This window comes from Pradoshia sp. (genome assembly GCF_051873915.1).
Taxonomy (GTDB): Bacteria; Bacillota; Bacilli; order Bacillales; family Pradoshiaceae; genus Pradoshia.
In genome coordinates this window covers 33,287-83,914 of the sequence record NZ_JBJEFJ010000133.1, presented here as the reverse complement: position 1 = coordinate 83,914, position 50,628 = coordinate 33,287, and the positions used below count along the sequence as shown (strand labels likewise).

Sequence of the window (50,628 nt, the reverse complement as noted above, 5' to 3'; positions counted from 1 at the left end):
AAATGAACACCTGTTTCGTTACTGTACCTCCACAAGCAGGAAGAACCATCCATTTTATCGAATAAAAATGAGAGAAAGGAGGATTACTCATGAATTATCTAAATTTATTCCTTGCAGCCGGTATCTTAGCCGGAATTGGCTGCTATGCCATGACTTACTATATATCCAAATTGATTTCCCCGCTTTATCGATCGCTTATGGTCGGCGGGGCAGCCGTCATGCTTTTGTTGGCAAGCATCGCCCTCATCGGTGGATGGGATGGCATTCCGTTTGGTTTCATGGCCATCGGCATTGGCATCGTCAGTGTCTTGCTCGCTCTGACTATTCGCTTTCCGCTCATCAAGCGAATCGGGCTGGTTCTTCTGGCCGGCTGGGCAGGCCTCTTGCTCGTCACTCCATTGTTGGCAGGGGAAACAAACTATTGGGTGCTCGACAAGCAAGGAACTGATGGCTATACGGACTCTTCTCTTTCCAGCGAGTATGATGCCCTTCAGCGAAATGCGTCTGTCCGAGGTTATTCCATTCACACGATTTCAGAGGGCAATCCCGCTATCGTCCTCTCCCTTGGTGAGGTAATGAAAGGCTCTAACCTAGAAGTGGTAAACGTGGAGAACGAAAACAACCGAACCACTATCACGGTACGGAGTTTTGCGAATGGGTCCTCTGAGGCAAATCCAACCATTATGATTGGCTTAAATGAGCTGAAAGAAGAAATCATTGTCACCGATACCGATGGCACCCGTTATCCGAAACTGGACTGATGTCCAGTTTTTTATTGCCTGGATTTCTCAAACAGCTATGCTAATGTAACTATTATTATTTACAGACCCCCAGTCCGTTCTATCATTCTCATTAATACTTTTCTGCCAATCACTTCACTAAAGGTGACTTATGAAGCGTATAATCATTCTTGGTATAAACATGATGATATTCCAAACTATCTCTACGATAATATCTATTAGGACATCTTTAAGAAATCTGCCTGCTTTTCTGATTCTCCTCATCTTCTACTGACCCCTGCTATTCTTCTGACCTGGAGCAATAAATGCCCTTTTCTATTTTCAATCAATATTTCCATCTATAATGACCTACAATTGGTTGTTGATAAGAAGTTAATTTAATTTCCGATGCAAAGGGAGGGGTGTTATGAATTAAATAAGGGATGCCATCTTTGGCCCTTTTATCAGAAATGATGCCGGCATGGTCTGTCCCCTCCAAATAGATGACAATATCCCCAGGCTGCCACTCCGCTAAATTCTCTGGATCATTAGGAATCAATTCGGTCGTAAGGGATTCGGCAAATCGCTCAAAAAAGACATGCTGATTAGGAACCCTCCTGAAATCAATATGAGGATCAGGGTTTTCCCCTACCCGTGGATATAAAGACGAATGTTCTTGAATATCTTGATCCATCAACTCTTTTAAATGGATGCCCGCTCCTGCCAATCCTCTCCAAATAACATCTGTGCATACTCCCTCGCTGTCTGGAGGATAACCGCCTTCATAATAAGCACTCTTGTAACGTGTTCGATTCTCCACTTCTTCCCTCGCAGCATTCACGATGTCCAGCGGATCAGCCACCGTATTCTGATTTTGATCAACCCTTGCATACTTTTCCTCCACAGTAACTTTTTCTGCTAAGGGATTATCAAGATGTATACCTGCCATGTCCAAAATCAAACCGTCCCGATAAAGCATCGTAAACAAGGGAGCTGTCACTGCCAAACCCACGCCAGCTATCAACATTATTTTTTTCAGCTTCATTTATCTCCCCCCTCTGCATAAAGCAAACAATTATATATTCTGATAGTCACTGAAATATACTCCCATATGGAATTCAACAATAAAGGGCATGAATCCTTCTTGAATTCATGCCTCATTAACTAGATTAAGAGCAAAATCTCAATATTCTACAATCGTCAGCCATTGACCATCCGGCCCTACGGTTATGTGGGGAACTTTGAGTGCTTTAAAGAGTTCACCTAAATCAAGGTTTTTCTTGCTAATTTGATTTAAATGCTGGGATATATCTAACTCCGAAAAAACAAAAAAGTCTATTGTTGAAGACCTTAAATAAAACTCGTAAACATATTGTTTCTTACGATCCTTCACATACCCCAAAAGTCCAATCGTCCTTGGAAAGATTTGTATTAAGGGGAATTTAATCTTTTGGATTACAACAAAATCATCCGACAGCTGATTTAGCAAATCCTCCTCCCAATCAGGAATAATGGCATATATATAACAATCTTGCTTATAAATGTCATCGATTATATCCACAAATTCCTGTTCATCTATTTCCTCATCCAGTAATTGTTCCATTATCTTTGGGGTGCGATTCACCTTAATCACCTCTTTGTTATTTGAATATTAAATCGAGATAGCTTTCCTCATCCTGCTGCCCTCTCCATTTGCATATGAGCAAAAAAAGAGCTGATAACAGCTCTTTTTTACTAGAATTAACAAAGTCCTTTATTGACTAACATTCACTTTCCTCACAACCACACTCATATTCCTTGAAGATGAATTCCTTGTATAGTCTATACTCTTTAAATTCACGTGTATCCGATTCATATACCTTAACCAAAGGAGCCACATCCACCTTGGCCAATTCCTTAATTTGTTCCTCTACATCCTTCGTTAAATCCAGGATATATTCGTTCATGTCTATAAAAAGATCATTATGCTCACAGACATCATAAGTGACGGCCAAGTAAAATTTTTTCATTTGTTATCCCTCCACTAAACCCTCTCTATTTATCTTATATAGTTCACCTTTTATATGGAAGCAATAACTATTTTGAGACCAGCCTAACTCATGTCTAGCTCTCGCCATCCAAAACAGAGGCAAGCTCTTCATAAAGTTCTTCACGCCTCCTCATCAATTCCCCCTGCTGCTTCGTTAATTTTCTCAGGATTTCTGTATCGTTTCCCTTTTGAAGCTTTTCTGAAATCTCACATAAGGACGTTTCTACCTTCTCTATTCTTTTCTCTAACATCTCTAATTTGTTTTCTGCTTTGTTGAAGCTCACCCTTGGCTCAACTGCTTGCGGCAAGCGGTCCGCTCTCTCCCTTGCGTAAGAATAGTTCCCAACATAGGTAACCAATTGCTGATTACTTAACCAATACGTTTTCGGAAATAACTTATTGAGTAAGTAACGATCATGGCTGACTGCAAGGATTGTTCCCTCGAATTCAGCGAGTGCATCCTCGAGCACTTCTCTTGAATCAATATCTAAATGGTTGGTCGGTTCATCGAGGATGAGAAAATTGATATCCTGATACATCAATTCGGCAAGCCTTAGACGCATTCGTTCACCGCCGCTTAATTGCGTGATTTTTTGAAAGACCTTTGGTCCATAGAAGAGGAAGCGTGCCAGGATATGCCTGGCCTCCCCTTCCGTTACACTAACCTCGCGGCGAAAGCGCTCGAGGATGGTCAAGTCCTTCTCATCCCTGAATAAATGTTGGGACAGATAACCAATCTTCAAGTTGCTTCCGCATTTCACAACTCCTTGGTCCGCTTTTTCCTCTCCAAGTATCATTTTCAGAATGGTTGATTTCCCTGTTCCATTTGCTCCAACGATGGCTGCCTTTTCTCCATATTGTAGGTGGAGATTAACATCATGGAACAGTTTATTACCGTCAAATTGCTTCGAGACAGCTGATAGCTGAATAACGTCCTTCCCGCTTCTGTCTGCCATATCAAGTTCAAGGCCAATCTTACGCTTTTCCAGGACAGGCTTCTTCAACTTCTCCATGCGCTCTAGGGCACGCTCCATATTCGTTGCCCGCCTGTGAAGAGCCGCACTTGGCGGGTTTGCCTGGTTCGCCCACTCCCGCAGGCGCTTGATGGCCTCCTTCATCTTCTTGATCTTCCGCTGCTGTTCCTTATACTCAGCAAATTCAATGAACAGACGCTTTTCCTTTTCTTCTGCGAAGGCCGTATAATTCCCGGCATACACATGCACTTCTGAACCATCCATATCCATGATTTTGCTAACTGTCTTATCCAGAAAGAATCGGTCATGGGATACAATTACGACTGTTCCCGCATAAGAAAGTAAATAATGCTCCAGCCATTCCACCGCCAGAATGTCTAAATGATTTGTCGGTTCATCAAGGAGCAGCAAATTCGGATTTTGCAGGAGCAATAATCCAAGACCAACCTTGGTCTGCTCCCCTCCGCTCAATGCGCCAAATTCCTTCTTCAATAAAGGCTCGAGCCCAAGCCCTGTTGCCACTTTCATCACACGGCTGTCGAGCTCATAGCCACCGGCTTCTTCAAATTGCTCCTGAAGGTCTCCATACTGCTTCAGAAGACGCTCCGCCATAATTTCGTCCTGCTCGGTGGACAGCCTTCCCTCTAATTCGCTCAATTGCCTTTTCCATTGCAGTTCTTTCGCAAAGGCAGAGAGCAAACACTCATACACAACTTCATCCTTCGCTGCGGACTGGATTTGTGCTAACAATCCGGCAGAGGTGCCCTTTTTCATGTGAATAGCTCCCGTGTCCAGATTCTCCTGCCCTGCCAATAGCTTCAGAATCGTTGATTTGCCGCAGCCATTTGGCCCGACAATCCCGATTCTTTCCCCCTCTTTGATTTCAAAGGTTACGTTCTCAAATATATAGGTTCCTCCATAGCTTTTTCCGATATCACGTACACTGCATAGTATCATTTGTATGAACTCCTTTTTCATGTCCATACCCTTTAATAAAAAAAGCCATGGAAAAGTCATTATAAGACTTCCCATGGCTTCTAGCTTTGTTATTCCGCTGGGTATAGAGACTTATAATCGTACTGTTTTCATATGAAATTCGGTAAAATTGGGCAGACTTCCCCCTTGGCGAATTTCAGCATGAAAAATGGCACGAATCAATGACAGGTCTTCCAGCCATTGCAAACATACCTTAACAGAACGATTCATCTCTACACCTCCTTTAATCATTGGTCTTCTTATTATAAGTTAAATATTCAGACAAAGCAAACAGAACTAGAAGTCAGCCTGCCATTCCGTGAGCGGCCAATATCTCATATTTACCTTCCCAACAACCTCATCGACCGGAACAAAGCCGAAATGGCGGCTGTCATAGCTCTTATCGCGATTGTCCCCAAGAACAAAAAGCATCCCTTCAGGCACCTTATCCACACCCATCAAGGACTTCAGCGTGAATGAACCTGTTTGAGCAGATCCAGTTCCTAAATCAGCCTCATCCCTTATGTACAATTCCTCTATATACTGCTCGTTAATATAGAGAAATCCATTTCTGTATGTGATCTCATCTCCCGGCAAGCCGATTACCCGCTTCACATAATCCTCCCGCTTATTCTTATGAAAGACGATAATATCAAAATGTTCTATATCCCTTTCATCAAATCCAGCCTTGGTGACAATTAAGCGGTTTCCCTCCTCCAAGGTCGGGGTCATCGATTTGCCCTCCACTCGGTAATTGGAGTACAAATGATTCTGCACCTGCACAAGCAGGACAATTCCACAGACAAATCCAATGCACCAATAAAGCAGTCCCTTCCTCCTTGGAGACATCGTGCCCCCTCCGTTCCTTTAGGAATGTTCCTTCTGTCCCGTCTTATTCAATCGAATCTCCACCTGTTTGCCGACTATCCAAAGAATAAAGATAATCACACCCATAATGACAGATTTAATCGGCTCTCGAATGAGCGACATGATATCGTGGCCGATATAGCTGATGGTAAAGATCATAACCATCTTCCCGCCAAAGACTGCAATCATATATTGTTTTGGGCTGATGTCCGACAAGCCGCTGACGATATTGACGATTGCTGACGGAGTGAAAGGAAAGCACAGAAGGATGAATAAAGGCCCAAACCCATGCCGATCTATCCAGCTCATCGCCTTTTGGACGGCTGGATGCCTGTGCACAAAGGAGGTTGTCCGCTTCCGGCCGTACATTCTCGCCAAATAAAAGACGACCATCGCACCTGCCACCGCGCCTGTCCAAGATAATAAAAACCCTATCCAAAGGCCGAATGCATTAGCATTAGCCGTAACGAATACAAATAAAGGAAGAAACGGTAAGAATGCTTCTAAAAAGGGCAATAATAAGCCTGGTATCGGCCCTAAATTCCGGTAATCGCTTATTAATTCCGCAAGCCGTTCCATTGTTAGCCATTCGGTCAACCAGCTTAAATCCATAAAATCTCCTCACCAATCAATGACTGCTGTCAGTCAGTTCATAATAGGTAATTTCATTTCCGCTCATTGGATTAGACGAACTCATTACCTTCATACTTATTATATCAGATAGTACTATATATCATCTTTCGGCAGAAATTAAACTTGTCAAAAATCACTGGACCTATTATCCTATATACAAACATATGTTCGTATTAATACATTTGAAAGGACGCGATTCCAAATGACCCGCATCCCCACCGAAGATCGAAATATAATGGAAAAGGCTATTTATTTGCCGATGGTGCTTACAATTCTCACGAGAGATTTGAAAGCCGTTGAGGCGGCACCATTCAAACTAAAACAGCCTTACGTTCTTTTAATTGAGGAAACAATGAAGCAGGTTCAGCATGAGTTAAAAGCTGTGAGCCGCTATATGAGGACCCATCAGCTAAAGGTCGAAGAATCAAAAAGGGATGAATCCTTCACATTATTTCTCTTTCTATATAAAGGGTATGAGGAATATCATAATTACTTTAACCCGCGTATTCGCAATAAAGTTCAGGAATTATTAGAGTACTATTTCATTAAGCAATGGCAGGGAAAGAAGGATGCTTAATGTTTATCAAAACCATTGCGGGAGGATTCAGATAAGGCTCCCTTCAAATGAAACGCCGAATGTCCATCATTCACCTGCATGTAATTATACAAATAGTTAGTCTGCCTGACGGTCTCCTCCATTTTTTGATGAAGCTTTGACTTCAATAATGCAGTCCGAAGCATCTGATTCTCGATGATACTGTAGGAAACCGGAATCAGAACGGACTGCTTGTTCCGGAAGTTAATCTGCGTTTTGGCAGGTGCGATGCGGATTCTCGAAACGATATGTTCATAGGATAGCCAAACGCACGTATCCCTATGAGGAGAAGTCGTCGGAAAAAAGAACAGGCCATTTGCCGGGTCGAGAGCAATTGGAACCTTATGCGAGATATTCAGGAGCTCCTTCGTCCCTTCACACCTGCCATCGAAACTTGATCCAAAATACTTGCAGCTTGTTTTAACGACATCAAGCGGCTTTTGCGGAACAAGGAATTCTTCATCGAATTCGATGATTTTTGAATACGTTTTATAGCCATATTCCACTGGGATCACAGCAAACGTGTAAGGACTTATTTCATACTCTTCCTTTTGATTTATGAAGCGTTCTTCCATGACTTCCTCCTTATTCAAGACAAATTTACTACCTTAGTAACAATATACCATACCATATAGTAAATAAGTCATATTTTGTCAAAAAAATCCAAATATTAGTTTATGCTAGATTAAAAACAAAATAATTATCAGAATTATTAAAACATTCAGTTGTTTTTTCTCCCCAACTGCTATATAATAAAAAAAAGCAACGGGGGGATTCATATGAATCACGAAAAAGCAAATACAGATATTGTCAACGCTGATGTGACTGCTGCCCAGGGACTAACTGAAGAAGTATTAGTGGATATGATGATTTACGAAGCCCAATTAACCCATGCAAAGCGAAAACTTAAGGACCAGATTGATCTGGCCTTAGACAAAAAGGATAAAGAGTTATTCCTTCAATTATCCTCTGAACTGATTGAATTAGAGAAGAACTTCGGGAATTAATAAATGGACCAATAAAAACGCCTCTTCCACTGCAGGAGGCGTTTTTATTATGACGTATTACAAATAAAGGCCAACATCGAAGGCTGTCTGCATAAATGCAGACAGCCTTCGAATAACTAGTGAATCTTTCTTCGATGCTCTAAATGAATACCAATATGCCAACCCCTAGCATGACCACTGAGATCAAGAGCCATATGCTCCTTCCATAAAAGGCAAGGAGAAGAAAGGAACCCGTTTCCTCTTGAATCGAATATCCTTTATCTTAATGATGATTCTTCTCATATTGTTTGACAAGCTGGATTCTCTCAAGCATCGATGGATGACTGTTGCGGAACAGTTTGACAAGATATGGCGGATTCATTTGACTTAAGCCGCTTTCCGAAAGCTTCTGGAATGAGGTAATAGCTGCTTCCGGATTATCCGTCATCTTAAGAGCATATTCATCTGCCCTCGTTTCCTGTACACGTGATACATAATTGGTGATTGGGTTTGCGGCAAACAAGAGAATTGAGGTAATCAACAGAAAGAGCGGCAAGGAGGCAATCTCCTGCTTCGACTCAAGTTGATAAAGATCTCCCCGCTTTCGAATAGCCCGCTTCATCCACTTATCGGTGAGCCAGAGTCCCACAAGTGTTAAAAGCAAATATCCTGCAATACCAATATATATATGCTTTTCGACGTAATGGGCCATTTCATGAGCCATTATGAAGAGAATTTCATCATCGTCTAGGCTGTTAAGGGTCGTATCCCAAAGCACTATACGTGAATTAGATCCTACACCGGTCACATAAGCATTCAGTGCATTGGTCTTCTCGGACATATTCACCTCGTAGACATGGTCAGCCGGGATATCCGCCTTATCCGCGAGTGCTAGGATCTTTTCCTCAAGCTCCTTGTTTTGCAATGGATAAAAGTCATTGTACAAAGGATCAATCACAACCGGCTGGATGAACATGACAAAAACCGTAAATGGAATCGAAAGCAGCCAGCCAAACAGCCACCATCGTTTGGGGCTTTTGCGGATGAGCCAGTACAAAACCATCACCACAACAGCGGTCATTGCATAATCAACCCAGAATTCAATCAGGTTATCCTTCATCCATGAGGAAAATGCTTGTGTAGATATCCCATAAGACAAGGAAATCTTATAGCGTACATAAGATAGCGGCAAAAAGACAACAAACAGCAATAAGGAAAGCCAAAAAACATAAGCGCCCGTCTGCACAAATTGTCTCTTCCATGACATCCTTCCCCATCTGTCCAGCCTCTTAGAAAGACCCGTTACAAGCACAATTCCATAAAACAGCCATTCCAAAGGCGTACTGATGAAAAAGAAGAAGTTCCTGATTTTCGAATAAGCCTCGCTATCCTCTAGTGTTTCGCCATCCATAAAAGTCTTAGGGTCGACACTTGTACCATTTAAGGCATCAGGTATGCTTGTATCGGCACCATGGAACAGATAGATATAGATGGAGAACACATACAGAAGAAATAAGCCAACTGCGGCCATAAACCACTTTTTCTTCAATCGTTATTCTCCCCCTTCCTGAATTTTCATCTATATATATGTCCATATACAGACAAGTTAGAACCTAGCATAGTTTGACCATGTGAAGCCTTTTATATAGGCAATCGGCGATTTACCTAAACGATCTTTTCCACTCACCTTAAATCCTACTAAAGCCTCTTGTATTTCTCATATTAATCTACTAGACTCTTATCGTGCTAAAGAATTTTATCGTTTTTTGTCATAATACGATAAGTCTAAGAATTAGCAACATGTATTCTAGGGGGAAATCAGCTTAATGAAAAAGATATTGCCAGTCTTGCTATCCATGATTCTATTTCTAGCCGCATTAACCGCTATTCGCATTCCAGACGCAGAAGCAGCAACGGCAAAAACATTCTACGTGAAAGCCAAAACAAGCTTGAAAGCATCCGCGAAGAGCAACTCATCTACTTTACTTACACTATCTACGGGTAAAGCCCTTTCAATTGATACGGGTACACTGAAGAACGGTTACTACAAAACAAAAGCTTCCGGCAAAACCGGATGGGTACTGAAAAGCAAGGTCAGTCAATCTGCTCATTCCTTGAGCAAGCAAAAAATCTACAAAACAACAAGCACCAAGAGTACAGTATTGAAAACCTTAAATGCTAAAACAAACGTCACGATTGTGGGTAAGAGTGGCGAACGTTACAAGGTGAAATCCGGTTCTACTGTCGGATGGGTTGTTTCCTCCAAATTCAAAATTGGATCCTACACACCAACGTTTGAAGAGCAGGTTGTGAAGCTCGTGAACAAAGAACGAGCAGCTGCCGGATTAAAAGCATTGAAGAGCTCCTCGAAACTGAATAATGTTGCAGAAACGAAATCCAAGGATATGCGTGATAAAGGCTACTTCTCTCATACAAGCCCTACCTATGGAACGCCTTTTAATATGCTCAAAAAGTTTGGCGTTTCTTATACAGCAGCCGGTGAGAATATCGCCGCCGGACAGACGACTCCAGCAGCTGTCGTTAAATCATGGATGAACAGCTCTGGCCATAAAGCTAATATCCTTTCAAAGAAATATACACATATCGGTGTAGGTTATGTCTCTGGCGGTGATTACCGCCACTACTGGACACAGCTATTCATCGCTCAATAAATTTTGAAACCTCCAGCCAAGTCTTGGCTGGAGGTTTCTTCTACATATACAAGGAAAGACCCGCTAAGACAGCGATTGAACCAAGCACGACCACGATCACGTTGGCCCCAAGCAAGGCGATGATAACAGCAGATAAACCGCCAACAAGCCCTGCCCAAATATTCTCTTGAATATAGAGGACGCCGGGAAAAATCAAAGCGCCAAGCGTAGCATAAGGAATATTTTCGAGTACACGCATCCAAAACGGTGGTAAAGCTCCCTCCTTCATAAGCCAGAAAGGAAGCATACGCGGAAGATACGTAGCCAGCCCCATCCCAACAATCAATAGAAAAATGGATACACTCATGCTTCCTTACTCCTCCTTCTGTTCCCATAAAGCCATTCGACTCCGACCGATGCCAATAAGGCGGAAGCAATCAAGGACCAGCCTGTTGAAAGAAGATCAAAAGAACTGAGCAGAAAATTCAATCCCGCCCCGCTTAAAGCCAAGGACAAAACCTTGCGGCTCTTCGATAACGGCGGAATAAGCAAGGCAATAAACATAGCATACAAGGCAATTCCCATACTCTCTTTCAATACATCCGGCAGGCTTGCTCCAAACAAGTATCCGAGCAGTGTGCTCAATGCCCAGCTTCCATAGGCGATTCCGCCCAGTCCAAACATAAACCCTGCTGTAATCTTGCCCGACCTTAAAGAGGCAACAGAGAAGGTCTCATCTGTAATACCAAAGGCATAAATGAGTTTCTTCCATGACGGATCCTTTGCAGCTCTTGCCTGAATGGAAGCTGACATAAGAAAATGCCTGCTATTGAGGATGAAGGTCGCCAAAATAATCTCAGCAATTCCGATTCCAAGTGACAATAAATTCAATGCTATGTATTGTGCAGCCCCAGCATATACAATAAGACTCATCGATAAAGTCTCTGCAAGGGTCAGACCGGTTGATTTGGACAGCAGACCGAAAGTGACCGCAACCGGAAAATAACCGATAGCGATACTCATTCCGGCCTTTAGGCCGCTCATAAAGTCAGATGACCTCATATAGCCTGCCTGTACTTCTTCCATTCCCCTATACCCCCTATCCTTCATGTAAGTTGACTATACAGCAAAATGCCTGGCCCGAGGCCAGACATTTATTCGCAAGCTTCTATTATCCCAGCAGGGACCGGTCTGATATATTTGAATCGCGTTTCAATTTCTGGAACTCAGCCAGGAGCTTCTCAACTGTAAGCGTTTCCTTCACAACGCTATCTGCCTCATAAATAATTTCTCCGCCATCCATCATGATCAGCCGGCTTCCAAGGTCAAGAGCCTGCTGCATATTATGCGTGACCATCAAAGTCGTCAGTTTATGCCTTTGAACAAGCTGCTTTGTGAGCTCTGTAATCAAGGCAGCCCTGGATGGATCAAGCGCCGCTGTATGCTCATCAAGAAGGAGAATATCCGGTTCTGTGAAAGTTGCCATCAATAATGACAGCGCCTGTCTCTCTCCACCTGAGAGAAGACCGACTTTAGCAGACAATCGATTTTCCAGCCCGAGATGAAGCTCGGCCAGCTTTTCCTTAAAGAATGCTCTTCTCTTATTGGTTACGCCGAACCCAAAACCGACTCTTTTGGTACGGGCATAAGCAATAGCTAGATTCTCCTCAATCGTCATATGAGGAGCCGTTCCGGCCAGCGGGTCCTGAAAGACTCGGCCGATTTTGCGTGCCCGCTTATGCTCTCCCATGCCGGTCACATCATCCCCATTAATGTAGACCGTACCGAAATCAGGAATTAATTTACCCGATATCAAATTCATTAAGGTCGATTTCCCGGCACCATTACTGCCGATGACCGTCACGAAATCTCCTTCATTTAGGTAGAGATTAGCATTCTTCAAGGCAATCTTCTCATCTGGAGAACCTTCGTTAAATACTTTATTGATCTGGTTTAGTTGCAGCAAGCTGCTCTCCTCCCTTTCCAGCTGTTCCCGTTTGGATGCCCATGGCAGCAGCCTGTTTCAATCGGCTTCGTTTCTGGCGGTATTTCTTATATGAGTCAACCCATTTAGGAATTAGAAGCGCTACAATGACCATAATAGCGGTAATCAGCTTCATATCACCTGCTTCGAGGAATTCAACTTTCAAAGCAAACGCCACCACAAGACGATACACAATTGCCCCGCCGATAACAGCCAACGTAGCTCTCACAACCGATTTAGCGCCGAAGATGGCCTCCCCAATGATAACGGAGGCAAGGCCTATTACAATCATGCCAATCCCCATCCCGACATCAGCAAAACCATTATACTGGGCGATAAATGCGCCTGATAAAGCAACAAGACCATTTGCGAGACCAAGTCCAATCATCTTTGTCCAATCCGTATGAACAGAGAAGCTTCTGACCATTTGTTCATTATCTCCGGTTCCGCGAATGGCAAGGCCTATTTCCGTTCTCAAGAAAGCGTCCAGCAGAATCTTAATTATGAGAACAAAGACGGCCATCGGCAAGAGAATGGACCAAGTGGAGGGAATGAATCCTGATAGACTGATGGCATTAAGGAATGAACTCATCCCTTCATCTATGCCTAGTGACTCAAACCACGAACGAAAGACGGTAAATACCTTTTCTTCTGATGATAAAGGGACATTCGGCTTGCCTAGAATCCGTAAATTAATCGAATACAAGGCAATCATCATCAAAATCCCTGATAATAACGGATTTATTCTTCCTTTTGTATGAAGCAATCCTGTTGTCATTCCAGCCATGAATCCGGCAATCATCGCCATACCGGTTGCCAAAAATGGATTTATCCCATTGCTGATTGCGACGGCAGCGACCGCTGCCCCTGTTACAAAACTTCCATCAACCGTAAGATCAGGAAAATCTAATATCCTGAAAGATAAGTAGACCCCTAGAGCCATTAAACTATAGATAATGCCGGCCTCAACCGACCCAAAAACAGATGCAAACACATTCCTCTTCCTCTCTGCTTGGATTCCAGGCTTCCATTCATTCTATTGGCGGCTATTCAATATATTCCGCTTCTTCCTTAATACTGTCGACATCGACTCCCATTTTTTCAGCTGCCTTCTTATTGATTACCAGCTTAAGATCTCCCGGTACCTCCACAGGGATATCCTTCACTTCTTTATCATCCTTTAGAATTTGCACAGCCTGTTCTCCTGCTTGGTAGCCGATATCATAGTAGCTGAACCCATAGGCTGCAAATCCGCCTCTTTCTACAGAATCAAGCTCACCGACAAAGAGAGGAATTTTTTCCGCTTCTGCAACAGAAATAACTGATTCCAGCGCAGAGACAACCGTATTATCTGTCACAATCATAATGGCATCCACTTTTCCTGCCAACGATTCAGCTGCCTGCTTCACCTCGGCAGATGTAGCAACAGATACTTTCTGCAAGGTCAGACCATTCTTCCCAGCCTCTTCTTCCGCCTGCTTCACCTGTACCTCTGAGTTTTGCTCACCAGAGTTATAGACGGTGCCGACTTTTTTATATCCCATATCCGCCATTAGCTTGACTGTATTCGGAATCGCATCTGGATGAGAATCTGTTGTACCTGTTACATTCTTATCAGGCGCCTCGAAATCTTTCACAAGCTCCGCACCGACAGGGTCTGTCACAGAGGTAAACACGACCGGAATATCCGTTGTGGCATTTGCGGCAGAAAGTGCGCTAGGGGTAGCGTTGGCAAAAATTAAATCCACTCCATCTCCCGCAAAATTAGTCGCAATCGTCTGGTTGTTTGTCGCATCACCTTGAGCATTCTGTTCATCGAACTTCACCTCGACACCAGCATCCTCAATCGCCTTCTTAAATCCTTTAGTCGCCTCATCCAACGATGGATGCTCTACATATTGTGAAATACCTACCTTAAATGTTTTACTATCTCCAGATGATGTGTCATCTGATCCACAAGCTGTCAGGATCATTGAGATTGCCATTGCTGCGGTAAGTCCTAACCATCTTTTCTTCATTCCTGTATCCCCTCTCTTTTTGTCTATTTTTGTCGCTTTTTCGCTTTTGTGCGTTTATGCGTTTGTGATTTTGTTTGCTAAATTATAGCCTGATAGGACCATAATTGCAAATAATATTTAGAATTATCAGCAAATTTAACCAAACAAAAAACCCGCAGTTTTGCGGGTTTGAATTCAGGATTGTTGAAGAACGGCATTTTTTAGTGCCCTTCTCAAAATCTTTCCTGTTGTATTCTTTGGAAGCTCTTCCATGAAATCAATTGATTTTGGCACCTTATATTTCGCCAATCGTTCTTTACAATAATCAATTACCTCTTCTTCGGTCAAAGAGGGCTTTTTCGGAACGACGAAGCAGCGAATGACCTCACCTAAATTGGGGTCTGGTGCACCAATAACCGCAACCTCAGCAATGTCAGGATGGGCAAAAAGCACTTCCTCCACTTCCCTCGGATAAACATTAAATCCGCCGACAATGACCATATCTTTTTTGCGGTCAACAATATAGAAGTACCCCTCATCATCCATACGGGCAAGATCTCCTGTATAAAGCCAGCCATCCTTGATTGCAGCAGCTGTTTCCTCCGGTAGCTTATAGTAGCCCTTCATGACATTCGGCCCCTTAACGATTAACTCTCCTACCTGCCCAGCCGGCACTTCCTCACCAAGCTCATTGACGACTTTATTTTCGACATGAATAATGGACTTTCCAATAGAGCCCGGCTTTCTCGGCCGGTCAATCGGATTAAAGCAAGTAACCGGAGAAGCCTCTGACAAGCCATATCCTTCAGACACGATGACATTGAACTTTTCTTCGAAATTCTTTAACAGGGCAACCGGCATGGCCGAACCGCCGGAAATACAGAAACGCAATGAACGAAAGTCTTCTGTATTGCCTTCAGGGTATTGAAGCAAATAATTGAACATCGTCGGCACACCCGCAAACAGGGTAATTTCATATTTCTTCGCCGCGTGAAAGACATCCTTTGGACTGAATTTAGGAATGATGACAAGCGTCCCCCCATTCAGTAAAGGTGCATTTAAAGAGACAGTCAAACAAAACACATGGAACATGGGCAATACGGTGATCACGCGATCATTCTCATTAATACCTAAATAATCCGCCACATCCCGTGCATTGCTGTATAAGTTTCTATAAGAAAGCATTGCGCCCTTCGGCTTCCCCGTTGTCCCGGAGGTATACAGGATAATGGCCGTATCCTCGTCCTCAGTCTTCGGCTCTATGAATGTACCGCTTCCTAAGGCAAATATCTTTGTAAACGATTTCATTTTTCCGCTGATTAAGAGGTCTTCCGGTATTGGACGTTCTACTGCCTCGGATGGACAAATGATATAGTGTTCGATACTAGGCAGCATCCGGTCCATCTTCTCAAACATTGGAATGAGGAGATCGAGCGTGATAACTGCCTTTACGTCTCCATTCTTCAATATGTAAGAAATCTCATCTGGGGTATACGTTGGATTTACCGGGATGGCGGTCGCCCCTAATCTGAATAAACCATATAATCCAATGATGAAATGAGGTGAGTTTCCTAATAGCAATGCCACATTATCCCCTTGTTTGATGCCAAGGCTTTGCAACCCGTCAGCAAACTGTGTCACTGCATGGTCAAATTCTGCATAGCTTGTTTCATGGTTCATAAAAATAAATGCTGGTTTTGACGTAAACTTGGCTGCCGTTTCATGAAGTTGAGTTGATAAATTCATCGTTCTCCCTCCCTGTTTGCGAGATGTATATTTTACTAAAATATTCAAAATACATCCAATTTTTATTATAGAAAAAGAAATCACCCTATGCAACCATTAAGAATATTTACATGCTAAAACAGGAATTACGAAGCAAAATCCAGCATTTTTCATCCTGTAAATATTCTCAAATTCATAATGTCAAAATAATAGATATAGAATATCGCTAAATTGTTTAATAGGTTTTATCTTAAAAAAAGAAGGGTGTCTATAGACTAGCCCCTTCTTCCTATGACTGATGCCCCCAAGCGTAATGACAAGTGCACTGGCACCTGCAAGCAGCCAACCCTTCTTCTTCAACATCCAATCCCTCCTTATCGAATTCAACTAAAGTATAAATGGACATTGTAAAAGGATGATGACTCACTTGTTAAATAATGTAAAAGACAGGTAAATACCTCATCAATAGATATGAATCATTATCTGGAAATCTTTGTTCGTTGTACGAAATAATTTTTTTCTGTTATAGTTAGAAAACAAATTAAAGAGATTAATACACATCTTGTAAAATATTCAGATAATTCAAACAACTAGAAAGGTGCTCTGACAAATGGATCAAAAACTTCCTATATCAGCTTACCTAATCATCGGGCTGATGCTATTTTCCTTATTTTTCGGCGGAGGAAACCTAATCTTTCCCGCCTATCTCGGACAATTATCCGGCACACATGTATGGATAGCCGTTGCTGGTTTCCTCGTTACAGGAGTGGGTCTTCCATTATTGGCCATCATAGCAATTGGCATCTCTGGCGTCGATAATGTACAGCCCCTTGCGGCAAGGGTTCACCCTATTTACGGCGTTATTTATACAGTATTGCTCTACTTAACAATCGGACCGTTCTTTGCACTACCAAGAACAGGTACTGTATCTTATGAAATTGGAATTGCCCCCTTTATTGGCGGTGACAATCAAACCATTAAACTATTGATTTATACGATTCTCTTTTTCGGTATTTCCTTATGGCTTTCATTGAATCCAACCAAAATCGTCGAACGAATCGGCAAAATCCTATCTCCATTAATGTTGCTTTTCATCGCGTTTATTATCATTATGTCTTTCGTAAACCCGCTCGGCGCACAAACAACGCCGCAAGAAGGCTATGATACGGCAGCCTTTGTAAATGGATTCCTGCAAGGATACAATACACTGGATGCGCTCGGAGCACTAGCATTCGGCATTCTTATTATCAATGCCGTGAAATTATATGGGCAGAAATCAAAGAAAGCAATCTTCACATCTGTTCTTAAATCAGGGATTATCGGCGTTAGTTTATTAGCACTCGTCTATATCTTCGTTGCCTATATTGGTTCCACTTCGGTAACGGCACTTGGACTTGCTGATAACGGAGCTCCTATCCTTTCAGGAGCCTCCAAACACTATATGGGACAGCTTGGTCAAATCATGCTTGCCTTCATCATTATCATTGCTTGTTTGACAACTAGCGTTGGTCTCACATCAGCCTGTGCCGCTTATTTCTATAAACTAGTGCCTAAGTTCAGCTATAAAACATATGCGATTGTCTTTACCATATTCTCGGTATCCGTTGCTAATGTGGGGTTATCGAATTTAATTACCTTCTCCACACCGGTATTATTGTTCTTGTATCCAATCACGATTGTGCTCATCTTGCTCGTGCTCGCTGATTCTATCTTCAAGGGGCGCCGCGTAGTCTATGTATGCACAATGATTTCTACACTCATAATGAGCTTCGTGGAAGGTATTCACGGGTTCGGCATTTCCTTAGGAGGGCTGGACCAAATCCTCTCCAGCTATGTGCCGCTCTATAATGTATCCATGGGCTGGCTCACATTTGCACTAATCGGCTTCATTTCCGGCTGCATCATCGCAAGAATGACAGCTGAAAATCCAGCTGAAGGAACAGAAATCTCCCTTACCGGGGAAACAGAAATGTAAATCAAACACAGGAAAAGCTGATCTAAAAGCGCTGCACAAAGCAGGCTTCGGATCAGCTTTTTTTTTGGCGTTCATTCTTCTGGAAAGAATATGATTAAATGCAACTGGTAAAACCGATTATTATTGTGCTTTGAAGAAGGAAAAGCCATCCTTGTTAGAAAATCACATCCGTTAGCATAACATCCATTCATATATACATTTTTCCTTTTCCCCTCGCTGATACATATCGTTGTGTTCTGGGACATCAATGATTTCTAATAGATTAGCTCCGACATATTCACAGGTTTTTCTTGAGGCGATATTATCTGGATTGCAGGTAATAATCAGTTTCTCCATTTTATGAGCAGTCGCCACTTCCCTTAAAAGCAATGCAGCTTTTGCAGCATAGTGATTACCTCTATATTTCTCATTAACTGCATATCCAATATGACCACCATAATATAAATTTTCATTGTATCCAATTCTAATATCTATTTTTCCAATAGGTTCGGATGAACCACTTAAAGAAATATTGAAATGATACGCTGGAACCCATTTTTTATCCTTGTTTCCTGGTACTGTTTTTATGAGATGCAAATCAATTTCATCCCCTTTGATAATATAAAAGTCCAAAAATTTAAATTCCAATATGCTCCCCCTATACTTCACTATTTTTTTATTAATAGGATAATTCCCTCACCTTCTTACACTAACCTGTCCCTTTTTCACAATAAGGACTTCTACAGAAAAGGACTTTAATCCTTCTTGGCTCAACAGCCCAATTAGTTCATTAAAAAAGTTCCTTTATTGGCGGTTGATGATGCTTCTAATAATTTTTTCCTCTATCGATTTTCCCCTAACCAGAATGCCTTAATCTCCGTTTTCTCCTCTATTAATGTTGTATCTTCAAAAATTAAAAAATAAATGTTGCATACTAGTATACAACTAAGTTAAAATAATTTTGGGTCATTTTCCTGTACCAAAATAGAGCGGCTAGGCTCTACCATTTTCAAGCCACTTTAAGATATTTTTAAAGTGAACGACCTTTAGACAGCTATATAGATAGCTTAGGAAAGAACTCTCCTTATGGGGAGTTTTTTTGTTCGAAAGGACGAATAAGGTTCTTCAATAAGTTCGATAAACTCAACACTACTTCTTGTTTGCCCAATAAAAAAATATGGTATTAATGTTTATCACGGATTTCTTACAAAAATTCTATGGCTATATCATTTTGTTTTTCAATAGATGTTAAATACTTTTCTATTCTGCTTGTAGAGGTAACTATAACAATTAATATTGCTAATCCAACAAAGTACAATCCAATCTCCCCCATATCAATGCCTTTGTATTATACATATCGATCTTCAACTAATCCTTTTTGAGCTAACATTCCCCGTTAGAAGCATAAGAAAAAAGGCTACCATTAAGCAGCCTTGATCTTCAGCTCTAGCACATGTTAGTAGAATAAGATTTTCTATTCCTCGTATTCAGAGATAATAAAATGAGTTTTAGGTGGGAGTTTTTCTGAGATTTTTGTAATTGTTGAAAATTGACTGCCATTAGATATCGCAAAAAGACTAGCAGCATCAAAACTAACCCAAAACACACAGTCATTCTTAAGGAGAGTAACTACTGGAATATGGAGTTTTTTTATGCCCCAAATGGTATTGATATCCCTTTTCTCTAATCTAAAAACATCCCTTTTTAACGACCATAAAGCTACATCATTCATACCTCCACTCGCATATACATATGGGAATATAACACTAAACTGTCTGCAATTTTCGATAATCGCCTTATAGAAGCCAAATTTAGCTCTTACAAACTCGATATTATATGTTTGGCAATCTTGTTCAAATTCCTTTTGATTGTAATCACATACTTCAACAAATATGTATATGGGAAAATGATTAATTTCATTCATCCAGTTTGAAACAAATTCTTCTACATTACAATTTCCACTAAATGTAAAATCGACTATATTCTCTGTTTCCCCCTCTATCGCAAAAGGGAAATAACCACAAGCATCAGGAATGTCAGAAATCCATTTATGAGGAATAAATCCAATTTCTAATCTCAATAAGAAACCCCCTCCACAAAATAAAATACTTCTCATCGTATGATATTCTCTCCGTACTGATTATTCCATTAACCGCCCTCAATATGGAATTCAACAGAAAAGGGCATTAATTCTCAACGATTATTCCACATAAATTTAGTCAGATTCTGGATTAACATATATCATTCTTTTTAAGAAATCAATTTTTCCAATATCTTTATTATTATTGCTATCTGCTCGATAACTATCTCTAGATGAAGATTCGTAAACTCTTAAATATTGCTCTGGATTTAGTAAATAATATGTTACCTCTCCCAGCCAATGCAATTCTAAATCCTCTAATTGTACCCCTGCAAAACTTGGTAAAGTGTCAATAATGCCAAACTCAACTGATAATCCCTCTTTAGAAAACTCGTGTTCGTGCAAATCAATCAAGCTATATCCCAATGAATTCATCACCTTCACTACATCATTCCAGTTATGTATATTTAATTCCGGCTGCACTTCCCATCCTCTTTTATCACCAGGTATATGAATGTCTATATCTTGTGCATCCCAACTCCTTCCTGTGACAACCTCTAAACCAACTGACCCCATTAACAAAGGAATAATGTCAATATCATTTAGTTTCTTTGCGATTATAATAAACTCATTAAACTTGTGATTATCCATATAACCCTCCCGCTTCTTATCAGATACCAAGATCTTTAAAATGTCCCTTTATTACAATAAAACGTTCAACACCAAAAGGCATTAATCCTTCAGGACAAATGCCAGATGTAAGGCTTTTATAGGTTTTTTACTACAGATATTGATAAAGCAAATAACAGAAGAATAACGCTATTAATAACTAGAATGCCTCCTATCATAATCATATATTGATAGGAATCATGTATTCCAATCGTCAATAGATTTCCTGCTACGCCAACTAGTATAGCTGAACAGAACACCGCCAATGCAGCCAGATAGATACTTTCCTTTCTTCGAATGATTAAATAGCCAATCGTATTAGCGATTATGATGAAAAAGAAACATTCCCATATAAAACTGTCCATAGTTCCCTCCCCCATGTCTAATTACGCCCTCTTTACTATTTAATTGTTCATAATAGACGTGCCCGTCTTTAACAGTACCACAAAATAAATCTCCATCCTCTTTTGCTCCTAAACCAAGAAGAAAGAAACCAAACGAAAAGACAGGCGGCAAGCAATCAGCTTCTCTCCACCTGTCCTTATAAAATTTCTCATACACGCCGGTGTTCCAATGCCTTCATGGCCCGTGGAAAATGATCGTCATGCTTTCTTAGCTCCGAACAAGCCTGCTCGTAGGAAAGCTTGTAAAGAATCATCAGGATGGCAGCTCGTGTGTTTCCCTTTGCCTCCTCGTTCATCTTCTTGGCGAGGGCTTCTTCTGCTCCTGTGATATCTTGAATGATAGATACGGATCTCATGCGCAGCTTATCATTCGTCGCTTGCACATTCACCATTAGATTCCCGTATACCTTTCCCAGTTTAATCATCACGGCGGTTGAAATCATATTCAGAACCATCTTCTGGGCGGTCCCGGCCTTCAGCCTTGTTGATCCAGTGATTATTTCCGGACCGACAGGAATCTCAATCATGATGTCAGCTGTCTTGGATAGCTCTGTCTGAAGATTGCAGGCAAGCCCGATTGTCTGGCAGCCAATAGTATTAGCCTGTTCAAGGGCGCCAAGTACATACGGAGTTCTGCCGCTCGAAGCGATACCGACAAGAACATCCTCCTTCACCAGTAATTCTTTGACAATCATTCGTCCTTCCTCACTGTTATCTTCAGCATTCTCAACAGGGATTCGAACGGCCATCTCGCCGCCGGCAATGATTCCATTGACTAATTCAGCGGGAACACCAAAGGTCGGAGGACATTCAGAGGCATCAAGTACACCGAGCCTCCCGCTAGTTCCGGCTCCTATATAATAAAGTCTGCCTCCGTTTTCGAGGCGGGTGACAGCCGCATCGATGGCAGCTTTTATTTGCGGGAGCGCTTTTTCAACCGCATAAGCAACCGTCTTATCCTCCCGATTCATCAATTCGATGATTTCCATCGTCGAGAACAGGTGGAGACCTTCTGAGTTTTCGTTTCTCATCTCCGTGATCATTTGCCGTTTTCCCTCATTCATCAACCAGGCCTCCATCTATTTTTATTGTCTTGGCAGCTTGCCAGGATTTCGCGATATTCTCCTCAATCTCGTCTGAAATATGGTCCATCTTCTCAAGCAGTGCACACATATAAGCTCCAATAACTGGTGGGTAATGTGAGAGAATGACAGCCTGTTGATGCCCGGCCTTTCGGATGGATGATTCAAAAGCCTGCCGGAAGAAGGTTGACTGAAACAGCCCTCCTGAGATGACGAGTGAGCCGTTCCGGCTTTTCGCATCAGCTGCATAAATGGCTGACAGCAGCCTTTCCAGCTCCTGAATCGCTTCAGCCATAATGGCTAAGGCGTCATTATTTCCCGCCTCCGCTAATTCAATGACTTTTCTTCCAAGCCCAGCGATGGCCTCCCTCGGATAATTTGCTTCATATACATACGTGATAAGCTCCATCGGACCTTCCAATCCGAAATGCGTTAATACGGAAGCACATAATGCCCCGCCGCCTTTTCTTCTTCCATCATGAGACTCAAGCACACGACGTAAGGCCCTATTGCCTATATCATAGCCGCTTCCCTCATCCCCTAATAAATATCCCCATCCGCCTGCTCGGATAGCTCTGCCATCTTTTTTGAAATAATAAGCGATGGATCCGGTACCGGCGATTAACACCAATCCTTCCTTCCTCTTCGTAGCTGCCGTGAGAGGAGCGAGGCAATCATTCATGACCGTAATGTCCCTTGGCTTGATTCCATAGTCAAGGAACCACTCCCTCCATCTGACCTTATCCTCCAGTCTGTCTCCGCCGGCGGCCGCTACGCTGATTGCCGTAATCGCTTCCTTTGAATAATCAGATTCCAGAAACAAGGAGTCCAGCATTCGATAGAGATCAGCCTTCACCGTGTTTTCGGGTCGGGATTTCAGATTAGTCGAGGGACCGCTAACAAGAAAGTCGATTCGGCCGTTTCCTTCACCTGCCGCCAAATCCGTTTTCGTCCCTCCGCCATCAATTGCGAGAATGATTTCCTTATTTAACGGCACCAGCAGTCATTCCCTCCATGAATTGTTTTGACGCAATGAAGAAGAGGACAATCATCGGCAGGGAGGAAAGCGTCAGCCCTGCAAATAAGGAGCCCCAATCAGCGGAATACTCGCCGAAGAGCGACAGCATGCCGACCGGGATAGTCTTCTTCATCTCATCTGAAATAAAAATCAGCGGGAAGAAGAAATCATTCCATGCCTGGATGAAATTAATGATAACGACAGTCGCAAGGGCTGGACGCATGATAGGCAATAAAACATTCCAGAGAATTCTCAAATCGCTGGCACCGTCAATCCGCGCCGCTTCCTCGAGCTCTATCGGCATCGTCCGAAAGAAACCGGTCAATATTAGAATGGATAAAGGAATACCCTGTGCTGTGTACATAAAAATCAAGGACCATAGGGAGTTGGTTAAGCCTAAATCCTTCATTAATAGAAATAGCGGCACAATCCCAAGCTTGATGGGAATCATCATCCCCATCAAAAAGAAGAAGAAGAGCAGATTATTCCACCAAAACGTATACCGTGCGATATAAAAGGCGGCTAAAGAGGTTGTGATAACAATGAGAAGAACGGAGACCACACTCGTAAACACACTATTATAGAAATACGTCATGAACGGAATGCGCTCAAGCAAGGTTCGGTATGTATCAAGGCTGAATTGCTCCGGCCAGGAGAGCGGGTTCATGAATATTTCCGCACTCGGCTTAAAGGACGATAGAACCATCAGGATAATGGGATACAAGCTGATGGAGGCAAACAAGAATGCGACAATATAATAAAACGGGCGAGTCCAAATCGTTGCTTTCATTCTGTTTCCCTCCTACATATCAATTTGCTTTCGATTAATGACCTTCAATAACACCGCTGTGATGGACGCAATAAAGATAAAAAGCACAACAGCAAGTGCTGATCCAAGACCTACAGCTGTTGAATCTCCGCTTCCGCCTCCAAAGGCCAGCCGGTAGAAATAAACTGCCAGCGTATCTGTTGAACGATATGGTTCTCCTTGAGAGCCTTGCATCGCATAGACAAGCTCAAAGGCCTCAAAGGATTGAATAAAGGTCAGAACGGTCATGATCATCAAGGAAGGGACCATTAATGGAAGCATAATCTTCCGTATAAGAGTCAACCCCCTTGCCCCGTCAAGCCTAGCCGCCTCAATCAGTTCATGCGGAATGGCTTGCAGACCTGCAAGGAAAATAAGGACGGCAAATCCGACACCAAACCAGCAATTCACTAAGATAATCGCAATCAAGGCTGTATCCGGATCGCCAAGCCATGCCTTCTGCAGGGATTCTAGGCCGAATTTACCTAATAAAATGTTCAGGGCACCGAAATTGGGATTCAAAATCAGCTTCCAAAGAAAGCCGACCACGATAACTGATAATAATCTTGGCAGGAAATAGGCAATCTTAAAGAATTCCATTCCCCGTATCTTTTGATAAAGAATGAGCGCCAGTACAAAGGCAATGCCATTTTGAATAATCATTTGAATCACGAAATAAAGAACGTTATGGCCAAAGGCATTCCAGAACATGCCTCGAAATGGCTCAAGTGTAAATAAATCCTTGTAATTCCCCAGTCCAATAAATGCCCCTTGCTTAATTCCCTCCCAGTCAAAAAAACTGTAAGTCAGCGCGGCTAAAAGGGGATAAACGATGAATAATCCATAGATGACAAGGGCGGGAATAGGCAGGAGATGAATCTTCCATCCCCTGCGCTTCTTCACGTTTGGTTTCTTCACTTCAGCTGTAATCGTTTCCGGCTGCATAGCTTACCCGCCTCCTGCTCCTTTATTGAAACGGTTTATACCAACTCTTCGCACTTTCCTGCACTTTCTTCGCTACTTCCTCAGGTGTTTGATCGCCAAGATACATTCCCTGCAGCTCAGTTTCAAAAGTGGCCTTTGTGGTTGGATTCCCTTCCGCGAAGTGAATGACCATCATATAAGGAGTAGAGCTTTCTGTAATCGCCTTCCCAAGACTGTTCACGAGCTCATCCTCTGAGGTGATGCCCGGGATGGCACTAATCATTTTAAATTCATTCGTAAACAATTCCCCAAATTCCTTCGTCGTCATAAACTCCACGAATTTCTTTGCTGCCTCTTTGTGCTTGGAATTGGCATTCACCGCATACGAGCCATCAACCCATGCTGTTACAGCCGGTTCTCCTCCGTTTTGCTGAGGCATCGGGAAGTAGCCAAAATCAAGATCCGGGTTCATTCCGCGTACAACTTCAATCTCCCAGCTTCCGAGCGGGAACATCGCTGCTTGTTCCGTGAAGAACATCGTTCTCATATCCTCCATGCCAACCCCTTCATAGTTATCAGGGAAATATTTCTTCAATTCATCCATAGCTTTGACGGATTGAACAAACTCCTTGCTCGTAAAGTTGGTCTCTCCCTTTTGAATCTTATCAACAAATTCTGTCCCGCCATATACTGCTGGACCGAAGATGCCATGAGTGAGTGATAACAGCCAACCTTCCTTAGTTCCCAGGGCTAAAGGAACATAACCTCCATCTTTTATCTTTTCATTCAACTCAATGAACTCATCCCATGTCTTAGGTTCCTCAAGCTTTAATTCTTTGAAAATCTTCTTGTTATAGAAGACCTGTGTGGTACTCATATTGATTGGTACACCATATTGCTTCCCATCCGACCCCTTTGAGGCAGTAAGTGCTTCATCTGTAAATGTATCGAGTCCGCTTATATCATCAAGCGGCTCTAAATAGCCGGCATCTGCAAGCGCAATTCCTGGAGCATATGGACGTAAATGAATGATATCTGGACCTTCCCCGCTTTTGAGTGCCGTATTCAAGATTGTGTTGTACTCCGTATTCTTCGATGGCTTAAACTCTACTTGAATGTCTGGATTTTTCTTTTCAAATGCTTCAATGACTTTTTTGTAGCCTTCTGTGTCCTCTGTTCTCCAGCTTCCAATCGTCAAGGTAACCGCATCTTCCTTCTTCCCATTGGCCGTTTCCTTATCCTGTGAACAAGCTGTCGCGACCATGGCTGAACACAACATAATACCTGCCAGCCACGCCTTCCCCATCCTCTTCATTCATTTGACCTCCCATAGTTTATAATTAGCTTCATGTATCAAGGAAGATACACAAAGTAAAGCAACAGTACTAAAGGTAAGGAGCCGGATAAAAGCCTCATCAAAACGGCTATTTCCCGCTTTTTGAACGGCGGACCGCTTTACGTGTCCGCTCCAATGCCTCAATATTCTTCTCTTTGTTTGCCCTAGTGATGCCGGCAAACAATATATCAATGACATTTAACTGAGCGATACGTGAGCTTGTCGCGCCGCTTCGGATATTCCGCTCCAATGAAGTGGTATATAGACAGGCATCTCCCATCAGGGAAAGCACATTATCTCCAGACTTGGTCAAGGTGATGACCTTTGCCCCATTCTTCTTGGCCAAGGAGACAGAATCACAAATATCCTTCGTCAAGCCGCTGTAAGAAATGCCGAAGACGACATCCTGCGGACCAAGATTCGCTGAAACCGTCAATTGCGTATCACCGTCAATCGCCGCTTCACACCAATAATTGATGCGGGTAAGCTTTTGTTTGAAGTCCTGAGCAATGATGGCAGAAGCACCGATGCCATAGACAGCCACCATGCGGGCGCCGGCAATAAGGGATATGGCTTTTTCAACACTCTCTTCTGTCAGCAGCACCATTGTGTTCTCTATCGCTTGAATATTATTTTGCGAGATTGATTGTATGTAGGATTTAATAGAGCCGTCATCCGGAATATCCTCATATTGCTCCGTCCTGTGCTCATTCTTGGCGAGCTCATAAGCCAGTTTCAGCTTAAGATCCTTAAAGCCTGTGCAATTCATTTTCTTTGCGAGCCGGATAATGGATGCCTCACTGACCTCAGCTCGTGCGGCCAGCTTTTGGATAGAAAGATTAACCGCTTCATTCGGGTTTTGCAGGATGAATTCAGCTGCCTTCTTCTCCGTCGGCTTAAAGGTATGAAAACTCTCTTCTATAAAAATCAAATGAATGCCATCCCTTACTTGTAAATTTCTTACTATTCAGTATATAAAATAAAGTTTCGTTCTACAACCAATTTTTTGAAATTTTGTTACAATAATGGGATATAGACCTATAAAAAAAGCAAATCTGTCTGCTCATATACATGAGCAGCAGATTTGCCTAAACTCTATTATTCTTTAATACAATAATTTGACGAACTCTTCCTTCGTCAAATTGCCGAAGTAATGCTTGATATTCACATCATCAAGCGCCTTCTCAATCTCCGCCTTCGAGAAACGGACACCGTTTAATTTCTGCTCAATCTCCTCGACACTTCCAACTCCGAAGAAATCGCCGAAAATTTTGCAGTTCTCGATTTGGCCTTTTGCCACATCCAAGCGGACATCAATTTGGCCAACTCCTTCAAAGCGCTGTGAATGCTGAACATTAAACTTAGGAGATTTGCCATAGTTCCAATCCCATTGCTGATAACGGCTTTCTGAGATCTCCATGATTTTCTTCCAATCCTCTTCTGTCCATTCATAACGCTCGACCTTATCCATTCCGCCGAAAATGTGCTCAAGGATTTTTTGTTTAAAGTCCTCAATGCTCAACTGCTCAGTTAGGAATTCAGAAATATTAGCCACACGACTGCGAATCGATTTAATGCCTTTAGATTTAATCTTATCCTGATTCACATTAAGAGCGGACACAACATGATCGATCTCACTAGAAAGCATTAGCGTGCCGTGGCTGAACATTCTCCCGTTTGTTGCAAATTGTGCATTGCCGGAAATTTTTCTTCCGCCAGCAATTAAGTCATTCCGTCCGCTAAGCTCCGCCTCAACTCCGAGCTCCTTCAAGGCATCCACAACAGGCTCAGTAAATTTCTTGAAGTTATGGAAACTCTCCCCGTCATCCTTCGTGATGAAGCTGAAGTTCAAGTTCCCAAGATCGTGGTAAACCGCACCGCCTCCTGAAAGCCGGCGCACGACAATGATATCATTTTCATCCACGTAATCTTGATTAATTTCTTCTATTGTATTTTGATTTCTGCCGATAATAATAGATGGCTGATTAATGTAGAAAAGTAAATAGGATTCCTCTGTAATGTCCAAATTCTTTAACGCATATTCCTCAATCGCTAAGTTAATTCGCGGGTCTGTAATGCCCCTGTTATCCAAAAATAACATACCTTTACCTCCACATGATTTATATTTCGATTGTCAGTCCAGTGCTGGCCAGTCCAATTTCTCCACTGAAAACTGCCGCTGCCTCAACCTTCAGCTGCTTCACATCCCCAAAATGCGGAAGATGCGTTAGGATCAACCGTTCTGCTCCTGCATCCCTCGCAATCATGGCAGCATGCTCACTCGTTAGATGGCCGGCACGCTCCGCTGCATCCATTCCTTTGTAGAAGTTACACTCGCTTAGCAGCACATGTGCCCCTTGAAAGAAGGATGCAAAGTCCTCTTTAAAAGCCGTATCTCCCGTAAATCCGAATACACGCCCTCCTGCCTCGATTCGATAAGCCAGGCATGGAACAGAGTGCTTCGTTTTCATCGCACGAACCGAAAACGGACCGATTTGGGATGGCACGTCCTCTTCTATCGGCTTCCATTCTGTATAGGCTTTGTACTGAAGTGTTTCGATAAATCCCTGCTCCTCTGAATGGGTATAGATTGGCAGACATTTCTCCTGACCGCCAGACATATGTCCAATCAAAAGCGCATGCTGTAAAACACCAATATCAGCTGTATGATCAGGATGAGAATGGGTCAGCAAAACCGCATCAAGCTCACTAGGCGAGACGTAGGATTGAAGCTTTGATAAAACCCCGCTTCCGCAATCAAGCAACAGCTTAAAGCCCTCATGTTCCAATAAGTATCCTGTGCTGGCTTCACCTGCAGCAGGAAACCCGCCCCAGTAACCAATCACCGTTAATTGCATCGAATTCCTCCTTACAAAACGAGCTATCTCCCTTAATCACTATAAACTAAAATGCCTATTTTTTCATCTTTTTCAAAATTGTTTTAAAACAGTGTTGACATTCCATATCTGTTATAATACACTGTTATTAACAAATAGTTATATAACAGTTTCAGAAAATAACAAACTGTTATAAATCAATTAAACGGAGGTTATGAGCATGGTACGAAACGTAATGGAATTCTTCAGAAACTTGCCCCCAAAGAAATGCGCTGAATGTGGTGAAAATATCGAAGAACAGCACGAATGCTACGGAATCGTCTGTGATCGATGCCTGCGTCATGTATCTGAATGAGAATCAACGGGAATAATCCCTTGATTATAAATGCGCAAGCATCCCCCTATGTTAGGTTGGTGTGAAATGGACTGTACAACAGTCTTGGTTCATTCAAAATTCCCTCTAATTTGCAGAATGCAAAGCCAGGCTTTCAAAGAAGCCTGTTTTTTTTGCATTGAAGCAGAAATACTGTCATCATAAGTGAATTACTCCAGTTTAATCATTGTAAAAATAAAAAAGCCGCTTCTGATTAGGAAGCAGCTTGACTTATTGTATACAAATTACCGGGAGCTATTCCCTGCTAATTAGATTTGTCCCTATCCTTTCATAGCTGCTAAACGCCTATTATTTCTTACACTAAGCAGACAATTGACCCCAATGCCAATGAAAAGACATGATGTATAATAATACTTCGTATCCACATGCTGTAATTGAACCGCAGCGAGAACAACTAACAGGCAGACCGTATAGATACGAAAAAATAAAATTCTCCTTCTTCTATCCTCAATAGTACACACTCCTAATACAGTTAACAGGTACAGCACACTCAACAACAATACAGTTGGGAAGAAAGGATAAAACTTGCTTGCATAAACAAAGAAATCCACTTGCATAATATCTGCTTCAGAGGTTAAAGGTCCATGAAATAGGGTGGAGAAAGGAGCTGAATCCCCCCACTCAAAAGAGTTCTCCAAAATATTGCTTCCCTCATACCATGTTCCAAACAGCGAAAAGATGAGAAAGAACAAAGCAATTGGAAGGTGTAACGATAATTGCTTTCTCATAGTACGGCCTCCTTCTTTTATCTTCTTATAAAATAATAGGCAAAGGAAATTAACAATCCTTCGTCAGTCGATTGGCTTCATCATAGAGCTTCATATGAATCATTGCATCTATCACCATTTTCTTTAGTTTTGGTTCATCCTGTAAGACATAATGAACTTGAATATCGCCGAACAAAGCAAGTCGAGATGATTCTAGAGACGAATGAAGATATTCCTTCAATAACATCATATCTAGATGTATGTCTTTATGTATAAGAAATGGGATATGTTTTTCCCCATTAAGAAGCGGTACTGCTACACCCAGCTCATCCTGGATCAACTAAATGTCCGGCACTACCTGAATAATTCTCTGCTTAGATGAAATAGTCCTTTAAACTTCCAAAACAAACCGATCCCTTTTCTCTAATAAGGGGGTCTATTCACTCTAAATACATTGTTTCACATACTTCCCCCACATTCTTCATCTATTACAAGAATGCTTCCCTTTAGCAGCATAAGAAAAGACCATCAATCTGACAGTCTTTCCTCCTATTATTCTGTTACTTCAATAAGGACTCAATTCCAAAGTATTCCGTCAATGGAACCTTTCTACCTTCTCTATCCCATTGATGATATGTATTAAAGACCTGTTTTACATTATTATTGGCACGTTCCTCTACTAAATACTTTACAGAAAGATAACTTCTCCAATAATCAAACATAATACTTGAAAGGCTGCCTTGATATGAAAGACTTCCGAAATCTTCTAATGAATGTTTTCCATATTTGTCTTTGAACGCTTCAAATAATTGGATCTCCGTATTGGTTATTTCGTTAAATTCCTTCTCACTTAATAGAATTTTCCTAGGCAGATAAAAACACATCCCTTCCTCGAACCATATCCCATTTTCACTTTCATCATCAAATTCATCCAAGAATAAATCAGAATGGTGAGTTAGTTCATGTGCTAATATAATAAACACCTGATTTTCAGAGTAATTTTCATAAAATTCCTGAACATCCGGAAGATCCTTTCCGTCTAATTGGCTCAGAAGAATTCTCCTCCAACTTTTCACATCAGGAGACATATAGATTAGATCTTTATTCGTATAGGCTGGTATGGGGATATTTGAAAAAACCGTCGTTGCCAATTCTTCGCTAGTCCATAAAATGCCTTTTGGTAATTCTGTTAGACCATATTGTTGCTCAAGTATGGCTTGGTATTCACTCAGTTTCTCGCCAAATCTTTGAGTAACATCTCGATACTTTACAAACTCCTCTTCCCTTTCAAAAGCGTATATTTGTTTCATTCTTCTCCCCCAGTTTTCCGCGATAGTAATAAAGCGATTGCTCTTATTTCGAAATTGTTTCCGATAAAACAACTTCCAAAAAATTATCAAGCATTATATGATAGATTTCTGGCTGTTCAATATTAGCTGTATGCCCAGCATTCGGAACCAATCCAACCTTACTATCCGCTTTCATTTTTTTGATATAGGCAGCTGCTTCTACCTCATATCATTCATTCCCGCCATTCAGGATGAGCATTGGTATCCTTATGCTTTGAATATGCTATACGCTATATTTGCATCATTCTCTTCAATATTTGAGAAATATTCATATTGTTTCTCCATAATCCCTTCTAGCTCTTCGGGAATGAACGGTGCATAACCTGTAAGGACAATACCGTTCATGAACTCTGGCACTCTTAAAGCACTATGCATGGCTAAGGAAGCTCCTCATGATCACCCGGCTATAAATCCTTCCCCTTAATTCTTCATTTGAGTAATAACGTAATTAAGAGTTTCCTCAAAATAGAGGCTTCAACAGGTGCATTCCATGCTCCGGTATATCCAACAGCATGCTTATCTTCGAAATAAGCTATCTGATCTGTAAAATGTGTTTCAGCCGTCCCCATAAAACCGTGTAAGAAATAGACTTTCTTCATTAAAATCTCTCCCTTGTTCATGCATATATCATCTGCTGTCCTATAATTAATTCCCAGAATGAAAGAGTACTTCTATGGTTCAGACATACCATTTGCCAATAGTAGTAGATAGATTAATATGGATAATGGAATCATTAATGCCATATTCGAAAGGATGCTAAACACTTTTACAGCGCTTATTTTAGATTTGGCTCCCAAAATTAACGACACCAAAAATCCAATGTCGATCAAAATATACAAGAAAATGAGATTCCATAGATTTAAGTTCGGAGACCGGTATACAAAGAAAATAAATAATGCCATTAAGAACAATACGAAGGTTAATAGGATTGGAAAAAAATCTTTAAATTGTTTCAATGTATTCACCTCCTTTCATATTTCACTTTATAATAAGGAGTTCAACAAAAAAGGTATTAATCCTTCTTGGAGTAATACCCTCGTTAAGTGAACAGGCAAGTCTCAATAAAAGAGGCCTCTTCATATATTCACTTTGTCTACTGGAACAGCTTCTTCCTCATGAGGAAAAAGCCTATCATGATCTTCAGGACGGCTTCTAGTCACATAGGTCCCCGCGACCCAATCATGCAGACTACGTTTGTCTTTTCGGATACCGACCATCAGCCCAGATACCAAAATGAGGCCAAAGAGGCTAAAGGTCCCGATTTCTAAGGCAATAGACGCCGCATTTAATCCTTCTATTTGATGAACCTCACTTGTTCGTTCATCCACCAGCCTAATCCCGGCATCTGACTCCAGCCAAACAGTCTTATCAGACAAAAACAACTCGACATTCTGCTGGCCTAATATAGCGTAACAGACGATAAGAGCAATCAATAATGGCGAAAGATATAACAACCCGCCAAGAATATTTCTCCTCATCATATTCCAAAAACCCACATTTCTTCCGTCCGTGCGGATAATTCGAATACCTAGAGCTCGTTTCCCGACAGTGTACCCGTACCACAACGCCGGGAGCAAGAAACGATAGGCATCAAATAATGAATTAATCAATTTCGTAGCTGCGCTTTCAGAGAAGAGAATAAAACAGAGAAAACCGAGGACCAAAAATAAAAGCCCATCGAGAAGGGCTGCACCAGAGCGAATCCAGAAGCCTGCTGGTTGATTCAAATCATCTTCCCCCTTTAGTAACGATCTTTCTATTGATAAGTCCGTGCACTAGTATATCGGAAAAATAAGGAAAATGTAAGGTGCGAAAGATCAAAAGCTTCAAACGTATTTATTAAGCAATTTTTGAATTTCATCTTCTCTAGAACAGAAGTTTCCACCTATACTCTTGACGAAAAAGGTCAACAGCAAAAGACCCTTTAGCAATAAAATAACCGATTGCTAAAGGGCCTCATTCTTGAAATCAATTTATCTATTAAACTGTCAGCTGACTTTCCGTCCATTTCTTTGTACGGAGACGGCGATATTTCCACGCCAATGTCAGCAAGGTCCCGGTAATGGAGACAGCGGTGAATATACCGAGCACCCCGATATTTTGCCACATATAGTCGAAATTTCCGCTTGAGATGACTGCTTTAAAGCCTCGGACAGAATAAGTCATCGGCAGCCAGGCATTGATATCCTGCAAGGTGTCTGGAATCAATTCTAATGGGAAGGTTCCAGCACTGGTTGTTAATTGAAGGATAAGCATAATAATCGCGATGAAACGCCCTGGGTCGCCCATGGCTGTCACAAGGAATTGTATGATTGACATGCAGGTGATGCTCATCGCGCATGCCATCAAGAACAGAAGAGGTACACTTTGGACCTCTAAATCAAGCGCATAAAGGATAATTCCTGTCGCGATAAGGGCTTGCAGCAATCCAACGATGATGATGACACCGAATTTGCTCAAGAACCATCCAAAGAATGATTTTGGTTTACGCGCCGGATCCTTCATCGGATAAACCACCGTCAAGAGCAAGGCCCCGACGAATAGTCCCATTGATAAGAAGTATGGAGTTAAGCCGGTTCCATAGTTAGGCACTTCCCCATTTACGACCTCTTTATCTGTTTTAACCGGGCTTGCCATCATTTCATAGGTTTTATTGTCCGCCTTAACAGAGCTTCCTTCCTCTGCAGCATCCTTCAAGGCATCCGTTAATTCGCTTGATCCGTCCTTCAACTCTCCTGTTCCATCAACAAGCGCACCAGATCCGTCCGCTAATTGAGAGGAACCATCTGCAATCTGGCTTGCACCCTCCTTCAGCTCGGTTGTACCGTTCGCAAGCTTTGATGCCCCGCTAGAAAGCTTCTCTGTTCCAGTTTGAACCTGACTGAAGCCAGCATTAAAGGTATCGAAGCCGGAGAGCAAGGTCTTTTGCCCTTCAGCAAGCTGATTTGCACCGGTTTCAAGCTGGGTTCCGGCTTGAGCCAACGGGCTTAAAGCCTGGTCATTGAATTGCCCAATTCCTGATGCCAATGTTTCAGAGCCATCCTGTAATTGAGATACCGCTCCAGCAAGTGCTGCCAGCTGATCCCCGCCTGGAAGCTGCTGCGTCCCCGCTGATACTTGGGCACTGCCTTGTTCCAGTGCAGATAATTGAGCGATATACGCTTGCTTCTGCTCATCTGTTAATGGCAAGGAATCCAGCAAGGCTGTCAATTGCTCATTTAGTTGAACAATTCCAGTATGCAAATCACTGGCACCCTGCTGCAGGGAGGTAATCCCGCTTGCTGCATTGCCTAATTGATTTGTTTGCTCCTCGAGGCTGCTCAATCCGCTAGATAGTGTATTGGCTCCTGTTTGGATATCAGCAAACTTTCCGCTTGCACTTGCCAAGCCGGAATTAAACTCCGTGATTCCATCGGCTAAAGCGGCTGCTCCGCTTTGAGAGGACTGCACACCCTCATATAATTGGTTTTTTCCATTACTCAGCTCATTAACGCCATCAGCTAATTCAGCTGTTTTATCTGCGAGCTCCTTCGCCCCTTCCTCAAGGGTGGATGCTCCCTTTGTCAGGTCAAGCTGAGAGCTTGCCAAGGTTTCAAGATTGGTCTTAATTTCCGCTGCGCCATCGCCCAGCTTGCCGATTCCATCTTGAAGCTTGGAGGCTCCATCACCTGCTTCAGCGTACCCATCAGCCATTTCCGTCACCTTTTCAAAAATCGTTTCAGCATAGGTTTCACTAACCTCATCTGAAATGGCCTCCTTAATTTTCTCAATACCGGATTCCGAAATCTTCGAAGCCGTATAGTTCAAGGACTGGTTTGGCACATAGACCAACTCGAGTTTCTCAGGCTTTTCATCAAGCAAGGTTGTAGCATTCTTGGAGAAATTCTCGGGTATTTGAACAATTAAATAATATTCATTATTTTCAAGACCCTCGTAGGCTTCATCCTTGTCAACGAATGTATAGTTGAAGGATTTATCCTCCTTCAAATTTTCTGTCAAATCCTTGCCCAAAGTAAGATGATCGCCCTCAAAGTCAGAGCCTTTATCAAGATTGACGATAGCTACCGGCAGTTTTTCAATATTTCCATAGGGATCCCAGAAGGCCCATAGGAATACACCGGCATAAATAATCGGAAGGAATATGATCGCAATTAACGAGATGGCCATCATCTTGCTTTTAAAGATGTCCTTCCATTCTGCCAGCCATAGCTTAAAAGCATTCATGCTTTATCCCTCCTACCCCAAAACTTAATGACCAATATTGAATTTTAGTCATTGTGGTCCAAATAACAGGCTGCCTATGCATAAGACAACCCTTCAAATAAATATAATTTAAAATAGTTTGCTATTTCCTCTTCAGACAACGGTTCATGCTTTTCTTCCCAATCATAAATAAGTGCCTTATACATTTTAACAATGATAAAGGCTGTTAAATTCGGGTCACATTCTCGAATTTCCTTCATCTTGATGGCTTTATCCACTTTCCTCCTGATGGCTTGGAGGATATGCTCTTCCAATTCATCTACAGCCTCAAGTACGGCTGGTGTTCCAATCTCTTTGGCCTCCATAATAAGTTTGGCCGTCAGCTGATGGGACTTTCGAAATGTTAGAAGCCGACACAGAATGGCATGAACATTCTCAAGTGTTGTGTTATCGCTTTTGATCGCATCCTCTGCCTCAGCATTCATCTCGAGGATAATCATGCTAACAACCTCTCGGAACAAATCCTCCTTCGTCTTGAAAAAGGTATAGATTGTTCCCTTCCCGACGTTGGCGCTCCTTGATACTTGATCCATCGTCGTCGCTTTATAGCCATAATTGCTGAAGCTATGTATTGCTGCGTCAAGAATCAGCTTTCTTCTGTCAACAGCCATTCCCTCACCTCGGTTATTGACCAAATGAACAATCTGGTCAATTTAAAATATGAATAATACATTATCAAAATCTGCGTGTCTCGTCAAGTAATTAGATACACTATTATTTTTGTGTCAGCTGGGTAAATAAAGAAAAGAACAAGGAGGGACAATATGCTGAAATGGATCTTAGCAGCAGTTGGAATCTATCTCATCTTTCTATTCACTGAAGCTCTCATCTCTTACTATTTCCACAAGCTGCAGCAAAAATTCATCTTCCCAACGGGTAATTCAGACAAAGAGAAAGAGAGCCTCTAATAAAAGACGGCTCTCCTTTCATTACGCTGTTTGAATCATTTTATTTTCTATTTTGTACACTTGATCAGCCAGTTCCCATACATCCTCATTATGGCTGATTAAGAGAACCACCTTATCGGCTGCATGACGTTTGATTGTCGCCAGTACCGCTTTTTCGTTCAAGGCATCAAGATTGCTGGTCGGCTCATCGAGAATGAAAATAGGGGAATCCTTCAGGAACATCCTCGCTAAGGCGATACGCTGCACTTGTCCGCTCGACATATTGGCCGCGTATTCCTCCATAAATGTATCCAGACCTTTCGGCAGACTCTCTACATATTCGGAGAGGCCTGCCTTGAAGCAGGCTTGTTTAATCTGCTCATCTGTGTATCCCTTTTGATAGAGGGTCAGATTATTCCGCAGTGTATCTGTGAACACCGTAGTGGAGGCTGTTACTAGACCAATATTTTGACGGAGACTCTCATGAGAATAACACATAGCAAGCTCATCATTTATATAGACATTTCCCTCAAGCGGTCTCAGATTTTGCAGCAGTAAAGAAATAAGCGTTGATTTACCCGTACCATTCGCTCCTCTAATGGCGGTAATCTCTCCCTTATGAAAAGTCAGATTAACATGTCTGTATAACTCCCGGCCATTTTCATACCCAAATTTCACATCTTCAAAGCGGATCGTCTCCACCTGATCAAGCTTCTTTCTTCCGCTATAGAGGATATCCGGTTTCAAATTGAGAAGACGGAGAACGCGTTTCGCACTGGCGGACGTATGGACAAGACTCGCACTTAATTGCGAAAGAGCAAGGCTTGGACCGAAGGAGGAGAACAAGACAAGCATAGCAAGCAGAACAGCTCCCATGTGGGCTTCCCTTTCCGTAATGAAATAGACAGATGTGAATAGCTGTACAAAAACAGTTAGATAAATCATTGTATCAGTTAAAGCTTTCAATAGCCCTTCATGTCTTTTTAAATTCTTCGTCGTACCATTCAGCTCATGACTGTATGTGTCAATGGAATGAAGAGTATGATTCTTTTTCCCAAAGATAATGATTTCCTTTATTCCCTTCAATGAGTCCATTAAGAAGCTGCTCAGCATCCCCTGCTTCGTGCGGTAAACCTCAGCAGATCTCTGTCCAAAGCGGTACACCGCCACCGGAATAAGATAGCCAATCACCCAGTAACTGATCACCCCAATCAACGCATATAATGGATGCAAGCTATATAACATAGCACCATAAACAATCATAGTAGCAATCCAAATGAACACAGGAGCAATCGTATGGGCATAAAAGACCTCGAGGAGCTCGACATCCTTTGTCACAATGTTCATCAATTCACCCTTGCGAATCTCCTTTAACTGGTTTTCCGTCAAGAGCCGCAGCTGTTTAAATACTTTCTCGCGAATGATGGCAAGAAGGCGAAAGGCGATATAATGGGTGCAGTATTGCTCGCTAAGACGAAAGACCGCCCGTAAGACACCTGCAAGAAGAATGGCGTATATCAGAAGCTTCAATGAGCCGTATTCTCGAATTCCCGCGATCTGCAGAACACCCATCCCGCCAGCAAAGCTTATGGCTGTAATCGCCAAATAGCCTAATGTACCTAATGCTATGGTCAGAAGCATTAAAGGCAGCAATGGTTTTAAGAGGCTGACAAGCTGCCGAAGTTCTTTAAAGGTTAATTTCTCCATACTCTCTACGCTCCTACATTATCACGAAGTGTATTTAATGATTGCTGTTCTTCCCATAGGCCAGCATATACCCCGCCTTTTTGAAGAAGCACCTGATGGGTGCCCTGTTCAGCAACCTCTCCATTCTCCATGACGAAAATGGAGTCTGCCTGTACAAGATTTTGAAGATGATGGGTAATGACAATGACCGTCTTGCCCTTCTCTTTCAGCAGAGCGATGGTTTCCATAATCTCCCTCTCACTCTGCTGGTCCATATTGGCTGTTGCTTCGTCAAAGATCATGACCTCAGGGTCTTGCAGGAGCATTCGGGCTACCGCAAGCTTTTGCTTTTGCCCGCTTGAGAGGTTCGCTCCTTCACTGAGAACAGGCTTCTCTAATCTACCTTGGAATTCTGGCAATCGGACAAAAGCCAGCATGTCATTGGCTTCTTCCTCTGTCAATGAATCCTTAGCCATTTGCAGATTGGAAAGAATAGTCCCTTCAAAGAGATGCGACTGGCTGGCAACGCTGCCGATATACTGATGAATGACTTCAGTGGACAGCTCTGCAAGATTGGCAGAGCCTAGGAATACAGCTCCCTCATCCGGCTCAATGAAACGCTGCAGCAAATGACTGAGGGTCGTTTTCCCTGAACCAGATACCCCGGCAATTCCAGTTAAATGCCCTTTTTTAAGGACAAGGAAGTCCATTTTTATCGTACTTGATGATTGCGGATAGGTGTAGGATAGCTGCTGGACCATCATGCTTCCCTCTATATCTGTGCATACAGCTGCCTTTTCATTTTCCACCGGCAATTGAATAAGATGCTGCAATTCCTCCATCGCACTTACGCCATTCAAGCCCACATGAAAGTAAGAGCCGAGTAAACGCATCGGCAGGAAGAATTCGACTGCAAGCAAAGCAAAACAGACAAAGCCTAAGAAGGAAATGTTCCCGTTTTGGTAACTGCCCACAGACAGCGCGATTCCAATTGCCGTACCGCCATATGCGATTAGATCCATAATAGTAATGGATTGCAGCTGCATCGTCAGCACCCGCATCGTCATCCGACGGAAATCCTCTGACTCCCGGTCCATCATTTGTTGATATTCCCGGTCCCCCTCATACATTTTCAATATAGGCAGACCTTGCACGCCTTCAACAAATCGCTTTCCGACATTTAAATACTTATTCCAATAGGTACGAAACACTTTCTTGCCAATCTTCACCCCAGCAACGATAGCAACAGGGATGAGATAGACGCTGATCATCAAGACTAGGGCAATCTTCCAGCTGACGGCTGATAAAGGAACAAACAAAATCATCGGAGCAAGAATACTGTATGCAAACTGAGGGAGATAGCGGCTGTAGTAGACCTCAATATTCTCGATTCCTTCCACACTCAGCTGACTGATTTTACTGATTTCAAGCTTCGTTACTTGCGCTGGCTTTAAAGACAGCACATTTTTGAACAAATCCCTTCGAATCACATATTTCAACTGATGGGAAGTATAATGGGTCAAATAAGTCGATATGTAATGGCAAACGGCCTTCACTACTAATAAAAAGGCAATGAGACCTGTGAATTTTCCTGTGATTGTCCATTCTTCCGCAAACATCAAGTCACTGAGCACACTGGCAATTTGAAAGGCGAGCAAAATATTTACACAAAGATTGATGATTTGCAGAACGGTTATCCAGAGGACAATATGAAATACTTTATATTTTTTCGCGAATTGCAGCATTTCCTTTTGAATCATAAATTCACCATATCCTTTTTCTTATCAATCGTCGGCATGCGGCAGATAACAATGAGCTTTACAATCGCCAGTACAGCCAAGAAAATCCGTACATGTGTATTGGCTATCACTATACCGCTCAACAGCAGCAGGGCATAGACGGTCATAAGCAGTTCGACCTTCTTCTTCAAACTCAAGCCGCCTGCCTCGAGAAACGGCACCGCATATCTTTTATAAACACGTGATTGTTTGAGCCAGCGTTCACAGCGCTCTGAGCTCTTTGCGAAAAGGGCAGCAGCCAACAGAATAAACGGAGTCGTTGGCAGCAGCGGCAGTACGACACCAATCAAGCCCAACCCGGTAAAAAGCCACCCTAATAGGAAGAATACTTTCTTTTTCATCTCGGTTTTCACCTCTCCTAAACTACATGAATCAGCACAAGCCAAACGATAGACGCTGCCACCAGGCTTAAGTGCACAGCCGTTTTAGCCCTTCTCTTATACAAATAAGGAATTAAGCTTGCCGCCAGTAACAGCAAAGCATATAAGATATAACCAGAATTCGTGAAATTTTTCACAATAATATATACAATAAAGCTTACAATCGTTAATAAACCAAAGATTCGATGAAGCCATTTGAGGGGCTCCGTACGTTTAGCTAAATAAACGAAACCAAATATGATGGCCAGCATCAATCCAAGTTTATGAATCATCATCAACACCATTTGTCACCCACCTACACTATGTAACTAATTACTATATTAAGATTATTGATAATGATTCTCACTGTCAATGCATGTGTTAAAATTACATTTTTTTGTTAACTTTACAGCGATTGAAGAATGCATTTCTAACGAAAAAAAGATGCCGTGAAACCCATCTATTTAGCGGGTTCATGACATCTCTCCATCTGTTTAGCGCATGCTGGCCAATTCTTTTTCAACATTGGCTTGTTGTTTCATATGATTAAGAACCTTCCCAACAGCAGCGACACCTTGATCAATACAATCCGGCATGCCTACCCCTTTATGAGAGGCTCCTGCTAAATAAACGCCAGGAAGCTCTACGTTCATCAAGCTCTCAACCTTTCTGAGAGTAGAAATATGCCCGACTTTGTATTGCGGCATTGCCTCTCTCCAGCGGCTCACCACCGAGAATTGCGGTTCTTCTGTAATATTCATAATATGATTCAAATCCTTCAGAACAAGCTGAACAATTTCCTCATCGGACAGGTCAACAACCCCTTCATCGCCTGGTCTGCCGACATAGCAGCGGAGAAGTACCTTGCCTTTTGGAGTAGAATGCGGCCACTTTTTATGTGTCCACGTGCAAGCCGTTATGCGGCAAGGGCTATTGCGCGAGACAACAAATCCTGTCCCGTTAATGTCCTGCTTAACTGCCTGCTCATCAAATGCGAGTGACACAGTTGCAACTGATGTCGACGGCATATGCTGAAACGGCTTGAAGAATGAATAATCGGGAAACATGTGCGGGATAGCTTGATGCGGCGTTGTTACAATCATGGCAGCTGCCTGCATGAATTCCCCATTGCTCAATTCAATGGTATATCCTTGAGCTTGCTTCGTTACACTCTCAACCGCGAGATTCTTACGCACCATCTCAGGCGGAAGCTGAGCTTCAATCGCATTAATGAGTGATTGAAGGCCTTTTTCGAATGTACGGAACATCCCGATACGGTGATCTGTCTTCTTGACATCCTTCTCTGTCTTTGGAGCTTCCTTCCTCGAGCGGTTCTTCTTCGTTCCAAGGATAAGGCTCCGATGCTTTTGCTCGGTTTCCAGCATATCAGGAAATGTTGATAAGATGCTCAATTGGTCGAGATCCCCTGCATAAATACCCGACATGAGCGGCTCAACAAGGTTTTCTACTACCTCATCACCAAGCCTCCTTCTCAGGAAAGGACCGAGAGGCTGATCACCAGTTTCCTTTGAACGCGGCAGAACAAGATCCATTGCAGCTCTCACCTTCCCAGCTGGTGAGAATAGGCGGCTTTTGATGAAGGGGCTGATTTCAGTCGGGATACCCATCACAGCTCCGCCTGGAATTGGAAGAAGCTCATCATCAATCAAGATATAAGATTGCCCGGTTGAATTCGGAACAATGGTCCCTTCTATCCCGACATCCTTGGCTAACTGTGTCATACTTTTCTTGCGGGCTAAAAAGGAATCCGGGCCCCGTTCGATGACGAAACCATCTCTTTCAACCGTCTGCATCTTACCGCCAAGACGATCAGAGCTCTCTATTAGAACCACGCGATACGGCAGATGCTCTTCTTCGATTTTCCTTTGCAGATAAAAGGCTGCCGCCAATCCTGTCAGTCCTCCGCCAATGATTGCTATCTGTTGGTTGTTTGAGTCCACCTGTATCCCCTTCTCTTTTCCGAAATGATTACTTGCGTACCGTTAATTCAGCAATAGCATCTACCATGGCTTGCACAAACAATGGATCAGTGTTTGGCATGGCTGGACGGTAGTATGCGGCACCAACCTCATCCGTTACGACCTTGCACTCATAATCATTGTCATACAGAACTTCCAAATGCTCAGCCACAAATCCTACCGGCGTATAGACAAAAGCTTTATAGCCTTTTTCTTCATGCAAATCCCTTGTTAAATCCTGTACATCTGGACCAAGCCAAGGCTCGGGTGTTTGTCCGGCACTTTGCCAGCCGACCGCATAATTCTCCACACCTGCTCCTTCAGCAATTAATTTAGCTGTTTCAGCCAATTGATCAGCATATGGATCGCCCATACTGATAATTTTCTCAGGTAAGCTATGGGCAGAAACGATTAAGGCTGCATTTGCTCTTTCTTCTTCAGGCATTTGGGCAAATGTTTCTTTCACCTTATCTACCCAATACTGAACAAATTTAGGCTGTGTATACCAGCTTTCAACAGAGGAAATGTTGATTCCATATTTAGCTGCCTCTTCTTTGGCACGTCCATTATAAGACTTAATGCTGAATGTGGAATAATGAGGTGCCAGTACAATACTAACTGCCTCTGTAATGCCATCATTATGCATTTTCTTCACAGCATCCTCAATGAAGGGTTCAATATGCTTCAAACCAATATAGGCAACATATTCTACCTCATCCTGTGCTTCATTCATGGCTTTCTCAAGGGCAGCAGTTTGTTCTTCAGTCGTCTTTGCTAGTGGAGAAAGTCCGCCAATAGCAACATATCTTGATTTCAAATCCTCAAGGCTTTCCTCTGACGGCTTTCTGCCATGACGGATATGTGTATAATAACGTTCAATATCTTCTTCTTTATAAGGTGTTCCATAGGCCATGACTAATAGGCCGACTTGTTTGCGTTCAGACATTATACGAATCCCCTTTATCATTATTTCATTCTTGCAGAATACTCATGGATGAAAGCGGTGAGTCTCTTTAATACATCTGGGTCAACACTTGGGAATACTCCGTGTCCAAGGTTAAAGATATGTCCTGGATGCTGAATCCCTTGGTCAATAATCTCGCTTGCTTTCTTCTCGATTACATCCCACGGGGCCTTCAATAGGGCTGGGTCAAGATTTCCTTGAACAACCTTATCTACTCCAAGCTCTCGTGCCTCTGGTATCGACAGCCTCCAGTCTAGTCCTACGACATCAAGAGGCAAGGAATTCCATTCAAGTGCAAGATGAGAGGCTCCAACTCCAAACATAATCAACGGGACATTTTCTTCTCTCAATTCTGTGAATATTCTTGTCATGATTGGCTTAATATAATAGTGATAATCCTGTACATTTAGTGCACCGACCCAGGAATCAAAAATTTGAATAGCTCTGGCACCGGCTTTGATTTGAGCCTTCACGTAAACAATGATCATGTCGGCAAGCTTGTCCATTAACATAAACCATGCTTTTGGATCTCCATACATAAGCGCTTTTGTTTTCGTATAGTTCTTGGACGGTCCTCCCTCAACCATATAACTGGCAATGGTGAACGGGGCTCCAGAGAATCCGATTAACGGAACGTTCAATTGTTCCTCTGTCAACAATTTGATTGTTTCAAGGATATAAGGAATATGTTCCTCCGGGTTCAATTCCCCGAGTCTTTCTACATCCCCAAGGGTTCTGATAGGGTTGGAGATAACAGGACCAATGCCTGATTTAATATCAACTTGAACACCTATCCCAGGGAGAGGACTCATGATATCCTTATAGAGGATGGCAGCGTCCACATCATATTGTTCAACTGGGAGTCTTGTTACATAAGCGGCCAATTCAGGCTGATGGGTTATTTCAAATAAAGAGTACTTCTCTTTGATCTTCCTATATTCCGGCTGTGAGCGACCAGCCTGTCTCATATACCAGACCGGCGTGTAATCAACCTTTTCGTTCCGGGCAGCTTTAAGGAAGGTATCATTGAATTTTTTCGCCAAATGCTGTTCCACCTTTCGTCATCTTCATTCTATTTAATTTTCGTATACACATTGTTAGAATTAGGCATCAATAACAACTATATCCTTTCATATTCAAGTTGTATATGAAACCTGTCGAACTGTCATTAAATCGTCTTATTTATTCTATCTATCATTTACTCTCACAGTTTATGAGGATATTTACGGAGGTAAAATATCCAAAATAACGTAGCGAGACCAACTATTCTCAATTGCGACTCCATTATACTAAAATATTTAAACAGGGGGCAAACGATGAACTTCTATATTACGTCAGGTACATTGTCATTTTTGAAAATCATTCAACAAAAGCATTCATCCTCCAAGACGATCTTATTAAATAACCCGAGCACATCCATGCTTCTTCATGAAAGCAGCGGGAAAAGCTTCTTTCAATCCCCTCGTACATTTGAAGTCATTGAACAGTCTGGACAATTAAAGCAGGAGGGCTTCTTCTCCTTGCACTATATCCCTGTCTCACCGGAGGACCGCCCTTCCTTTGAGCAAGATTTAAAGAAGGCGGCCCAACATATCCCCGAACAGCCTGGTCTCCGTGCCTACCGATTGCTTCGTCCGATTTCATCTGACTCCTATGTGGTTTTGACTAACTGGTCGAAAGAGCAGGATTACGCACGATTTGACCAGGCTAAAATCTTCACAAATAAGAAATTGGAAAGCCTCTTTAACACCCAAGTCCTTTTTACAGGAAAACCGTACACAACTACCTTGCATGCCTACAAGGATAAAGATAAGGATTAGACAAAGAAAGGAAGCTTCCGATTCATGGAGCTTCCTTTTTCATGCCCAAAATGGAACAAATCTCCTTTATAACAGGAGCTTCTGCTATAATGAGCGTATTCAGTTCCGTATATTTAGTCATTTCCAGATGAGAGCTGTAGATAGTTTAAAAATGGTAAAATCTGTGAATAAGGTAGTAAGATGCACGTTAGGGGAGGAAGGAAAATGGAAGAGATTCTTAATCAAAAACTCGAGCAGTATTATGACGAAATGATTTCCATCCGCCGTCACCTTCACATGAACCCAGAGCTTTCCTTCCAGGAGAGGAAGACTGTTCAATTTATCCAAACATATTACAAAAAGCTGAACATACCTGTTCGCACAGGTGTAGGCGGCGGAGGAATCGTAGCCACAATTGAGGGAAAACAGCCCGGACGGACTGTTGCACTGCGCGCCGACTTTGACGCACTGCCCATTCAGGATGAAAAGCAGGTCCCATATCGTTCAACTGTAAAAGGCGTGATGCATGCCTGTGGACATGATGGACATACTGCTCTGCTGCTCGTTCTTGCCAAAGCATTAAAGGAAATGGAAAATCAACTCACTGGCAATTATGTATTCATTCACCAGCATGCAGAGGAATTGGCTCCTGGAGGCGCCAAACCGATGATTGAGGATGGTTGCCTCGATGGAGTAGACGCGATATTTGGCACCCATTTGTGGGCTCCTTATCCTACCGGTGAGATTTATTGCAGCCCTGGTCCCGTCACCGCTGCGGCTGACAGATTCCAAATTACCATTAAGGGAAAGGGCGGTCATGGGGCAGAGCCGCATACCACCAAGGATGCACTCGTCATAGGAACGGAAATCGTATCACTTCTACAACTGATCACAAGCAGAAAAATCAACCCGATGGATTCAGCTGTCGTCTCTGTCGGACAGTTCAACGCAGGAAATGCCTTTAATATCATTCCGAGCGAAGCCTATCTAGAAGGAACTGTACGAACCTTTTCGACAGAGCTGCAGGACTTCATCATCGAGGAGATGGAGCGAATCATCAAGGGGGCATGCACTGCACATGATTGTGATTATGAATTCCGTTACTTCAGAGGTTACCCGCCGACCGTCAACCATGAAAAGGAAACAGATTATCTCATCAGCAAGGCAGAGGATGTAGTCGGGTTCCAGCACGTCCGCCCATTGGACCCGCTCATGATTGGGGAGGATTTCTCCTATTATTTAGAGGCCGTACGGGGAGCACTCTTCCTGACAGGAGCAGCGCCGTCAAATACGGATTATCCGTATCCTCATCACCACCCAATGTTTGACTTTAATGAAGAGGCAATGCTGATTGCCGCTAAAACACTAGGCTATGCCGCAATCGGCTTTCAGGAATGGCGCTATTTTTAATAAGAATGCAAGAAGGAGGAGCCTTTAAGCTCCTCCTTCTCCTATCACTCTTATACGAAAGGCATTTTGGGCCGTTTCACCAAGCTGGTCCAGAAGCTGATGGTTCGCATATGCGCCAACTGCTGCGCCAAAGCCTGGGATAAGCTGAAACATTTTGACAAAGTCAATCGCATCCCTATACTCCTGCTGGAAGCTATCCCAATCAATATTCTCGTACTGCTCCTTTTCCTTCTCCCAATTTAGGATAATCGGAAGAAGCTCCTTCTTTTTCTCCACAGATGAAAAGGCAAGCTGGAAGACTAGCAGAATAAAAATCCGTTCACTTAATTCCTTCGGGTTATAGCCATAAATCCTGCTCAAAGCATATAAATAATTCACCTTGATAGACAGAAGCAGCGGAAAATCGGCCAATGCAATAACTCCTCCGCCAAAGCCTGTACCGGCACCTTCGACAACAGCTGTCCTTCGATAAGCCTCAAGTGTACGCTCCGCGGCCTCATCCATCTCAGCAAGCGTATCATGGCCGTACTCCTTTTTCGGCACATAGGAAGAACCCGCAAGCACACCCTCTACCATTCCTTTAACCGAAAGACGGAAGGCATCATTTATCTTCTTTGGCAGCTTCGCACTAATGAAATTCTGGGCATTCTTTGACATCCGTTCCATCCTGCTCGGTTTCGCCAGAAGTTTCTTCTCCCAAATGGCCAAGTCTTGCATAACCTTCCGTTCATATGAGTCAGACATCCATCTTCCTCCTTTTCATTCCTAGACATATCGAGGCAATGTTGGTTCTACTAACAAACAGCGTGGATGAAGCCCACGAATGAAGTTCCCCTTATTCCTGCATTTTACGGCTTGCAAACATCCTGAAAAAGACAATGACTGCTAGACCTAGAATAAGTGAGAGCCCAGCCAATTGAAGGCTTCCTCCAATTAATATGCCAATGGCAAAGAAAAAGCACTGAATCACCATTAGGATGGTCAATAAATCCATAACCGCCTTCTTGCGGTATGCAGGATTGTATGGATACAGCTCGATGGTCATCTTCTGGTCATGATGATGCCAGATCGGCAGCAATTGCAGACCTGTCATATAAAGAAACAGCACTGAGACAAACACTGAGCCCCAGCCCAGATCGGCAAAGGCTACAACCAAAAAGGCGATGATGGATAAGCGCATATATAAACCAAAATAATCATTTGCTCGCACAAATGTACGGGCATATAAATAGCTGAACGGATTCTTCGTTCTGCCTGAAAGCACCCGGATGATTGCAGACAGCCATCTGCGTTCCGTTATTTTCTCACGCAGCTTCGGCACATCCGTAAATAAATTTGCAATCCGGTAAAAGGCGGCCATTCTACCATTCTCAAGCTCAATCAGCCTTTCCCATTGAAGAACTGTATTTCTAGAGGACTTCACATAGTACAAGCACAAGCCAACTAATACAGCAAACACAAGCAGAATGAGAAGTACATTCGCACCCTTTACAATCAAATAAACTAACACACCGTTCAAAGCAAAGCGCACAAAGGTATCCACATATGGAGCATACGGCTCCCGGTCATACAGAACAAACCAGCGACCTGCCAAGTTAACCGCCTTCAGGATAAGCAAAACAATGAGAAGACTTAAGAATGAAAGCGCCTGCCCCCCCATTACCTGCATATACATCGGGGTCAAAACAGCTTGAATGATAAGCAAAACATATAACTGCATGACAAAGCTGAATACATAGGATCTCTTCACATACGAATCAAGCCTTGTCTCAATTGGCAGCAAAAAAACAATATCCGGATCTCGGAAAAAGGTTGTGAGCGGACTGATTGTCACGACGAGACCAAGTATGAGTGCCATAATAATCGGCGCCGGAAAATCTGGTGTTAAGGTTTTAACCCATTCACTGTAATAATAGCCTGCTCCGCCAATCAAAATAATCATCACAAACACTAAATGGCCATTGAATATATACTTTAAGTATTTACCGGTCTCCTTTAAAAAATGATTAAAGCGTTCCTTCCATAATGACTCAATCTTCATGGCGATCTTCCTTTGTCAGCTGCAAATAAATATCATCAAGCGAAGCACCCGGCATATCAAACTGGCGGCGAAGCTCCTCGAGATTTCCTTTAGCCCTAACTTCTCCTTCATGAAGAATAACAAAGGAATCACAATATTTTTCCGCTGTCGCCAATATATGCGTAGACATCAGGATCCCTGCTCCCTGCTCCTTCATATCCCCCATCATATCCAGCAAGGATTGAATCGCAAGCGGATCGAGACCAACAAACGGCTCATCCACAATATAAAGCGATGGCTCCACTAGAAAGGCACACATAATCATGACCTTCTGCTTCATCCCTTTCGAGAAATGAGCAGGGAACCACTTCAGCCTTTTCTCCATCCGGTATTCCTTCAATAATTTCGCAGAACGCTCTTCAAACGTCTTCTCATCAAGTCCATACGCCATCGCTGTCAAACGCAAATGCTCCTCAAGCGTAAGCTCCTCATATAAAATCGGTGTCTCTGGAATGAAAGAGAACTGCTTCCGATATGATTCCATATCCTCGGAAAACTTCTTGTCGTTTATCTTGATATCGCCTTTACGCGGGGTCATTAACCCAATAATATGCTTAATAATCGTTGACTTTCCGGCACCGTTTAATCCAATCAGTGCCACAAGTTCATTTGGTTTAACCTCAAAGCTAACATCCTTCAGGACAGGCGTTCTCGTATATCCGCCCGTAACATGGTTTATTTCAAGCAATGACATCGGTCATTCTCCTTTATCTTTTTCTTTCTTATATTGTAACAAATATGCCTTTCATACGGAAAAATCCTTCACCAAAAGTGACGCTCCGAAATCTTTTTTTAAAATTTCTCTCACCGATTGTATATATCCTGTCAAAGCGGGCAATCTATTATCAGAGAGGAACGACATACACTTAACCAGTAAGCGGGGGTGTTTGTTCGCGATAATGTAGGCTTTACCCTAAGGTAGATCAGTCATAACTTCTAAAAAAATGAGGTGTTCGCCAAAGGCCATAGTACCTGAAATTTGACTATCCAAATTATAAGGGGATGGTAGCGTTGGAAACATGGCATTAAGGTATCAAAAGTCGCTTCACTCAAAGCGATGTGGGGTGACTCGTACCAAGAAGCGTCTGGAAAACCAGTCAAAGGAATAAGCTTCCTCTCTATTGGGGGCGCAGCACATGCTGCGTCCTCTTTATTTTCCAGCTCATGCACCTGTCCTTTTTTCCCTTCAGCAATTGTGCTACACTAAAAAAAACACGATAAGAAAGGGTGTAAAGCCATGTCAGATTGCATTTTCTGCAAAATCATCAACGGGGATATCCCTTCCTCCAAGGTTTATGAAGATGAACATGTAATGGCCTTTTTAGACATCAGCCAAGTAACTAAAGGACATACCCTCGTCATCCCGAAAATACATAAAGAAAACGTATACGAGCTCACACCAGAAATCGCAGCCCATGTATTTGAGGCCGTACCAAAAATCGCACGCGCCATCAAACAAGAATTCAACCCAATTGGCATGAACGTCCTTAACAACAATGGCGAACATGCCGGACAATCCGTCTTCCACTTCCACATCCATCTATTGCCGCGCTACGGCGAAGGGGACGGCTTCGGTGCCGTTTGGAAAACCCATACGAGCGAATATACACCAGACGAGCTCAAGCAAATTGCCAGCTCAATTGGTCAGCATATTAGCTGATGACAGGGAAGCCTCCTTGGATGGGGGCTTCTTTTTTATGGTTGG

General features: G+C 42.6%; 56 protein-coding genes. 10 read left to right on the top strand and 46 right to left on the bottom strand.

What is annotated here, in order from left to right; genetic code table 11:
• Window positions 1–89 precede the first annotated feature (89 nt).
• Window positions 90–761, top strand: coding sequence for a hypothetical protein (locus ACI35L_RS12310; RefSeq protein ID WP_439803001.1), 672 nt, complete (start codon window positions 90–92; stop codon window positions 759–761).
• A gap of 304 nt (window positions 762–1,065) precedes the next feature.
• Here ACI35L_RS12310 and ACI35L_RS12305 read toward each other — a convergent pair whose 3' ends face one another.
• From ACI35L_RS12305 to ACI35L_RS12275, 7 genes are all read right to left on the bottom strand, one after another.
• Entirely contained in the window at window positions 1,066–1,764 is a 699-nt protein-coding gene (locus tag ACI35L_RS12305) for a DUF1287 domain-containing protein (RefSeq protein ID WP_082197164.1), read from the bottom strand.
• Between the two features lie 138 nt (window positions 1,765–1,902).
• On the bottom strand, window positions 1,903–2,322 hold the full coding sequence (locus ACI35L_RS12300; protein WP_439803000.1) for a hypothetical protein: 420 nt from the start codon (window positions 2,320–2,322) through the stop codon (window positions 1,903–1,905).
• A gap of 157 nt (window positions 2,323–2,479) precedes the next feature.
• Window positions 2,480–2,728, bottom strand: coding sequence for a hypothetical protein (locus tag ACI35L_RS12295; RefSeq protein WP_049671855.1), 249 nt, complete (start codon window positions 2,726–2,728; stop codon window positions 2,480–2,482).
• 94 nt (window positions 2,729–2,822) lie between these two features.
• A complete protein-coding gene (gene abc-f / locus ACI35L_RS12290; protein ID WP_439802999.1) occupies window positions 2,823–4,679 on the bottom strand; it encodes a ribosomal protection-like ABC-F family protein in 1,857 nt (618 codons plus the stop codon).
• A gap of 111 nt (window positions 4,680–4,790) precedes the next feature.
• Window positions 4,791–4,928 (bottom strand): RAxF-45 family protein, encoded by a 138-nt coding sequence (locus tag ACI35L_RS12285; RefSeq protein WP_439802998.1) that lies wholly within the window; start codon window positions 4,926–4,928, stop codon window positions 4,791–4,793.
• Window positions 4,929–4,994: 66 nt separating this feature from the next.
• On the bottom strand, window positions 4,995–5,546 hold the full coding sequence (gene lepB, locus ACI35L_RS12280) for a signal peptidase I (RefSeq protein ID WP_049671857.1): 552 nt from the start codon (window positions 5,544–5,546) through the stop codon (window positions 4,995–4,997).
• Between the two features lie 18 nt (window positions 5,547–5,564).
• Window positions 5,565–6,176 (bottom strand): TVP38/TMEM64 family protein, encoded by a 612-nt coding sequence (locus ACI35L_RS12275; protein WP_049671858.1) that lies wholly within the window; start codon window positions 6,174–6,176, stop codon window positions 5,565–5,567.
• Between the two features lie 223 nt (window positions 6,177–6,399).
• Here ACI35L_RS12275 and ACI35L_RS12270 point away from each other — a divergent pair, with 223 nt between their 5' ends.
• Window positions 6,400–6,774, top strand: coding sequence for a hypothetical protein (locus ACI35L_RS12270; protein WP_049671859.1), 375 nt, complete (start codon window positions 6,400–6,402; stop codon window positions 6,772–6,774).
• Here ACI35L_RS12270 and ACI35L_RS12265 read toward each other — a convergent pair.
• Complete coding sequence (locus ACI35L_RS12265; RefSeq protein WP_439802997.1) at window positions 6,771–7,367, bottom strand: competence protein ComK; 597 nt, start codon at window positions 7,365–7,367, stop codon at window positions 6,771–6,773. The genes ACI35L_RS12270 and ACI35L_RS12265 overlap by 4 nt on opposite strands.
• Before the next feature lie 204 nt (window positions 7,368–7,571).
• On the opposite strand from ACI35L_RS12265, the gene ACI35L_RS12260 reads away from it, so the two are divergent.
• Complete coding sequence (locus ACI35L_RS12260) at window positions 7,572–7,799, top strand: IDEAL domain-containing protein (RefSeq protein ID WP_049671860.1); 228 nt, start codon at window positions 7,572–7,574, stop codon at window positions 7,797–7,799.
• A gap of 262 nt (window positions 7,800–8,061) precedes the next feature.
• Here ACI35L_RS12260 and ACI35L_RS12255 read toward each other — a convergent pair whose 3' ends face one another.
• Window positions 8,062–9,327 (bottom strand): M48 family metallopeptidase, encoded by a 1,266-nt coding sequence (locus tag ACI35L_RS12255; protein ID WP_439802996.1) that lies wholly within the window; start codon window positions 9,325–9,327, stop codon window positions 8,062–8,064.
• A gap of 613 nt (window positions 9,328–9,940) precedes the next feature.
• Between ACI35L_RS12255 and ACI35L_RS12250 the strand changes: the two genes are divergently transcribed.
• Window positions 9,941–10,450: a CAP domain-containing protein gene (locus ACI35L_RS12250; protein WP_439803015.1), complete on the top strand. Its 510-nt coding sequence runs from the start codon at window positions 9,941–9,943 to the stop codon at window positions 10,448–10,450.
• Between the two features lie 40 nt (window positions 10,451–10,490).
• On the opposite strand, the gene ACI35L_RS12245 is transcribed toward ACI35L_RS12250, so the two are convergent.
• The 7 genes from ACI35L_RS12245 to ACI35L_RS12215 form a co-directional block, all read right to left on the bottom strand.
• On the bottom strand, window positions 10,491–10,796 hold the full coding sequence (locus ACI35L_RS12245; protein ID WP_049671861.1) for an AzlD domain-containing protein: 306 nt from the start codon (window positions 10,794–10,796) through the stop codon (window positions 10,491–10,493).
• Complete coding sequence (locus ACI35L_RS12240) at window positions 10,793–11,515, bottom strand: AzlC family ABC transporter permease (RefSeq protein ID WP_439802995.1); 723 nt, start codon at window positions 11,513–11,515, stop codon at window positions 10,793–10,795. The genes ACI35L_RS12245 and ACI35L_RS12240 overlap by 4 nt, the downstream gene beginning before the upstream one ends.
• An 85-nt stretch (window positions 11,516–11,600) precedes the next feature.
• On the bottom strand, window positions 11,601–12,395 hold the full coding sequence (locus ACI35L_RS12235; RefSeq protein ID WP_049671863.1) for an ABC transporter ATP-binding protein: 795 nt from the start codon (window positions 12,393–12,395) through the stop codon (window positions 11,601–11,603).
• Window positions 12,370–13,407, bottom strand: coding sequence for an ABC transporter permease (locus ACI35L_RS12230; RefSeq protein WP_439802994.1), 1,038 nt, complete (start codon window positions 13,405–13,407; stop codon window positions 12,370–12,372). Before ACI35L_RS12230 ends, ACI35L_RS12235 begins: the two co-directional genes overlap by 26 nt.
• A gap of 52 nt (window positions 13,408–13,459) precedes the next feature.
• Entirely contained in the window at window positions 13,460–14,431 is a 972-nt protein-coding gene (locus ACI35L_RS12225; RefSeq protein ID WP_049671865.1) for an ABC transporter substrate-binding protein, read from the bottom strand.
• Window positions 14,432–14,605: 174 nt separating this feature from the next.
• Window positions 14,606–16,156 (bottom strand): fatty acid--CoA ligase family protein, encoded by a 1,551-nt coding sequence (locus ACI35L_RS12220; RefSeq protein ID WP_439802993.1) that lies wholly within the window; start codon window positions 16,154–16,156, stop codon window positions 14,606–14,608.
• A 180-nt stretch (window positions 16,157–16,336) separates the two neighbouring features.
• Window positions 16,337–16,498: a hypothetical protein gene (locus ACI35L_RS12215; protein WP_439802992.1), complete on the bottom strand. Its 162-nt coding sequence runs from the start codon at window positions 16,496–16,498 to the stop codon at window positions 16,337–16,339.
• 247 nt (window positions 16,499–16,745) lie between these two features.
• Here ACI35L_RS12215 and brnQ point away from each other — a divergent pair, with 247 nt between their 5' ends.
• Window positions 16,746–18,110: a branched-chain amino acid transport system II carrier protein gene (brnQ, locus tag ACI35L_RS12210; RefSeq protein ID WP_439802991.1), complete on the top strand. Its 1,365-nt coding sequence runs from the start codon at window positions 16,746–16,748 to the stop codon at window positions 18,108–18,110.
• Window positions 18,111–18,281: 171 nt separating this feature from the next.
• On the opposite strand, the gene ACI35L_RS12205 is transcribed toward brnQ, so the two are convergent.
• The 12 genes from ACI35L_RS12205 to ACI35L_RS12150 all read right to left on the bottom strand — a co-directional run bounded on the left by ACI35L_RS12205 (window position 18,282) and on the right by ACI35L_RS12150 (window position 29,268).
• On the bottom strand, window positions 18,282–18,737 hold the full coding sequence (locus ACI35L_RS12205) for a GNAT family N-acetyltransferase (RefSeq protein ID WP_049671868.1): 456 nt from the start codon (window positions 18,735–18,737) through the stop codon (window positions 18,282–18,284).
• Window positions 18,738–19,563: 826 nt separating this feature from the next.
• Window positions 19,564–20,169 (bottom strand): hypothetical protein, encoded by a 606-nt coding sequence (locus ACI35L_RS12200; RefSeq protein ID WP_439802990.1) that lies wholly within the window; start codon window positions 20,167–20,169, stop codon window positions 19,564–19,566.
• Window positions 20,170–20,304: 135 nt separating this feature from the next.
• Entirely contained in the window at window positions 20,305–20,820 is a 516-nt protein-coding gene (locus ACI35L_RS12195) for a phosphoribosylanthranilate isomerase (protein WP_439802989.1), read from the bottom strand.
• Between the two features lie 116 nt (window positions 20,821–20,936).
• On the bottom strand, window positions 20,937–21,203 hold the full coding sequence (locus tag ACI35L_RS12190) for a hypothetical protein (RefSeq protein ID WP_439802988.1): 267 nt from the start codon (window positions 21,201–21,203) through the stop codon (window positions 20,937–20,939).
• Window positions 21,204–21,391: 188 nt separating this feature from the next.
• A complete protein-coding gene (gene murQ / locus ACI35L_RS12185; protein ID WP_439802987.1) occupies window positions 21,392–22,306 on the bottom strand; it encodes an N-acetylmuramic acid 6-phosphate etherase in 915 nt (304 codons plus the stop codon).
• On the bottom strand, window positions 22,299–23,321 hold the full coding sequence (locus tag ACI35L_RS12180) for an N-acetylglucosamine kinase (protein WP_439802986.1): 1,023 nt from the start codon (window positions 23,319–23,321) through the stop codon (window positions 22,299–22,301). The genes murQ and ACI35L_RS12180 overlap by 8 nt, the downstream gene beginning before the upstream one ends.
• On the bottom strand, window positions 23,308–24,132 hold the full coding sequence (locus ACI35L_RS12175; RefSeq protein ID WP_439802985.1) for a carbohydrate ABC transporter permease: 825 nt from the start codon (window positions 24,130–24,132) through the stop codon (window positions 23,308–23,310). Before ACI35L_RS12175 ends, ACI35L_RS12180 begins: the two co-directional genes overlap by 14 nt.
• A gap of 12 nt (window positions 24,133–24,144) precedes the next feature.
• Window positions 24,145–25,095, bottom strand: coding sequence for a carbohydrate ABC transporter permease (locus tag ACI35L_RS12170; RefSeq protein ID WP_439802984.1), 951 nt, complete (start codon window positions 25,093–25,095; stop codon window positions 24,145–24,147).
• Between the two features lie 22 nt (window positions 25,096–25,117).
• Window positions 25,118–26,389 carry an ABC transporter substrate-binding protein gene (locus ACI35L_RS12165; RefSeq protein WP_049671874.1) on the bottom strand — a complete coding sequence of 424 codons (1,272 nt, stop codon included), beginning with the start codon at window positions 26,387–26,389 and terminating at the stop codon, window positions 25,118–25,120.
• A gap of 109 nt (window positions 26,390–26,498) precedes the next feature.
• Complete coding sequence (locus tag ACI35L_RS12160) at window positions 26,499–27,341, bottom strand: MurR/RpiR family transcriptional regulator (RefSeq protein WP_439802983.1); 843 nt, start codon at window positions 27,339–27,341, stop codon at window positions 26,499–26,501.
• Window positions 27,342–27,515: 174 nt separating this feature from the next.
• Window positions 27,516–28,511, bottom strand: a complete 996-nt coding sequence (locus ACI35L_RS12155; protein ID WP_049671876.1) for a lipoate--protein ligase — start codon at window positions 28,509–28,511, stop codon at window positions 27,516–27,518.
• A 19-nt stretch (window positions 28,512–28,530) separates the two neighbouring features.
• Window positions 28,531–29,268: an MBL fold metallo-hydrolase gene (locus ACI35L_RS12150; RefSeq protein WP_049671877.1), complete on the bottom strand. Its 738-nt coding sequence runs from the start codon at window positions 29,266–29,268 to the stop codon at window positions 28,531–28,533.
• Between the two features lie 199 nt (window positions 29,269–29,467).
• Between ACI35L_RS12150 and yhfH the strand changes: the two genes are divergently transcribed.
• Entirely contained in the window at window positions 29,468–29,602 is a 135-nt protein-coding gene (gene yhfH, locus ACI35L_RS12145; protein WP_082197166.1) for a protein YhfH, read from the top strand.
• A 299-nt stretch (window positions 29,603–29,901) separates the two neighbouring features.
• On the opposite strand, the gene ACI35L_RS12140 is transcribed toward yhfH, so the two are convergent.
• The 8 genes from ACI35L_RS12140 to ACI35L_RS12105 all read right to left on the bottom strand — a co-directional run bounded on the left by ACI35L_RS12140 (window position 29,902) and on the right by ACI35L_RS12105 (window position 36,571).
• On the bottom strand, window positions 29,902–30,369 hold the full coding sequence (locus ACI35L_RS12140; RefSeq protein WP_439802982.1) for a DUF4306 domain-containing protein: 468 nt from the start codon (window positions 30,367–30,369) through the stop codon (window positions 29,902–29,904).
• Between the two features lie 49 nt (window positions 30,370–30,418).
• Window positions 30,419–30,598 (bottom strand): hypothetical protein, encoded by a 180-nt coding sequence (locus ACI35L_RS12135; protein WP_439802981.1) that lies wholly within the window; start codon window positions 30,596–30,598, stop codon window positions 30,419–30,421.
• Window positions 30,599–30,908: 310 nt separating this feature from the next.
• On the bottom strand, window positions 30,909–31,658 hold the full coding sequence (locus ACI35L_RS12130; RefSeq protein WP_439802980.1) for a hypothetical protein: 750 nt from the start codon (window positions 31,656–31,658) through the stop codon (window positions 30,909–30,911).
• A gap of 246 nt (window positions 31,659–31,904) precedes the next feature.
• Entirely contained in the window at window positions 31,905–32,072 is a 168-nt protein-coding gene (locus tag ACI35L_RS12125; protein WP_439802979.1) for a hypothetical protein, read from the bottom strand.
• 53 nt (window positions 32,073–32,125) lie between these two features.
• Complete coding sequence (locus ACI35L_RS12120) at window positions 32,126–32,296, bottom strand: hypothetical protein (RefSeq protein ID WP_439802978.1); 171 nt, start codon at window positions 32,294–32,296, stop codon at window positions 32,126–32,128.
• 477 nt (window positions 32,297–32,773) lie between these two features.
• A complete protein-coding gene (locus ACI35L_RS12115; RefSeq protein WP_439802977.1) occupies window positions 32,774–33,424 on the bottom strand; it encodes an RDD family protein in 651 nt (216 codons plus the stop codon).
• 253 nt (window positions 33,425–33,677) lie between these two features.
• A complete protein-coding gene (locus ACI35L_RS12110) occupies window positions 33,678–35,921 on the bottom strand; it encodes a YhgE/Pip family protein (protein ID WP_439802976.1) in 2,244 nt (747 codons plus the stop codon).
• Window positions 35,922–35,995: 74 nt separating this feature from the next.
• Window positions 35,996–36,571, bottom strand: a complete 576-nt coding sequence (locus tag ACI35L_RS12105) for a TetR/AcrR family transcriptional regulator (RefSeq protein ID WP_049671884.1) — start codon at window positions 36,569–36,571, stop codon at window positions 35,996–35,998.
• A gap of 153 nt (window positions 36,572–36,724) precedes the next feature.
• On the opposite strand from ACI35L_RS12105, the gene ACI35L_RS12100 reads away from it, so the two are divergent.
• Complete coding sequence (locus ACI35L_RS12100) at window positions 36,725–36,868, top strand: hypothetical protein (RefSeq protein WP_156185645.1); 144 nt, start codon at window positions 36,725–36,727, stop codon at window positions 36,866–36,868.
• Between the two features lie 21 nt (window positions 36,869–36,889).
• Here ACI35L_RS12100 and ACI35L_RS12095 read toward each other — a convergent pair whose 3' ends face one another.
• The 7 genes from ACI35L_RS12095 to hemE form a co-directional block, all read right to left on the bottom strand.
• Window positions 36,890–38,554 carry an amino acid ABC transporter ATP-binding/permease protein gene (locus tag ACI35L_RS12095; RefSeq protein ID WP_049671885.1) on the bottom strand — a complete coding sequence of 555 codons (1,665 nt, stop codon included), beginning with the start codon at window positions 38,552–38,554 and terminating at the stop codon, window positions 36,890–36,892.
• Between the two features lie 5 nt (window positions 38,555–38,559).
• Window positions 38,560–40,293, bottom strand: a complete 1,734-nt coding sequence (locus ACI35L_RS12090; protein WP_439802975.1) for an ABC transporter ATP-binding protein/permease — start codon at window positions 40,291–40,293, stop codon at window positions 38,560–38,562.
• Window positions 40,290–40,673 (bottom strand): YbaN family protein, encoded by a 384-nt coding sequence (locus tag ACI35L_RS12085; protein ID WP_439802974.1) that lies wholly within the window; start codon window positions 40,671–40,673, stop codon window positions 40,290–40,292. Before ACI35L_RS12085 ends, ACI35L_RS12090 begins: the two co-directional genes overlap by 4 nt.
• Window positions 40,674–40,690: 17 nt before the next feature.
• On the bottom strand, window positions 40,691–40,996 hold the full coding sequence (locus ACI35L_RS12080; RefSeq protein ID WP_439802973.1) for a hypothetical protein: 306 nt from the start codon (window positions 40,994–40,996) through the stop codon (window positions 40,691–40,693).
• A gap of 189 nt (window positions 40,997–41,185) precedes the next feature.
• Window positions 41,186–42,652: a protoporphyrinogen oxidase gene (gene hemY / locus ACI35L_RS12075; RefSeq protein WP_439802972.1), complete on the bottom strand. Its 1,467-nt coding sequence runs from the start codon at window positions 42,650–42,652 to the stop codon at window positions 41,186–41,188.
• Between the two features lie 28 nt (window positions 42,653–42,680).
• The gene (gene hemH, locus ACI35L_RS12070; protein WP_049671890.1) at window positions 42,681–43,616 is read right to left on the bottom strand and encodes a ferrochelatase; all 936 of its coding nucleotides are present in this window, start codon (window positions 43,614–43,616) and stop codon (window positions 42,681–42,683) included.
• Between the two features lie 20 nt (window positions 43,617–43,636).
• Window positions 43,637–44,677, bottom strand: a complete 1,041-nt coding sequence (gene hemE / locus ACI35L_RS12065; protein ID WP_049671891.1) for a uroporphyrinogen decarboxylase — start codon at window positions 44,675–44,677, stop codon at window positions 43,637–43,639.
• Window positions 44,678–44,950: 273 nt separating this feature from the next.
• Between hemE and ACI35L_RS12060 the strand changes: the two genes are divergently transcribed.
• Both ACI35L_RS12060 and ACI35L_RS12055 read left to right on the top strand, forming a co-directional pair.
• Window positions 44,951–45,454, top strand: a complete 504-nt coding sequence (locus ACI35L_RS12060; RefSeq protein ID WP_439802971.1) for an antibiotic biosynthesis monooxygenase family protein — start codon at window positions 44,951–44,953, stop codon at window positions 45,452–45,454.
• Between the two features lie 204 nt (window positions 45,455–45,658).
• On the top strand, window positions 45,659–46,843 hold the full coding sequence (locus ACI35L_RS12055) for an amidohydrolase (RefSeq protein ID WP_049671893.1): 1,185 nt from the start codon (window positions 45,659–45,661) through the stop codon (window positions 46,841–46,843).
• Window positions 46,844–46,867: 24 nt separating this feature from the next.
• Here ACI35L_RS12055 and ACI35L_RS12050 read toward each other — a convergent pair whose 3' ends face one another.
• The 3 genes from ACI35L_RS12050 to ACI35L_RS12040 all read right to left on the bottom strand — a co-directional run bounded on the left by ACI35L_RS12050 (window position 46,868) and on the right by ACI35L_RS12040 (window position 49,617).
• Window positions 46,868–47,587, bottom strand: coding sequence for an EcsC family protein (locus ACI35L_RS12050; RefSeq protein ID WP_439802970.1), 720 nt, complete (start codon window positions 47,585–47,587; stop codon window positions 46,868–46,870).
• Between the two features lie 91 nt (window positions 47,588–47,678).
• Window positions 47,679–48,884 (bottom strand): ABC transporter permease, encoded by a 1,206-nt coding sequence (locus ACI35L_RS12045; RefSeq protein WP_049671895.1) that lies wholly within the window; start codon window positions 48,882–48,884, stop codon window positions 47,679–47,681.
• Window positions 48,874–49,617, bottom strand: a complete 744-nt coding sequence (locus tag ACI35L_RS12040; RefSeq protein ID WP_049671896.1) for an ABC transporter ATP-binding protein — start codon at window positions 49,615–49,617, stop codon at window positions 48,874–48,876. The genes ACI35L_RS12045 and ACI35L_RS12040 overlap by 11 nt, the downstream gene beginning before the upstream one ends.
• A gap of 543 nt (window positions 49,618–50,160) precedes the next feature.
• On the opposite strand from ACI35L_RS12040, the gene ACI35L_RS12035 reads away from it, so the two are divergent.
• A complete protein-coding gene (locus tag ACI35L_RS12035) occupies window positions 50,161–50,583 on the top strand; it encodes an HIT family protein (RefSeq protein ID WP_049671897.1) in 423 nt (140 codons plus the stop codon).
• Window positions 50,584–50,628: the final 45 nt, after the last annotated feature.

What these genes read in the sequence shown, in the direction of transcription:
- ACI35L_RS12220 (WP_439802993.1), bottom strand. Translation starts at nt 16,156, where the DNA reads ATGAATTTATCAACTCAACTTCATGAAACGGCAGCCAAGTTTACGTCA.
- ACI35L_RS12120 (WP_439802978.1), bottom strand. Translation starts at nt 32,296, where the DNA reads ATGAAGAAAGTCTATTTCTTACACGGTTTTATGGGGACGGCTGAAACA.
- ACI35L_RS12050 (WP_439802970.1), bottom strand. Translation starts at nt 47,587, where the DNA reads ATGTCTGACTCATATGAACGGAAGGTTATGCAAGACTTGGCCATTTGG.
- ACI35L_RS12225 (WP_049671865.1), bottom strand. Translation starts at nt 14,431, where the DNA reads ATGAAGAAAAGATGGTTAGGACTTACCGCAGCAATGGCAATCTCAATG.
- ACI35L_RS12285 (WP_439802998.1), bottom strand. Translation starts at nt 4,928, where the DNA reads ATGAATCGTTCTGTTAAGGTATGTTTGCAATGGCTGGAAGACCTGTCA.
- ACI35L_RS12155 (WP_049671876.1), bottom strand. Translation starts at nt 28,511, where the DNA reads ATGTTATTTTTGGATAACAGGGGCATTACAGACCCGCGAATTAACTTA.
- ACI35L_RS12190 (WP_439802988.1), bottom strand. Translation starts at nt 21,203, where the DNA reads ATGGACAGTTTTATATGGGAATGTTTCTTTTTCATCATAATCGCTAAT.
- ACI35L_RS12310 (WP_439803001.1), top strand. Translation starts at nt 90, where the DNA reads ATGAATTATCTAAATTTATTCCTTGCAGCCGGTATCTTAGCCGGAATT.
- abc-f (WP_439802999.1), bottom strand. Translation starts at nt 4,679, where the DNA reads ATGATACTATGCAGTGTACGTGATATCGGAAAAAGCTATGGAGGAACC.
- ACI35L_RS12085 (WP_439802974.1), bottom strand. Translation starts at nt 40,673, where the DNA reads ATGAAAAAGAAAGTATTCTTCCTATTAGGGTGGCTTTTTACCGGGTTG.
- ACI35L_RS12040 (WP_049671896.1), bottom strand. Translation starts at nt 49,617, where the DNA reads ATGTCATTGCTTGAAATAAACCATGTTACGGGCGGATATACGAGAACG.
- ACI35L_RS12095 (WP_049671885.1), bottom strand. Translation starts at nt 38,554, where the DNA reads ATGGAGAAATTAACCTTTAAAGAACTTCGGCAGCTTGTCAGCCTCTTA.
- ACI35L_RS12175 (WP_439802985.1), bottom strand. Translation starts at nt 24,132, where the DNA reads ATGAAAGCAACGATTTGGACTCGCCCGTTTTATTATATTGTCGCATTC.
- brnQ (WP_439802991.1), top strand. Translation starts at nt 16,746, where the DNA reads ATGGATCAAAAACTTCCTATATCAGCTTACCTAATCATCGGGCTGATG.
- ACI35L_RS12240 (WP_439802995.1), bottom strand. Translation starts at nt 11,515, where the DNA reads ATGGAAGAAGTACAGGCAGGCTATATGAGGTCATCTGACTTTATGAGC.
- ACI35L_RS12080 (WP_439802973.1), bottom strand. Translation starts at nt 40,996, where the DNA reads ATGGTGTTGATGATGATTCATAAACTTGGATTGATGCTGGCCATCATA.
- ACI35L_RS12295 (WP_049671855.1), bottom strand. Translation starts at nt 2,728, where the DNA reads ATGAAAAAATTTTACTTGGCCGTCACTTATGATGTCTGTGAGCATAAT.
- ACI35L_RS12110 (WP_439802976.1), bottom strand. Translation starts at nt 35,921, where the DNA reads ATGAATGCTTTTAAGCTATGGCTGGCAGAATGGAAGGACATCTTTAAA.
- ACI35L_RS12045 (WP_049671895.1), bottom strand. Translation starts at nt 48,884, where the DNA reads ATGAAGATTGAGTCATTATGGAAGGAACGCTTTAATCATTTTTTAAAG.
- ACI35L_RS12035 (WP_049671897.1), top strand. Translation starts at nt 50,161, where the DNA reads ATGTCAGATTGCATTTTCTGCAAAATCATCAACGGGGATATCCCTTCC.
- lepB (WP_049671857.1), bottom strand. Translation starts at nt 5,546, where the DNA reads ATGTCTCCAAGGAGGAAGGGACTGCTTTATTGGTGCATTGGATTTGTC.
- ACI35L_RS12195 (WP_439802989.1), bottom strand. Translation starts at nt 20,820, where the DNA reads ATGGATAATCACAAGTTTAATGAGTTTATTATAATCGCAAAGAAACTA.
- ACI35L_RS12140 (WP_439802982.1), bottom strand. Translation starts at nt 30,369, where the DNA reads ATGAGAAAGCAATTATCGTTACACCTTCCAATTGCTTTGTTCTTTCTC.
- ACI35L_RS12300 (WP_439803000.1), bottom strand. Translation starts at nt 2,322, where the DNA reads ATGGAACAATTACTGGATGAGGAAATAGATGAACAGGAATTTGTGGAT.
- ACI35L_RS12165 (WP_049671874.1), bottom strand. Translation starts at nt 26,389, where the DNA reads ATGAAGAGGATGGGGAAGGCGTGGCTGGCAGGTATTATGTTGTGTTCA.
- yhfH (WP_082197166.1), top strand. Translation starts at nt 29,468, where the DNA reads ATGGTACGAAACGTAATGGAATTCTTCAGAAACTTGCCCCCAAAGAAA.
- ACI35L_RS12125 (WP_439802979.1), bottom strand. Translation starts at nt 32,072, where the DNA reads ATGCATAGTGCTTTAAGAGTGCCAGAGTTCATGAACGGTATTGTCCTT.
- ACI35L_RS12260 (WP_049671860.1), top strand. Translation starts at nt 7,572, where the DNA reads ATGAATCACGAAAAAGCAAATACAGATATTGTCAACGCTGATGTGACT.
- hemH (WP_049671890.1), bottom strand. Translation starts at nt 43,616, where the DNA reads ATGTCTGAACGCAAACAAGTCGGCCTATTAGTCATGGCCTATGGAACA.
- ACI35L_RS12060 (WP_439802971.1), top strand. Translation starts at nt 44,951, where the DNA reads ATGAACTTCTATATTACGTCAGGTACATTGTCATTTTTGAAAATCATT.
- ACI35L_RS12135 (WP_439802981.1), bottom strand. Translation starts at nt 30,598, where the DNA reads ATGATGTTATTGAAGGAATATCTTCATTCGTCTCTAGAATCATCTCGA.
- ACI35L_RS12270 (WP_049671859.1), top strand. Translation starts at nt 6,400, where the DNA reads ATGACCCGCATCCCCACCGAAGATCGAAATATAATGGAAAAGGCTATT.
- ACI35L_RS12245 (WP_049671861.1), bottom strand. Translation starts at nt 10,796, where the DNA reads ATGAGTGTATCCATTTTTCTATTGATTGTTGGGATGGGGCTGGCTACG.
- murQ (WP_439802987.1), bottom strand. Translation starts at nt 22,306, where the DNA reads ATGAATGAGGGAAAACGGCAAATGATCACGGAGATGAGAAACGAAAAC.
- ACI35L_RS12055 (WP_049671893.1), top strand. Translation starts at nt 45,659, where the DNA reads ATGGAAGAGATTCTTAATCAAAAACTCGAGCAGTATTATGACGAAATG.
- ACI35L_RS12215 (WP_439802992.1), bottom strand. Translation starts at nt 16,498, where the DNA reads ATGTTGAAGAAGAAGGGTTGGCTGCTTGCAGGTGCCAGTGCACTTGTC.
- ACI35L_RS12265 (WP_439802997.1), bottom strand. Translation starts at nt 7,367, where the DNA reads ATGGAAGAACGCTTCATAAATCAAAAGGAAGAGTATGAAATAAGTCCT.
- ACI35L_RS12275 (WP_049671858.1), bottom strand. Translation starts at nt 6,176, where the DNA reads ATGGATTTAAGCTGGTTGACCGAATGGCTAACAATGGAACGGCTTGCG.
- ACI35L_RS12105 (WP_049671884.1), bottom strand. Translation starts at nt 36,571, where the DNA reads ATGGCTGTTGACAGAAGAAAGCTGATTCTTGACGCAGCAATACATAGC.
- ACI35L_RS12170 (WP_439802984.1), bottom strand. Translation starts at nt 25,095, where the DNA reads ATGCAGCCGGAAACGATTACAGCTGAAGTGAAGAAACCAAACGTGAAG.
- ACI35L_RS12100 (WP_156185645.1), top strand. Translation starts at nt 36,725, where the DNA reads ATGCTGAAATGGATCTTAGCAGCAGTTGGAATCTATCTCATCTTTCTA.
- ACI35L_RS12130 (WP_439802980.1), bottom strand. Translation starts at nt 31,658, where the DNA reads ATGAAACAAATATACGCTTTTGAAAGGGAAGAGGAGTTTGTAAAGTAT.
- ACI35L_RS12305 (WP_082197164.1), bottom strand. Translation starts at nt 1,764, where the DNA reads ATGAAGCTGAAAAAAATAATGTTGATAGCTGGCGTGGGTTTGGCAGTG.
- ACI35L_RS12150 (WP_049671877.1), bottom strand. Translation starts at nt 29,268, where the DNA reads ATGCAATTAACGGTGATTGGTTACTGGGGCGGGTTTCCTGCTGCAGGT.
- ACI35L_RS12090 (WP_439802975.1), bottom strand. Translation starts at nt 40,293, where the DNA reads ATGATTCAAAAGGAAATGCTGCAATTCGCGAAAAAATATAAAGTATTT.